Source organism: Nocardia jiangxiensis NBRC 101359 (assembly GCF_000308615.1).
In the GTDB taxonomy this organism is placed as follows: Bacteria; Actinomycetota; Actinomycetes; order Mycobacteriales; family Mycobacteriaceae; genus Nocardia; species Nocardia jiangxiensis.
On sequence record NZ_BAGB01000166.1, the window covers coordinates 1 to 56541 of the forward strand.

Below are 56541 nucleotides of genomic sequence, written 5' to 3' on the forward strand. Positions count from 1 at the left end.
AGACTCACGCTATCGGCTTTCACTCGAGCAGTTTTCTGGCGACGACGACCCGCTGCACCTCGGTCGCCCCCTCCCCGAGCCGTTTGACCCGCAGATCCCGGAACCACCGCTCCAACGGCAGTTCGTCGGCCAGACCGAGCGCGCCGTGAATCTGGATGCACCGGTCGACCACGCGGAACGCGGCCTCGGTGCCGTACAGTTTCGCGATCGAGGCGTCGACCTTGACGTCCTTGCCGAGATCGGCGTTCCAGGCGGCCTGATACATCAGCAGCCTGGCCGCGCGCAGCTCGACTTCGCTGTCGACCAGCATCCACTGGATGCCCTGTTTGTCGGCCAGCTTGCCGCCGAAGACGTCGCGCTCCTTGGCCCAGGTGCAGGCCATGTCCAAGGCGGACTGCGCGATGCCGATCGGCCCGGCCGGGTAGAGGATGCGGCCGTGGATCAGGAAGTCACTGGCCAGCGAGAAACCCTTCCCCTCCGCGCCGATCAGATTCTCGGCCGGGATCACCGCATCCTCGAAATGCAGTTCGTAGGGCGCGAAGGAGGCCATCACGCCGATGCGGCGGAACGACAGCCCCGGCGTGTCCTTCTCCACGATGAAACACGAAATGCCGTGCCGCCCTTCGCCGGTGCGGGCATAGACCACACCCCAGTCGGCGTCCTTCGCGTGGCTGGTCCACATTTTGGTGCCGTTGAGCACATAGTGGTCGCCCTCGCGCACGGCCTTGAGCGTGATCGCGCGTGCCGGGTCCGAACCGCCCGAGGCCTCACTGATCGCCGTGTACGCCTTGGTGGCCGTGCCGTCGATGATGGGCTGAGCGTATTTCGCGAATTGTTCGGGCGTCGCTTTGAACATCACATTCGGCGGATTGCCGCCGAATGCGCCCAGCGCCGGAAAGAACGCGCCCATACGGCATTTGGCGGCCTCCTCGGCCACCACGACCTGACCGAGCACACTCAGCCCGGCGCCACCGAACCGCTCCGGTGTCTGCAACGCCCACAGGCCGAGCCGACGGGCCTTGTCCTGCAAGGCGATCAGCTGCTCGCGCGGCAGCCCGGCGGCATCGTGCGGCAGCCGCTCTTCGAGCGGATGCACCTCGGTCCGCATAAATCCGCGCACGGTATCGCGCAGTAACCGGAACTCCTCGGGCAGCTCCCAGGCGCCGGTGAGGCGGGCGTCATCGATCTGATCGGAGGTGAGTGCGGGCATCGGATACTCAGCTCCGGGCCGCGGAACGGTAGGCGCGAGCACTCTCCAGCTGCGGCACATGGTTGGTCTCGTACTGCTCGATCCACTCGGCCGGCAGTTTGCCCCACGCCTCGCCGATGCGCAGCCGCTCGCCGGGGTTCAGGATTTCCGCGGCGACCACGTCACCGACGAAGATGGTGCTCTCCTCGACATCCAGGGTGGCCATCACCCGGGTCTCGACATAGCTGTGCGCGTCGAGCAGGATCGGCGCGCCGGTGACGCCGGTCTTGGTACGGAGTTTCGAGATCTTGCCACCATCGCGGCCCGAGCTGCCGCCCAGCGTCATCAGAATGTCGAGTGACGCGTCGAGTTGCTCCGGGACCGCGCTCAGCAGATGCATCACGAATATGCCGGAGCTGAGCACCATGTCGTGGGTCTTGTTGTACTTGGTCAGGCTGACCGTGGCACGAGGCAGCTCCGGCACGATGCTCATCGAGCCCGCGGACAGGCTCATCAGGCCGTTGGCGAACCCGCCGTCGATCGTGGTGACCGCGACCGGGAATGGGCGCAGGCCACCGAGTACCTTGTTCGCCGCATCGACGTCGATTGTCATGTCGTTGTTTCCTTTCGGGACGTCCGGCGGGCTACCCGCGCACGGACAGTGAGGAATTCAGGTAGTCGAGCAGATTCGCGGTGAACACGTCATCGTCGTCGCCGGCGACCATATGGCCGACCTCCCGGACATCGATCACCTCGACCTGCGGGATCAGTTCCCGCAGTTCGGCGACGCCCTCGTCGGAGACGACGTCGGACAGCTGCCCGCGCACCAGCAGAACCGGGCAGGTGACCCGCTGGGCGGCCCGCTTGGCCCGCTCGTAGATCTGCGGGCTCACCGGCCGATCGTCGTCACCGTCGGCAGAGCGCATCATCGCGGGATCCCGGTGCCAGTACCAGCGCCCCTGTCGGAGGCGCAGATTCTTCCGGAGGCCCTCGACGCTCGATGGCCTCGGGCGGTGCGGATTGTAGGCCGCGATTCGCGCGGACGCCTCCTCGAGCGAGGCGAAGCCGTCCGGCGCGCTCTGCATGAACTCACGGACCCGGCGACCACCGCTGACCTCGACACGCACGGCGATGTCCACCAGGACCAGCGCCTGTGCGAGGGACGTATCCTCACCGGCCGCGATCAGGGAGATCTTCCCGCCCATGGAGGCGCCGACGAGGGCGACGGGCAGACCCGGATTCGCCTGCCGGATATGGGCGAGCACCGCGCGCAGGTCCTCGACGAGCGCGGCAACACTGTAGTCACCGCCGGAATGCCAGTCGCTGTCGCCGTGCCCGCGCAGATCGATCGCACACGACGCCCAACCGGCCTCGGCCAGCCGGACTCCGGTGCGACGCCAGGAGTGCCTCGTCTGGCCGCCGCCGTGCAGCAACACCACCACGCCCCGGCCGGCGGCGTGATCGCCGACCCAGAGATCGGCTGCCAGGCGCACTCCGGCGCCCGGCAGCCTGGACTCGAGATGACGCACCGAGACTGCTCCCTTCCGTGCCGCCGACGACCGCGCCGCGCGGAGCACCGCACCCGGATGCTTTCACCCGGCGACAGCTCTACCAACCATATCTGACAGAAGTGTCAACCAAGAGAGCGGGTCACGCTACCTTCGGTACCTCGATCAGCACCGCCCCAGCCTGACCGCCGCCGGCGCACATCGCCGCCACGCCACATCCGCCGCCACGCCGCCGCAGTTCATACATCAGGGTGACGATCATGCGCGCACCGGTCGCGGCGACCGTATGACCGAGGCTACATCCGCTGCCCGCAGTGTTGACGAGTTCGTCATCTATGCCGAGCTTCTTGCACGCGGCCACCGGCACGGCCGCGAACGCCTCGTTGATCTCCCACAGCGCGACGTCGGACACGGCGATCCCGCCCCGCTCGAGCACCTTCGGGATCACATCCAGCACGGCCAGCCCGGTGTTGGCCGGATCGATCGCGGTGGAGGCCCATGCCCGCACCGTCGCCAGCACCTCCACGCCCTGCGCGCTCGCCACGTCGGCGCTGGTGACCACGACCGCGGCGGCAGCGTCGTTGATCCCGCTGGCGGTACCCGCGGTGACCGAGAAACCGTCGATCTCCGGGTGCAGCACCTTCAGGCCCGACAATTTCTCCAGGCTGGTGTCGCGACGGGGATGTTCGTCCACGGCGAATTCGATCCGCGAACCGTCCGCCTGCAATGCCTGCACCGGCACGATCTCATCGTCGAACACCCCGGAGTCGATGGCCTTGATCGCGCGCTGATGCGAACGCAGGGCCCAGGCGTCCATCTCCGCACGAGTGATGCCTACGGCTTTGGCGGTATTCCAGCCGACCGTGATGGACATGTCCTGATTCGGCGCCTCGGCGGTGTCCGGATGCGAGGGCGGCATCCACTGCCCGGTGAATTCGTCGGTGGTCCCGGGGGTGCGGAACTGCTGCAGCGGCGCTGTGGACTGTGAATTCGCGCCACCGGCGATGATCACCCGCTCCGCGCCCGCGGCGATCTGCGCCGCGGCGTTGCCTATGGCGGTGAGGCTGCCGGCGCAATGCCGATTCACCGCCTGCCCGGGCACCTGCGACAACCCGGCGGTCACCGCCGCATGGCGGGCGATATCGCCGCCGCCGTAGTTGGACTCCGCCAGGATGATGTAATCGACCTGCTCCGGAGCCAGGGCGGAGCGCCGCAGCGCCTCCTTGACGACGGTCTCGGCCAATTCCATCGCGGTGGTGTCGCGCAGGGTGCCCTTGAACGAGGTCCCGCCTCGGCCACCACCCGATTCACCACACCGAGACCGAGCGCTTCCGCGGCCGGGAGCTTGTCGCCGAAGAACACCAATTCCTTCGCGCGCTGCATGCCGATCAACCGGGGCAGCAGGTAGGCCCCGCCGCCGTCGACCACCAGCCCCCGTTTGACGAAGGACTCGCTGAAGTAGGCCGCCTCGGTCGCGATCACCAGGTCCGAGGCGTACGCCAGATGTGCGCCGATGCCGGCGGCAGCTCCGTGCACCACGGTGACGACCGGCTTTCCGCAATCCAAAACCGCGGCGATCAGGCGCTGCGCGCCGGTCATGATCCGCCGCATCGGATCGGTCACCCGCTTGACGTTCCTCGCATGACCGTCCGCCAGCTTCACCACATCCGCGCCGGAGCAGAAGTGCTTGCCGTTCGCACGCAGGACCACCGCCCGGATATCGGCGTCGGCGTCGGCCGCGCGAACAGCTCGATCAGGGCGTCGCGATCCTCGGGCCGGATGGCATTGGCCGCCTCGGGCCGGTTGAGCGTGATCGTCAGGACGCCGCCGTCGATCTTCCGCAGGAGAGCATCGGTCATCGGGGCGTGTACCTCACATTCAGATGTTTGATGCCGTTCACGAAATTCGACCGCAGCAGTGTCGGCTCACCGACGGCCTCGAGGTCGGGAAAACGCGAATACAGGGCCTCGAACGCGATATTCAGCTCCAGCCGCGCCAAGTGCGCGCCCAGGCAGAAGTGCGGCCCCGGCGCACCGAATGCCAAGTGCGGGTTCGGATTACGGGTGATATCGAAAACATGGGGGTCCTCGAAGACGGCATCGTCGCGATTGGCCGAGGTGTACCAGAGTACGACCTTCTCCCCCTGGGAGAACACCTGATCACCGAGCTGGACACCATCATGAGTCACCGTGCGGCGCATGTGGATCACCGGGCTCGCCCAGCGCAGGATTTCCTCGATCGCGGTCGGCGCCGACGCGCGGTAGTCCGCCAGCCAGGCGTCGCGCTGAGCGGGATGGCGACTCAGGGCGTAGACCCCGTGCGTCAGGGCATTACGCGTGGTCTCATTGCCGGCCCCGACCATCAGGATGAAGAATTTCGCCATCTCCTGCGGGGTCAGATTGTCGCCCTCCTTCGCGGCGACCAACATACTGATGACATCGTCACGCGGATTGGCGATCCGCTCCTCGGACAAATTCTGCAACAGCTCGATCAGCCGTTCGCTGGCCTGGGTCACCGCATCGGCGATACCCGCGCCGGACTGGTCGGGAATGTATTCCGAATCCGATGCGCCCAGAATCGTATTCGTCGCCATGAGGATATCGGCCTCATGCTCCCGCGGAATGCCCAGCATGGCGCTGATGATCCGCAGTGGAAGCAGCACAGCGAAGTTGTCGACGAAATCGCATTCGCCGGCGGCCGGCATCGCGTCGAGGATTTCATTGGTGGTCGATTCGACCAGGCCGCGAATAGATTCCAAGCTCTTGTTGGTGAATCCCCGGGACACGATCTTGCGGACCCGGGAGTGTTCGGGATTGTCCATATCGATGATCGACCCGCGATACTCGCGCAATGCGCGCGGCTGGTCGAAAATCTGCGTACCCTCCCCCGAGGCGAAATCCTCGGGACGCCGGCTCACCTCGAGGACGTCGGCGTGGCGGGTCAGCGCCCAGAAGCCCTTGCGGTCCCGCCCGCCGAGCGAGACGAAAGCCCGGGGATTCTCCCTGCGCAGCGCGTCGAACCGGGCGTCTCGTTCGGCCTGGCCGGTCTGTTGCCACCAGTCGAAATCGATCAGCACGTCCGCGGCCTCATCGGCTCCGATCATCGGCTCTTCCTCGCTCGTTCGTCGTCACATCTTCGGCGGTCTCCGGTCGGCGCCGGATCGCAGCCGAAATCACCATCGCCATCCGATTCTGGCACTAGTGTCACTATTTTGCAACCGGCTCTACCAGCGTCTTTGTTCATAAATCGGGACATCTCTCGAGCATCAGTTAGCCAACTGTGTCACCAACATTCACCGACACCGGCCTGATCGGGACATCGGGGCCACGACGAGCGGCCCCGCCGTACACGACAGCGTGTACGGCGGGGCCCGATGCCTTCCCGAGATCGGCAACATCCGCTGCCGGGTGCGGACTGCCGAATCAGTCCGCGATGATGATCGCTCGTTCCGGACACCCGAGAGCGCCCTGTCGTGCCGACTCGGTGAGCCGATCCGGCACTTCACCTTCCGCGATGACCTGACCGTATCCTGCTCGTCGTCCGCGAAGACCTCCGGCGCGTTGCCGTAGCACATACCGTGACCAGTGCAGACAGTGTGATCGATCGTGACCTTCATCGGTCATCTCTCCCATCGAATGTGAGGTGGAGCGAATCGAGCCCGGTGGTGCCGCGCGGCCAGCGCACCCGCGGGGTCGTCCCCGGGGTGATGTGATATTCCGGAATCCGCGCGTGCCACTCCTGGTACACGATGTGCATCTCCAGCCGGGCCAGATGCGATCCCAGGCAGCGGTGCACGCCCATCCCGAAACTGATGTGCGGGTTCATCCCGCGATGGAAGTCGAGCGTGTACGGGTCGTGGTGCCGGTCCTGGTCACGGTTGGCCGCCGCCAGATAGGCGGTCACCCGGGTACCGGCCGGCAACACCCGTCCGCCGAGTTCGGTCTCCTCGGAGGTCACCCGCGGCAGGAACGGAGCCGGTGGATCCAACCGCAGCAATTCCTCGGTCGCGGCCGGAATCAGCCCCGGACCGTCCACGATCAGCCGTCGCTGGCCCGGATTCTCGGCCAGGCGCTGCATGCCGAAGCCGAGCGCGTCCATCACGGTGTCCAGACCGGCGAGAATGAACAGGAAGCACAGACCGATGGCCTCCTCGTCGCTGAGCGCGTCCTCGCCGGTCAGGGCGAGCAGCCGGCTCAGCACATCCTCGCCGGGCCGGCCGCGCCGCTGCCGGATCAGATCAGTCAGATACATGAACAGTTCGGCCGCCTTCTGCATACCCTCCTGGGACGCGGCGTCGACCGAGGTCTCACCCGCGGCGCTGGTCAAACCGAGCACCGCGTCCTTCCACTCGACGAACTGATCACGCATATCCAGCGGCAGACCGAACAGCGTCAGGAAGACCTGGACCGGGAAGACCGCGCCAATCTCGGCGACGAAATCACAGCCGCCCCGCCGGGCGATCGGCTCGATGAGGTCGATCACCTGCCGCCGGAGCTCCGGATCCCTCGGATTGATCACCCGTGGACTGAAGAACGGCTGCAGAATCCTGCGATAGCGAGACTGCTCGGGCGGATCGAAGGCCAGCGGAACCAGCGGAATCGGACTGCCCAGCACGTCGAAAGCCTGCTTCGAGGAGAAGATCGAAGGCTGCTTGAGCACGGTCTCGACAAGATCGCGGTGGGTCACCGCCAAGCCGCCCTCGACCTCCACCACGGGATGCTGACGCATGATGCGCCAGGAACCGTCGCGGTCCTGGGCCATCGGCAGGTTGTCGGTGTTGATCACACGGGATGCTTCGGATGTCATCGTTGACCCCTGTCTGCGCCACTGTCGACCGGCGACGGCCGGTCAGCGCCGATACTATAGCTAAATGATTTAGCTTTCAATACCGGCCCCGGAGGGCCGCAGCGAATCGCGAATCGATTCCATCGCCGCGAGCCGGCGGGCGATCATCGTGACCGCCGCGGCATCGGCCCCGGACTGCGACTCGACCGCGCGCAGGCGCGCCCGCACTCGCGCGATCTCCTCGGCCAGTCGTTCACCGGCCTCCTGCCTGGTGAGCAGATCCTGGTCGACCCAGTCCGCGGCATCGATATCCTTGTCAGCCACGCTGTTTCGTCTTTCGGTTGACGCGCGTATCAGTTGGCGCGAGGGAAATTGAAGAGTTTGCGGGCGTTCAGCTCGACTATCTTGTGCGCGTCGGCGTCGGATACGTCCTGGAGCAACTTGCCGGTGAACTCACGGCTGTTGGGCCAGTTCGAATCCGAGTGCGGGTAGTCGCACTCCCACAGGATGTTGTCGACGCCGATCGCCTCGCGGCGCACGATACCTTCGCTGTCGTCGATGAAGCAGCCGAAGATGTGCTCGCGGAACAGATCCGACGGGCGCACCTCCTTGTTCACGTTCTGGTACCAGCGATGCTTCTCCCAGACCTGATCGATGCGCTCGAGCAGATACGGCACCCAGCCGACGCCGCCCTCGGACAGCGCGACCTTCAGGTTCGGGAACTTGTAGAACACCGGGGAGAACAGCAGATCGGCGGTCGCGTACATCGAGTTGGTGCCGAACAGGGAGATCATCACCGCCATCGGGGCCTCGGGCGAGGTGATCGGCGGGCGACCGGAAGAGCCGAAATGCATGCACAGCGGCATGCCGGTCTCCTGCGCGGCGGCGAAGACCGGGTCCCAGTGGTCGGTGTAGAACGACGGAAGTCCCAGCGGCACAGCACATTCCGGGAAGGAGATGGCCCGCGCCCCCTTGGCGGCACAGCGGCGGATCTCGGCGGCGGCGGCAACCGGATCCCACAGCGGCAGGATGATCAGAGGAATGAAGCGGTCCGGCGCGGCCGCGGCCCACTCGTCGAGATGGAAGTCGTTCCACGCCCGCACCGACAGCAGCGCGAGTTCCTTGTCCTGACCCTCGAGGAAGACGGTGCCGGAGAAGCGCGGGAACGACGGGAAACACAGTGCCGCCTGAACGCCGTCGTGGACAGCGCCTCGTCACCGGCGTTCTGCGACATGTCCATCTCGACGATGCGGGGACCAGCCTCGATGAACTTCTTCGGCAACCGGTCGACCCACACCGATGGCGGCTCGATCAGATGGTCGTCGACAGAAATCATCTGCATGGAATCTTGAAGCGGAACAACGCCTCCTTTGGCGAAGTAAAGAGCTGATCCACCTCGGAGCACGTCAACGAGGCCGGATCGGAAAATCGCGTTTCTGACACTATGTAATCTAGTGACTGCAGTCACAACCGTCAAACACCAGGGCGAAATTGGGCATTCTGACCACTTCACAGGGCTCCGGAGCACACGATCGCGCCCGGACAATGGCGCACCAGCGCAGTTGCCTGACATCATCGTCACTACTTCGAACAGCTGCGGGAAGGACGTCCACATGGATCTGTCAGTGCGCGACAAGGGCTATCTCGTCCTCGGCGGGACGGCGGGCATCGGCCTGGCCGCCGCCCGATCGCTCGCCGAGGACGGCGCGGCGATCGTCGTCATCGGGCGCGATCACGAACGCGGCGGAAAGGCCGCCGCCGAACTGGCCGAGGCCGGGGCCACCCGGGTGACGAATCTGTCCTTCGATACCGCGCAGGAAGGCCAGGCCGCACGAGCGGTCGAGGAAGCGGTCGAATTCCTGGGCCGACTCGATGGTGTCGCGATCACCACTGGCACCACCGGCCACGATCCGATATCGGCCACCGACGAGCAATGGACCGCCGCATTCCGGGACGTCGTGCTCGGCACCACCCGCACGATCGAGGCGGCACTACCGCATCTGGTCGCGACCAAAGGCACCGTGGTCACCACGGCCGCCTACTCGATCAGATCACCCGAGATCGCGCGCCTGCCGTTCGCCGGACTCAAGAGCGCCGTCGCGGTATTCACCAAGGGAATCGCGAAAGAATATGGGAAACAAGGTATTCGGGCGAACTGTGTCTGCCCGGGAGCGGTCGAGACCGATGCGCTCAGCGCGGTGCGCGACTACCTCGCCGAAGAACGCGGCTACCCGCGCGAGGAGGCACTCGAACGCGTCATGGTCGAAGAATGGGGATTCACCGCGGCGCTGGGGCGGCCGGGCCGGCCACACGAGGTCGGCGAACTGATCGCCTTCCTGCTCTCGCCACGGGCCGGATTCCTCACCGGCGCTCTCATCAACATCGACGGTGGCACCAACTTCTGACCGGGTCGACGGTGGGCGGTGCAACCCCTCTCACCGTGCCGGTTCGCAACCCGGAAGGATCCGTGCCGACCGCTCGATTCCACGGCGCGTGGATGCGTTGATGCCAGACTGGCTTCATGAGATCGCGGGACAACCCGACCACCGCTGCGGTGATCACCCGGGTGCTGAGGGCCGAGATCATCGACCTGGTCGACGGTACGCATATCGGCTCGGAGGAGAACCTGAGCCGACGCTTCGATGTGAGCAGTCCGACGATCCGCCAGGCGATGCGGATCCTCGAGGCAGAAGGGCTGGTGACCGTACGTCGCGGCAATAGAGGCGGTTTCTTCGCCAGTACGCCGTCGGTGCGGGTGGTCTCCAGTTCGGCATCGGCGTTGTTGCGTCGGCAAGGTGCCCATTTGGGGCATTTGATCGCGGCTGCCGAGCTCCTCGGACCCGCCCTTGCCGCACTGGCGGCGCAGAATCCTTCCGCCGATGATCGCGCGGGTATCGCGCAGTTCATCGACGACGCCTGGACTCCCGGAGTCCCCGTGACGATCGATCATGCCGCCGAAACAGCGATCGCCGTGGCGAATCTGATGGGAAGAATCTGCGGCAACCCAGCGCTCGCGCTGTTCGCGGACGTGCTGGCCGATCTCGTCGCCGACTTACAGCCGGCGGTGACCGCGCAGATCGCGCAGCCCGCCCTGGACCACTACGCACAGCTCATCCGTCGAGGCCACCGCGAGTTGGCCGCCGCCATAGCGCGCGGCGACGCGGATGCCGCACGCCGAGCACAATCGGCACTCAATTCCACCGTCCCCGCACCCCAACCCTGAATCGAGGGCCGATCCCGGTCCGGCGCGGCGGGCCGCGTCAGTCGCCATCGGCCGGATCATCGGGCCCACACCGGCCTCTTGGCAAACGTACCGTCGTGTGACACAGTTCATTCCGATACCGGAATGAATCGAGGGCGCTGTGCGGAGCAAGCAATTCGAGGAATTCCATCGGCGTCACCGGTTGCTGACGCGGCCTGTGGCGGTGGTCGTCCTGGCGGTGTCGGTCGGGATGTCCGCGGTGGCCCATGCCGCACCCACCTCCTGTGCACCGGATGCCGGGAGTTGCCCGATAGCGGGGGTACAGCTCACCTACTACCCGTGGACCGACACGGGATATCCCGGTCTCGGGCGCAGCGGCTTGATCGCCGCCCCCGCATTGCTCGACGCGTTCGCCCGCGAGTACGCGAACCGGCCCCATCCGACGAACACCGGCGCGATGACGGACCGCAACCCCAGCGCACAGGACTTCTTCGTCTGGTGGCTACCCAACCGACTGGCGAATATCGCCATGGGGACCGCGCAGCCACCCCCTGAGAGCCACCTCGACATGCGCACTGCCGACGGCCTCGGCCGCGCCCAGTGGCTGGTCCATCTGGCCGGTTACTACTCGAGCGTGTGGCTGCGATCCAACATGCGGGTCTTCGATCGGCCCGTCGCTATTTCGCAGACAACGCCCGACGCGGTGTACTCACAGCTCTACCAGCAAAGTCTCCACCAGTACCGCGACGCCGCGCTGACCGCGGACGCGGATGCCGCACTCACCTTCGCGGAGCACACGCTCAGAAGTAATGTGCCCGCTTCCACGGAGGTGCCCGGACCTCTCGGCGGTCTGCTCGAACTCGGGCCCGCGGAAGTCGGCATGTTCGGGTACGACGCGACGTGGCTGCGCTACCTGGTGCCGCCGAGCGCGAATGCCCCCGTCGCGGCAAAACCGTTGGCCGACAACTTCTTCAGCGCGGACCCGAACGTGCTCCTGGACGCCCACTTCGCGCTCGCGAACCAACCGTTCCTCAGCCGGGCCGAGGAACGCTACCGGCGGGCGACATCGGCACCGGAGACCGCAGCGCGCATCACCGGAATAATCCGAGGGGCGCCCGGGACCGAGCCGCTGATCGCGACCCAGCAACGTTTCACCGCCGCCGGGACGGCGATCTACCGGACCGGCGTGCCGGGCACCGTGAGCATCTATCGCGGGTGGAATCAAGACCAGTACGATCGCCTTCTCACCTGGGCGTCCTATGCGGTGATGTACAACAAGGCGGACAGTCTGAACGCGCTCACCGCGGTCGCGACCAGTGATGCCCGCCTTGCCCGCCAGGAGATCACCGCGGCCCTGCTCTGGTGGGGATATTGCCTGACCTACATCGCGGCGATTTTCGACCCGCACAGCGATACCCAGTCCATGGACAGCTCGCTTCCGCACTTCACGACGGCGGCGGCTCGATGAGCTACCGTTCCGCGGCCTCGGCCGCCGGATACCGCAGCACACCGCGCAGATTGCGGCCCTGACGCATGTCCTCGTAACCGTCGTTGATCTTCTCCAGCGGGTAGGTGCGGCTCACCACCGCATCCAGGTCGACCTGGCCATTGCCCCACAGCTCCAGGATCTTCGGAATATCCGCCCGCGGACCGTAGGCACGCCGTGGGAAGTGATCGTGGAACGCGGAAAGATCCGCGAATTCGCCAAGGCGATGCAATCGGACAACTCCGCCTACGACGGCCCGGACGCGATCGTCCCGCCCACATTCCTGATCACCGCCGGACAGTGGGCGCCACCGGGCGCCCGCGTCGACGTCGGATTCAACCGCGCCCGCCTGCTGCACGGTGAACAGGAATACATCTTCCATGGCCCATTGCCGAAGGCCGGCGACCATCTGACCGCGCGAGAAAAGGTCGTCGATCGATTCGAGAAGCCGGGAAAACGTGGCGGTGTCATGCGATTCGCGGTGGTCGCCACCGAATTCCGCACCGGCGAGGGGGAATTGGTGGCCGAAGCGCACGCCACCTTCATCGAGACCGCACCCAAGGAGAAGTCCGCATGACCACCCCCGCCGCCGCACTCGACCTCGGCGCCACGGCTCCGCCACGCACATTCGGCCCGCTGACCCGGCAGATGTTCGTGCGTTACTCGGGCGCGTCGGGTGATCTGAATCCCATGCACTACGACGACACCATGGCCACCGCGGCCGGATACCCCTCGGTTTTCTCCCAGGGCATGCATCAGGCCGCGTTACTGGCGACGTTCGCCACCGATTGGCTCGGGGCGCACAACCTGCGCCGATTCGGCGTCAGATTCCGGGAACAGGTATGGCCCGGCGACGTGTTCACCTGCACCGGAACGGTGACGGCGATCGAGCCGACCGACGGCGGCCGGAGGGTAACCGTCGAACTTGTATGCCACCGTCAGACCGGTCGCACGGCCCTGGCCGGTTCGGCGGAGTTCCTGCTCCCGGACAGCGACGACACGGTGGTGACGAGCACATGAAGCAGTGGCGGGCAATCGACTAAAATAGCCGTTGATGTCAGAGAACCGAATCCTTCGCCGGGCGAGCTACGGCCCGTCGAGCCCCGAGATCGGTACCCGGGGTACCACCACGCGGCGAAAGATCGTCGATGTCTCGCTCGGGCTGTTCGGTGAACTCGGCTTCTTCAATACCTCGGTCGACGCCATCGCCAAGGCGGCCGGAGTTTCCCGGGCCACTCTCTATCAATATTTTCCGGGCAAGGACGAGATCTTTCTGGAGCTGATGGACGAGTGCGGTAGCGCATTGCTGCGGGTGACCCGTCGCATCGGCCCCCTGGGTCCCACCCCCATGGGTTTCGACAACCTGAACTGGTGGCTCGGCGAGTGGAGCTGGGTCTTCGAACGTTATTCGACGATGTTCGTCCAGTGGGCGAATGTCGCGGCCACCGAGAGCGTGGTACAACCGGAGATCGATCGCTTCGTCGGCAAATACCAGCATCAACTCGCTGACCGCCTGGCGGACGCGCAGCTCAACGGCCTCGACCCCGAATTCGCGGCGATGGCGATGATGGCGGTCGTGCACCGGGTGAACCTGTATCTGCACACCGACCGCGCGTACGGCCGCAGCGTCGAGTCCGTGGTCGACGCGCTGTCGGTCTTCCTCCAGCTGGTATTCTTCCCGGATACGCCCGCGAGCGTATTCGAGACCTTGGCCCTGCGGGTCGACTCCGCCCAGGTCATCACCATTCCGCCGGTACCGGCGGCGCGGGGGGTCACGGTCGAGGAACGCACGCGAGATCTCAGCGCCCGCGCCCGGCGCACCGTCGAGCGGTTGGTCACCGCGGGAGCGGCCCAGTTCGCCGCCCGCGGATACCACCGGGCCAATGTCGACGATATCGTCGCCGCGGCCGGCTATGCCCGCGGCACGTTCTACAAATATTTCAACGAGAAGCAGGACCTGCTGCTCACCGTCAGCGCCGAGGCGGGCGCCGCGGCGAACACCCTGGGCGACGAACTGCGTCACCTGCGGCCACCGGGTGAGGATCCGGCCGCATTTCGCGGCTGGCTGTCCAGATTCGTGGAGTTCGAGGCCGAGTTCGGCGGGGTCATCGATGTCTGGACCGAGCGTGGCACCGAGCAGTCACTGGTCGCCGACCTGGGCGCCTACGGCGAGGGCATGACCGACTCCGCGATCCTGGATTTCCTGAGCACCGTCGATCGGCCGGATGTTCCGTTCGACCCCCTCGCCTCGGTGCTGATCTTCCGCGCGATCATGGAGCGGCTGGCCCGCGCGTCCCAGGAGATCGAGACTCCGCTGAACCCCGATCAGATCGTGAATCTGATGTCCGCGGTCATCGAGCGCGGCTTCTTCTGGCGCCGCCAGAGCTGATCGGTTCCCGGCGACTCTTTCGCCGGGCGGGGCCGAGCAGGGCGCTCGCCGACCGTTAGCCGAGACGGCCGCATCTGGTCGGGCTCATGGTCAGCCGTCCATGAAATCCGCCCAGCCGCAACCGGATCCCTCCCCCACCAGCGCGCGTTCCTGCGCGCTCAACTGTCATTTTGTCGGGTCTGGGTACATTTTATTCGTCTAATCTATTCAACCTATTGATCTTTTTCTGCGACTATGTCATTTTGGTTGCCGACGACGGATGTGACCGCGAGCACAGCGCCGACACACATCCGGCAGACGCGATCAGGAGGACACGGTGCAACCGAAACCCGATGTGCCACTCGGCCACAGGTTGCGGGTGCCGGTGTCTGCGGTGGGCGGGTTCTTCTCCATGTGCGCGGCCACCGCACGCGCGGCGACCAAGCGGCCGTTTCAGTGGTCGGAGTTCTTCGAGCAGAGCTGGTTCCTGGTCCGCGTCGCGCTGCTTCCCACGCTGCTGGTCGCCATTCCGTTCACCGTCCTGGTGATCTTCACCCTGAACATCCTGCTCGTGGAGTTCGGCGCCGCTGATCTGTCCGGCGCCGGCGCCGGACTGGGCGCGGTCACACAGGTCGGGCCGCTGGTCACCGTGCTCATCGTCGCCGGGGCCGGAGCCACCGCCATCTGCGCCGACCTCGGATCCCGGACGATCCGGGAGGAGATCGACGCCATCAAGGTGCTGGGCATCGACCCCATTCAGCGACTGGTCGTGCCGCGCGTGTTCGCCTCCACGGTCGTCGCGCTATTGCTGAACGGGCTGGTGGTCACCATCGGACTGATCGGCGGATACCTGTTCTCGGTATATGTGCAGCACGTGACCCCCGGCGCTTACGTATCGAGCCTGACGCTGGTCACCGGTCTGCCCGAAGTGGTCATTTCGGAGGTCAAAGCCGGGCTGTTCGGGCTGATCGCCGCACTGGTCGCCAGCCATATGGGCCTGACCGTCAAAGGCGGGCCGAAGGGAGTGGGCGATGCGGTCAACGAGACCGTGGTCTACGCATTCATGGCGTTGTTCGCGGTGAACGTCGTGGTCACCGCGGTCGGCGTCAAGGCAACGTTGGGATAGCGAATGGTCGAGGAAATCTCGGTATTGCGAAGTCGGTACCCCCGGGTGGCACGCCGGCTCGCCGCGCCCGGCCGGGCGATGGATCGCGTCGGGCATCAGGGCTGGTTCTTCTACCAGGGGTTCCGGCAGATGGGTCACGCCGCACGGACCTACCGCATGGAGATGCTGCGCATCATCGCCGAAATGGGCATGGGCACCGGCGCGTTGGCGATCATCGGCGGCACCGTCGTCATCGTCGCGTTCATGACCCTGTCGGCGGGCGCGCTGCTGGCGATCCAGGGTTTCGCATCACTCGGCGATATCGGCGTCGAGGCGTTGACCGGCTTCTTCGCCGCATTCATCAATGTGCGCATCGTCGTCCCGGTGACTGCCGGTATCGCCCTCGCGGCGACGATCGGTGCCGGGGCCACCGCGCGCCTGGGAGCGATGCGGATCAGCGAGGAGATCGACGCACTGGAGGTCATGGCGATCCGCTCGATTTCCTACGTCGTCTCGACGCGGGTGATCGGCGGGCTGATCGTCATCATTCCGCTGTATTCGATGGCTGTTCTGATGTCGTTTCTGTCCTCACAGCTCTACACCACACTCCTGGCCGGTCAGTCCTCCGGGGTCTACGACCATTACTTCTACACATTCCTGCGCCCGACGGACCTCATGTGGTCATTCGTCCAGGCAATCACCATGTCCGTGACCGTCATGCTCATTCACTGCTACTACGGATTCCACGCCAGCGGCGGCCCCTCCGGAGTCGGTCATGCCGTGGGACGCGCGGTGCGCGCATCACTGGTCGCGGTCGTGATGGTGACACTGCTGGTCTCCCTCGCGGTGTACGGCACTTCGGGCAATTTCAATCTCGCGGGATGAGGGAGGCATGATGTCCGGTCGCGCACCGCGGTCGCACCACAAGAATCCGCCGTACAAGGTCATCTCGGTCGCTTTCGTCGGCACCCTGGCCGCGCTCATCGTCTTCTGTATGGCGTCCTTTCGCGGCGACCTCGTGGCAACCGTTCCGGCCACCGTGGTCGCGCCGCGCTCCGGACTCATCATGGAGGTCGGTTCCAAGGTCAAACTGCACGGTGTCCAGATCGGCCGCGTCGACCGGATCGACACCACCGGGCAGAACGCCACCATCTCCCTCGCCCTCGACCCTTCCGAACTGCACGAAATACCGTCGAATGTGGAGGCCGAAATCAAGGCCACCACGATATTCGGGGCGAAATACATCGAATTGGTCACCCCGGACGGCCCGGCGAGCACCTCGCTGACCGCCGGAGCGCGCATTTACACCCACGGCATCACCACCGAGATCAACACCGTATTCCAGGACATCGTGGCCGTGATGAACAAGATCGAACCGGACAAACTGAACGCCACGCTCACGGCAGTCTCGGAAGGGTTGCACGGCCGCGGCAGCGATCTCGGCCAGACCATGGATCAACTCGACGACACCCTGACGCATCTGAATCCCCAACTGCCCCAACTGCAGCACGACCTGCGCGGCACCGCCGCCGTCACCGGGACACTCGGCGATGCCGGAACCGACCTGATGTCGATCCTGCGCAACGTCTCCGTGACGTCCGATTCGATCGTGCAGAAGAAGGACGATGTAGCCGCACTGCTCGTGTCCGCGATCGGCCTGGGCTCGAACGGCAACACCTTTCTCGGCGACAATCGACACGGAATCGTCGACTCCCTGCGCCTGCTGACGCCGACGACCGCTCTGCTGGCGAAGTACAGTCCCGAATTTCCCTGCATGTTCCATCTCGGCGCGTCGGATGCGGCGATCGAGCCCTCGGTCGTCGACGAGACCGGATATTCGGCCTCCCTGGACGTCGGCCTGCTGGCCGGCAAAGCCCTGTACAGCCATCCGCAGAATCTTCCGATCGTGGCGGCGAAAGGCGGACCGCACACCGAACCGGGCTGCTATGCGCCGACCACCTGGAACAACTATCCGGCGCCATATCTCAGAATGAATACCGGCGCACCCTTGAACGGGCCGGGCAGCGATCATCCGACATTCGCCGACCCCACCATCATGCAATATCTGTTCAGTAACGCTCTGGATGGCGGGGGGAACCGATGAGAATTTCCTCACCGATGCTCAAATTTATCGTGTTCGCCGTCACGATGAGCTTCTTCCTCTTCGCCATCGTGGTTGTCTTCGGAAAGCAACGGTTCGAGAGCCGTTCGGATTATTCGGCAATATTCGACGATGTCTCGGGCCTGAAATCGGGTCAGTTCGTACGCATCGCCGGGGTGGAGGTCGGGCAGGTCGCCAAGGTGTCGGTGACGGGCAACACCCGGGCACGGGTCGATTTCTCACTCGACAGCGACGTCACGTTGACCACAGCGACGCGGGCGCAGATCCGCTACGAGAACCTCATCGGCGACCGCTACATGGAATTGAGCGAGGGGCCCGGGCCGACCGACCAGGTGCCGCGCGGCGCGACCATACCCGCCGACCGCACCGCATCGGCCCTGGATCTCGACGCCGTCATCGGCGGCTTCCGCCCGCTGTTCAAAGCCATGGACCCCGGTCAGGTGAACAAACTCTCCGCGGAATTGATCGCCACCCTGCAGGGTGAGGGCGGCACCATCGCCGGAATCCTCGACCACACCGCGCAATTGACCGCGACGCTGGCCGACCGCGACCAATTGATCGGCGAGGTCATCACGAACCTGAATGCGGTACTCGGGACGGTCGACAACCGCGACAAGCAATTCGACTCCCTGATCGACAATCTGCAGTTACTCATCAGCGGCATCTCGAAGCAATCGCAACCGGTGGCCGACGCATTGGCGCATATCGGCTCGGCATCCGGCAGCGTCGCCTCGCTGCTGAATGTCACGCATGCCGATATCACCTCCGACGTCACACAACTCGGCCAGGTGAGCGGAAATATCGACAACGACTACGACTACGTCGACAGCCTGTTGTCGCGACTGCCCTCCGATTATGCCCGACTGAGCAGGCTCGGACTCTACGGCGACTTCTTCAGCTTCTATCTCTGTGATGTCACATTGAAGGTCAACGGGCCGAAAGGTGATCCCGCGTATATCAAAATCGCCGGTCAGCGAGCGGGAAGGTGTACTCCGCCCAAATGAGCGCAACAGCGAATGCATTCCGGATCGGGCTGATCGGCCTGATCGTCACCGTGGGAACGGTTCTGACCGCCCAGAATTACGATACGGTCGCCTATCTGGGCGCACACCGCGAATATCGCGCGCAGTTCGCCGAGGCGGCGGGCCTGAAAGCGGGTTCGCCGGTGGAAGTCGCCGGCGTCCAGGTCGGGAAGGTGTCCAGTCTGCAGCTGGACGGCACCACGGTGCTGGTCCGATTCTCCGCGGACGGCGTGCGGCTCGGCACCGACACCGAGGCCGCCATCAAGACCCATACCGTGCTCGGCAGCAAGATGCTCGAACTACGGCCCCGTGGGCGCACGGAACTCGGACCGAACGCCATCATCGGTACCGCCCACACCTCGACGCCGTACCTGCTGACCGATGCGCTCGGCGATCTGACCACCACCATCAGCGGGCTGAAGACCGACGATCTGACCAATGCGCTGAATGTGCTGAGTCAAACCCTGGACAAGGCCCAGCCCGACCTCGGCACCGCCCTGGACGGGGTGACCCGGTTGTCGACATCGATCGACAAGCGTGACGACCTGCTGAAGGATCTGCTGTCGAACGCCTCGGCCGTCACCGGTGTGCTCTCGAAACGCAGCACTCAGCTCGATGCGCTGATCCTGGACGGCAACGTGCTGTTCCAGGCACTCGACGAGCGGCGTCAGGCATTGTCGGTCCTGCTGGCGAACATCTCCGCGGTCTCACAGCAGCTCTCCGCGCTGATCGCGGACAACCGGCAGCAACTCGGGCCGGTGCTGGACCGGTTGAACCGCGTCGCCGATCTGCTGGAGAAACACGAGAAGGATATCGAGAAGACGTTGCTGCCACTGAGTCAGTACGCGCTCTCACTCGGTGAATCGGTTGCCTCCGGGCCGTTCTTCAAGGCATATGTGGGCAACCTGCTGCCGGGACAGTTCCTGCAGCCGTTCATCGATGCCGCCTTCGACAAGGCCGGGGTGAACCCTGGAATTCTCGGCGGGCCAGCGCAACACACCCCACCACCGGCCGCGGCCCGGCCGGCGATTCCGCCGCTGCCCGCGCTTCCGGGGATCGGAGGTCCACGATGAGGATGCCGGTCCCGGCCCGGTTGCCGATGTCCCGCCGCACCCTGATCCGTCTCGGCGCCGTTGTCCTGGTGGCGGTGCTGGCCGTCACCGGATGGTACGTCCATTCGCTCCTGACCCGGATCACCGTCACCGCGTATTTCACCAATACCGACGGCCTCTACCAGGGCGATGACGTTCTGCTGCTGGGATTGAAGATCGGCCGCATCGATCACATCGAGCCCGATGGGCGCCGGATGAAGGTCGAGTTCCACTACGACTCCTCGGTCGCGATCCCCCGCGACGCCAAGGCCGTCATCCTGTCGCCGTCACTGGTGTCCTCGCGGGCCATCCAGCTGACCCCGGCCTACACCGGCGGCCCGCGGCTGACCGACGGCGCCACCATCGATATCAGCCGGACCGCCGTCCCGGTCGAATGGGACGATTTCCGCAAGCAGCTCGAACGGCTGGCGCAGTCGCTCGGCCCGACCGGCAGCCAGCCCGCGGGACCACTCGGGTCGTTCATCAACTCCGCAGCGGATGCGTTGAAGGGCAACGGAAATCGGCTCAACGCCACCATCACGCAGCTGTCCGATGCGATGAACACGATCGCCGGCAGCCGCAACGATCTGTTCAGCACGATTCGTAATCTGCAGGTCTTCGTCAGTGCGCTGGCCGCCAGTGACCAGCAGATCGTCCAGATCAACGGGCATCTGGCCGCGGTCAGCCAGGTACTGGTCGATTCGGACACCCAACTGTCCACGGCCCTGTCGGATCTGGATTCGGTCACCGGCGATATCCAGCAATTCGTGGCCGACAACCGCGACCGGCTCCAGCATTCGGTCGATCGTCTCGCCTCGGTGACCACGATGCTGAACGACAACAAGACGACCGTCGAACAGATCCTGCACGTCGCACCGAACGCACTGGGCAATTTCTACAACATCTACCAGCCGGCGCAGGGTGCGCTGACCGGCATACTCACGGTGCCCAACATGCAGAATCCGGTGCAATTCATCTGCGGCGCGATTCAGGCCGCCAGCCAGCTGGGCGCGGCCGAGGCCGCGAAATTGTGCGTGCAGTACCTGGGCCCGGTGCTGAACAGCATCAAATTCAACTATCCGCCGGTCGGGGTCAATCCGATGATCGGCGTACAGGCACGACGTAACCAGGTCGATTTCAGCCAGCCATTCCTCAACCCCTATCCCGGGGGCGCCGGCGCGACGGTCGCAGCGGGCAGCGGCCTGCCCGGGTTGTTCGGCCGGACAGGACAGCGATGACCACTTATCGGAAAGTTCGGCGTTCCCGTCGCGCACCCGTCGCTGCCTGCTGCGCGGTGGCACTCGTGCTGATCAGCGGTTGCGGTCAGTGGCGCGGCCCCAACTCACTCCCCCTGCCCGGTGCGGAAGGACACGGCCCCGGCTCCTATCAGATCCAGATCCAGATGCCGAATGTCACTGCGATAGAAGAGAATTCGCGGGTCCGGGTGGCCGATGTGAATGTCGGCTCGATTACCCGGATCCAGCGTCAGGGCTGGCACGCACTGGTGACGGTGAGCGTCGACCACGGCGTCGTACTCCCGGCCAACATCACCGCGGCGATCGGGCAGACGAGTCTGCTCGGCAGCCAACATATCGAACTGTCCCCGCCCACCGGGGTGCCGCCGACCGGGCGGCTCCGCGACGGTGATGTCATCCCGCTCGATCGGGCCGGCCAGTATCCGACCACCGAGCAGACCCTCGCCACGGTGTCGATGGTGCTCAGCGGCGGCGGGCTGGGCCAACTCCAGCAGATCGACAAGGAACTGAACTCCGCGCTCAGCGGTCACGAAGCGAGCCTGCGCAATCTGCTCGGCCAGTTGAACACCTTCACCGACCAACTCCAGCGGCAGAGCGGCGACATCATCGCGGCGATGGCGGGGCTGAACCATCTGGCCGATACCGTGAACCGCCAGAACGGTGTCCTGGCACACGCGCTACAGGCGATACCACCGGCACTGCAAGTACTGAACCAGCAGCGCACCAACCTCATCACCGCGACCACCGCGGTCGGCAACTTCGCCGGTACCGCCGGTGAGGTCGTCACCAGCAGCCGCGACGACATCATCGCCAACCTGCGGAACCTGCAACCGGCCCTCACCGGCCTCGCCGACGCGGGACGAGACCTGACCCGATCGCTCGGGTTCTACAGCACGGTCCCGTGGCCGGAGATCAGCATGTCGAAGTGGGTCCGCGGCGACTACGCGAATCTCAGCGCCACCATCGACCTCACCCTCGGCCGCATCGACAACTCCCTGATGCAGGGCACGCCGTGGGAAGGACAGCTCACCGCCCTGGAAACCGCGCTGGGACGGACCCAGAGCCGTCAGCCCGGGCTGGGCACCCCGAATCCGCTGACCGGACCGGTATCGGGAGGGCACTGATGAAGCTGACCAGGTTCGTTCGCACGCAGTTGATCATCTTCACGGTGCTGACCGTCATTTCGCTGACCGTCATGGCCGTCCAGTTCATGCAGATCCCCTCGCTGCTGGGCGTCGGCCGATATCAGCTCAAGGTCGAGCTGACCTACAACGCCGGTCTCTACCCGACCGCGAACGTCACCTACCGCGGCGAAACCGTCGGCCGGGTGGTCGATCTGCAACCCGATCGGAACGGCGTCACCGTGACGCTCAGTATGTACAGCCGGATCAAGATTCCGGCCGACCTGGACGCCGCGGTGCACAGCCGATCCGCCATCGGCGAGCAGTACGTCGACCTCACCCCGCGCACCGACGCGCCGCCCTATCTGCACGACGGCGATATCATCCCCGTCGATCGGACTTCGGTGCCGCAGGACATCGGACCGCTGCTCGACACGGTCAACCGCAGTCTGGACGCATTGCCGCAGGGCAATCTGCAGGCCCTCATCGACGAGAGTTACAACGCCTTCCACGGCACGGGTCCCTCGCTCGCCCGCCTGCTCGACGCCTCGCACGCACTCGTCGGCGACACCCACGAGAACATGCCGGCGATCACATCGCTGCTGACCAACTCCGGGACGGTACTCGACGCCGTGCAGGCCGCCGACCCCGCGATCCGGTCGTGGGCGCACAACGTCGCCTCGCTGACCGGGCAGCTGTCCGCGGATAACGAACAGGTGCGCGATCTGCTGGTGTCCGGCCGGGCCGCCGCCGACCAGGTCACCGCGCTGTTCCAGCAATTGCGCCCGACAACGCCGATTCTGCTGGCGAACATGGTCAGCCTCGGCCAGGTGGCGGTGACCTACAACCCGTCGCTCGAGCAGCTGCTGGTGCTGCTACCGGAGGCCGCGAGCGCAATGGATGTCGCCACCTATCCGAACCGGAATTCCACCCACGCCGCCTATTTGTCGTTCAACCTGAATCTGAACCTGCCCGAACCCTGCACGGTCGGCTACCTGCCCGCCTCACAGCGCCGCGACGGCACTGCGCAGGACGCCCCGACCCGGCCCGCTCGCCCGCTCTACTGCGCTCTGCCGCAGGACGCCCAGAACGCGGTGCGCGGTGCGCGCAACTACCCGTGCATGGATCATCCCGGCAAACGGGCGCCGACCGCGCAGATGTGCGACAGCGATGAGCAGTACCGGCCGCAGGGCACCAATCCCTGGATCGGCGAGAGCCGGCCGTATCTGGACAACCCGCCGGCCCGGCCGAGCGGTTACCGCGAGGACGGGCCCTCGGCGGGCGGGGCGACGTCGCCGGTCGCCGTCGCCCGCTACAACCCGAAGGACGGCTCCTATGCGGGCGCCGACGGGCGCAGTTACACCCTGCAAGATGTCGCAACAGCGGCGGCAACACCGAAGGAGTCCTCATGGCAGGCGATGCTGACACCCGTCCGGTGAGCGCCGAACGGGCCGAGCTGGAGGCCGCCCGCGCCGAAGCCCTCGCGGCGCAGGAGGCCGCTCTCGCCGCGCTGGCGCAGGCTCAGGCGGCGGCCGCGGAACTCGAACACCGGCTCACGCGTACCGCCGCCGACGAGGCGGACGCGCTCACACCCGAACCGGATCCGCCGACAGTTCCGGAGCACCGACGGCGCAGGTGGTACCGCGCCGCCGCGACACGCCGGCGCCGGCGGTACCTCGCCGCCGTAGCGCTGACCGCGGCGATCTTCCTCGCGGCCGCCGGTATGTCGATGTATTTCGCTGTGGCACACCGGAATTCGTCGCACGAGGCCGATCAGCGGCTGGCCTGTGTGCAGGCCGCCCGGCAGGGTGTGGTCAATATTCTCAGTGTCGACTTCGCCACCGCGAACCGCGACGTGCAACGCATCCTCGACGATGCCACCGGGGCATGGCGTGACGAATTCTCGCCGCAGGCACAGCCTTTCATCCAGGTCGTGGAGAAGTCGAAGGTCGTGACCACCGCCGATATCACTGCGGCCGGGCTCGAACACCTCAACGGCGACGGCAGTGCTCAGGTCCTCGTGGCCGCCCACTCGAAAGTGTCCAATTCCGCCGGTGCGAGCAATGAGCAGCGCACCTTCCGGCTGCGGGTGACCGTCGCCCCGGACGGTGGACGATTGAAGATCGCGAAGATGGAGTACGTACCGTCATGACCACTCAGGTGAGCGATACAGCAGCGACCACACCGGCAACCGATCCGGATCCGGACGCCGTCACCGAGGAGAGCGCGAGCACCGCGAGTGGCGCGAATACCGCCGAATCCGCCTGCGGCACAGACACTCCCGCCTCCGATGCCGATGCCCCCGACATCGCCGCCCCCGAGGCCGAGTACGCCGGTTGGCGCCCGCGGGCGCTGGCCTTCGCGGTCGACACGATCTGTCCGACGGCCGTCGTCGCCGTGACGTTGCTGACCGCGACGGTCGCCGACGCCGATCGCTGGGTGCAGGTGCCTGCCCTCGTCGTCGCGGCGGTGGTTGCGGCAGCAGCAATCTGGAATATCGGATACCGGCAGGGCAGCACGGGTCGCACGATCGGCAAGACGCTGGCAGGTCTGCGCACCCGGCGCACGCTCGATGCCGGGACGCCGCCGGGTGTCGCGCGTGCGCTGTTCCGGACGGCCGCCCATGTCGTGGACACCGTCCCGTTGCCGGCCGGCTGGTTCTGGCCGCTGCGCGACACCAGGCGCCAGACCTTCTCGGACAAGCTCGCCGATACGGTGGTGGTGACCGCCGAGTCCGCCGAGGCCGACCGATCCCGGGCGCGCACGGTGGCGCTGGGCGGTTTCGCGCTGCTGGCGCTGGTGACCGTCGCACTGACCGCGACCCAGTACACCCTTCAATACCGGCGCGATCGTGCGACCGAACAGACTCGCGCCGAGGTGGCCCGGATCGCCGGTGACGATACCGTCGCATTGCTGTCCTACAAACCCGATACCGTGCGATCCGATCTCTCCGCCGCGGCCGGCGCACTCACCGGAGACTTCCTGCGCTACTACCGGGACTACACGACCAAGGTGGTCATTCCGGCTGCCGAGGAGAAGAAGGTCGACACCAAGGCGCGGGTGGCCGGATCGGCCGTCCTGTCCGCCGATGACCGGCATGCGACCGTGCTGGTTTTCATCGATCAGACGACGACGACCGCCGACGATCCGCAACCGGCGGCGATGTCCAGCACAGTGCGCGTCGATCTGGTCGAGAGCGGGCACGACTGGCGGATCTCCCAGTTCGAACCCATATGAACCGGCGCGGATCAGATGGTGCCACCGGATCGGAACCGCTGAATCTCGGCCGCACTGATTCATATCGTTGATCCGCGCGGTCGCGATACCCGCCGACTCCAGCTGCGTCACCAGTGTCCGGGCGGTCAGCGTATGCGCCACGGCCGCGATGATCGCCTCGAGTTCGTCGCGATGGGCCACCCGGCTCGAATTGGTGGCGAACCTCGGATCGGCAGTCAGGTCCGGCCGCTCGAGCACCTCGGCGCACAGCCGCTGCCATTCCCGGTCGTTCTGCACCGCCAGCAGTACTGTCCCGCCGTCACCGGCGGTGAACGGACCGCAGGGCGCGATGGTCGCGTGCCTGGCTCCGGTCCGCGCCGGTGCGGAACCGCCGTAGCGGGCGTAATAGAGCGGCGAGCCCATCCATTCGGCCAGCGTTTCGAACAGCGAGACCGACACCACCCGGACCTTTCCCGTCGTGGCGCGGGTGTACAGGGCGGTCATGATGCCGGAGAACTCTGGCGAAATCTCCCGCGCCGGGACGTTCGACCTTGATCACCTGGCCCCGAGGTCGGCCAGTTGCCGGGTCGCATATGGGGCCGCGACCGCCTGTTCGAGGCTGACGACGACCACGCCGTCGAGCGGCAATTCGCCCATCGAATTCTCCCTAGCTCATTCGCGCGAGCGCGTGGTGGCCGAGATCGCCGCAACGACGCTCGAACTGGCATGCATTGTCAGATTGACACTATAGAGCGCCTCTCGGACTGACAAGAAAGATCGCCTGACGACATCCCATGCACGGTGTATAAGGAAGTTTCGACGATCGGTGCCGTCCACGAACGAATATAGACAAGGTGTCAGATCATCGCTTACTGTGGTGTGACACAGACCCCACGAACACATCATCTGGTCGCGCCGGACGCGCGGCGCCGGCACCGGTTCACCCGGCCGGGCCCGCGTGCACGAAGCCGCACCCAACTATGCCGATCGGAACACACGATGACGATCTCCCTCCTGCTCGAGATGGCGGTTGCCGCGAATCCGGAGCGCGTCGCCCTCACCACGGGTGACCGGTCCCTGACCTACCAGGAGTTCAGCGACCTGGTCAGGGGCGTCGGCTCGGCACTGCGCCGATCCGGGGCCGAACACCTCGTCTATCTGGGCGGCTCCGGTATCGAGTTGCCCGCACTGCTGTGGGGCGCGGCCTACGCCGGAATCCCGTTCGTACCGGTGAACTACCGGCTCGAGGCCGGCCGCCTGGTCCGGCTCATCGAGCGAGTCGGCAACGCGCTCGTCATCGCCGCACCGCGATACGCCGAATCGGTGGCACACGCGGGCGCCACCGTCGAAACCACGGACGCGTTCTTCGCGCGCACCGCAGACGAGGCGCTGCCGGCCGCCGACGCCGATCCCGAGGGCCCCGCGGTGATCCTGTTCACCAGCGGAACCACCTCGGAGCCCAAGGCGGTCGTGCTGCGGCACAGCAATCTGCTGAGTTACGTCATGGGTACCGTCGAATTCGGTGCGGCGGATCCTGCGGACGCCACGCTGGTCACCGTGCCGCCGTACCACATCGCCGGAATCGGCACGATCCTGACGAACTTCTACGCGGGCCGCCGGATCGTGTATCTCCCCGATTTCGACGCACACGAGTGGCTGCGCCTGGTCCGCGAGGAGGCCGTCACCTCCGCGATGGTGGTGCCCACCATGCTGGACCGGATCGTGTCCGCCGTGGGTGCGACGGTCGCCGACGCCCCCACGCTGCGGTCCCTGTCCTACGGCGGCGCACGCATGCCGCGCCCGACGCTGGAGGCTGCGCTGCGGGCATTCCCGGGTACCGGATTCGTCAACGCCTACGGCCTCACCGAAACCAGCTCGACCATCGCACTGCTCGGCCCCGAAGACCACCGGACCGCGATGAACAGCGACGATCCCGCCGTGCAGGCTCGGCTCGGCTCGATCGGGCGCGCGGTGCCCGATATCGAAATTCTCATCCGCGACTCCGATGGGAACCCCGTCGCCACCGGCGAACAGGGCGAATTGTGGGTTCGCGGACCGCAGGTCTCCGGCGAATACATGGGCGCGGGCTCGGTGCTCGACGCCGAGGGCTGGTTCCCCACCCGCGATCTGGCCTATCAGGACACCGAGGACTTCCTGTTCATCGTCGGCCGCAACGACGACACGATCATCCGCGGCGGCGAGAACATCGCACCGGCCGAAATCGAGGACGTCCTCATCGACCATCCGGGGGTGCGGTCGGTCGCGGTGGTCGGAGTTCCCGACGAACACTGGGGACAGGCGATTCTCGCCGCCGTCGTCCCCGAAGGCGATGAGCCGCCCGAACCCGAGCGGCTGTTCGAATTCGTGCGCGCCCGGCTGCGTTCCTCGCGCACGCCGGATCACCTCGTCTTCCGCACCGAGCTTCCGGCCACCCCCACCGGAAAGATCCTGCGCAAGGACATCGCCGCCGATTATCTCGCCGATGCGGCCGCCGATTCGGTCCGCTGATTCGCCCCCCGAAAAGGAGTGACACATGGTGAAATCCGGAACCCGGTTGCGGAGTCAGGTCTGCAGTACGGAAGTGATCGTGGTGCGGGCCGGTGACGGCGCCGCGGAATTGCGTTGCGGCGGAGTACCGATGGTCGACCTGGACCAGCCTCGCGAATCGGCGGCCGGTCCGGCCGCGGAGTTCTCGGGCGGCACACTCATCGGCAAGCGCTATGCGGACGCCGACGGCACCATCGAGGTGCTGGTGACCAAGCCGGGCGCAGGCTCACTGGGCCTCGGCGAAATCGCCCTGTCGGTGAAGACCGCGAAACCCCTGCCCGCCAGTGACTGATGCGGTGAACGCATCCGGTGCGGGCCCCTTGGCCGGTGTGCGAGTGATCGAACTCGCCGCCATGGGTCCCGCGCCGCATGCCGCGATGACATTGGCCGACCTGGGCGCGGACGTCGTCCTGATCGATCGCCGAAATCCCGAAGCGCCCGGCCACCGGCCCGCCCAGCAGCGCGGACGCACCCTGGTCGAAGCCGATCTGAAGGATCCCGCGGACCGCGAGCAGATCCTGTCCCTCGTCGAACGAGCCGATGTGCTGGTCGAGGGCCTGCGGCCCGGAGTCACCGAACGCCTCGGCATCGGACCGGAGGTGGCGCTCGAGCGCAATCCGCGGCTGATCTACGGCCGCGTCACCGGCTGGGGGCAAACCGGGCCGCGGGCCCAGCAGGCCGGGCACGACCTCAACTACATCTCGATCACCGGGCTGTTACACGCCGTCGGCCGTGCCGGTCAGCGGCCGGTTCCCCCGCTGAACCTGTTCGGCGATTTCGGGGGCGGCTCGATGTGGCTGGTCGTCGGCGTTCTCGCCGCACTGGTCGAACGTCAACGCTCCGGCCGGGGACAGGTCATCGACGCCGCCATGGTGAACGGGGCCCCGGCCCTGGCACATCTGCTGTGGTCGATGCGCGCCGCGGGCCGCTGGTCCGACGAGCGCGGCGCCAATATCTTCGACGGTTCCGCGCCGTTCTACGACACCTACGAATGCAGCGACGGCCGCTATGTCGCGGTGGCCGCGCTGGAGCCGAAATTCTATGCCGAGCTGCTGCGAATTCTCGACATCGACCCGGAAATGCTTGGCCCGCAACGAGATACGAGCGGCTGGGCGAAGATGCGGAAAGTCTTCGCCGAGACATTCGCGACCCGCTCGCGCGAGGATTGGACGAGGGTGTTCGGCACCGCCGACGCGTGCGTGACACCCGTGCTGACGATGACCGAGGCCCAGCAGGACGAGCAGATGCGCGCCCGCGGCGTCTTCGTCGATATCGACGGTGCCGTGCAACCGGCGCCCGCACCGGTCTTTTCCCGCACTCCCCCGGCCGTCCCCGCACCGCCGCCGCGGCGGCCGGTGGATATCGCAACTGTATGGAAATGAACGAATCCGCCGTATGGCGGACCCGAAAGGTAGGGACCCAGGTGACCAGTAGCCACACCGAGGTCGAGGCACCGACCGTTCTCCTCGAACGTCACGGCCACGTCCTGCTCATCACGCTCAACCGCCCGCAGGCCCGCAACGCGGTCAACGCCGAGATGTGTGTTCAGGTCGGCGATGCGCTGGAAGCGGCCGAGGACGATCCGCAGATCCGCGCGGTGGTGCTCACCGGCGCCGGGGACAAGGCGTTCTGCGCGGGGGCCGACCTGAAGGCGATCTCCCGCGGTGAGGCGGTGATTCCGAAGGATCGCGAACACTGGGGGCTGGCCGGTTACGTATCGCATCCGATCAGCAAGCCGACCATCGCCGCGGTCAACGGACCGGCGCTGGGCGGCGGCACCGAATTGGTGCTCGCCAGTGATCTGGCGATCGCCGCGGACACCGCGACCTTCGGCCTGCCCGAGGTTACCCGCGGACTGATCGCCGGTGCCGGTGGCGCGTTCCGGCTGCCCACCCGGCTGCCGCAGGTGGTGGCGATGGAACTGCTGCTCACCGGGGATGCGATCAGTGCCGAGCGGGCCCTGGAATTGAATCTGGTCAACCGTGTGGTCCCCGCCGCGCAGGTACTGGAGCAGGCGTTGAATCTGGCCCAGCGGATCGCGGACAACGCACCGCTCGCGGTTCAGGCCACCAAGCGCATCGCTCTCGGCCAGAGCGGCGGCGGCGAACGTCCCGATGAGGAGCGTGGCTGGGCGGCGACCACCTCGGAGTTGTCCGGGGTCGCGTACTCCGAGGATGCGCAGGAGGGTCCGCGTGCCTTCGCGGAAAAGCGCAAACCGCTGTGGAAGGGGCGCTGACCGCGCGGCCCTCGCCCGCGTTCCGACACGGAAAATGCTGGGTGCCCGGACATTTCGTCCGGGCACCCAGCATTGTTCTTTCTGTTGTAGTCAACTGGCCGATGGCCGGATTCATCGCCGCGACATCGCGAGCCCCATTCCGGTGATCCATTTCTCCACCGGCTCGTAGGAAACGGTGTCGAACGGCTTCCCGCCGCCGGCCGCGCCCGCGGCCAGCCAGGTCCGGACCTCATTGGCGCCGACACCGGCCCGCTCGGTGGCGACCTCAGCGAGCCCGGCCAACCGGGTGACGTCCCAGACGGTCAGGGCGTCGAGGAAGGCGCGGGTTCTAGCGGCGGGTCGCCATTCCCGCATCGACGTTGAGGGTGCTCCCGGTGAACGAGCGCCCCGAGTCCGTGATCAGGAAAAGGATCGCCGCACTGACATCACGCGGCTCGATCATCGGCAGATCGGGCAGCAGGGTCTGCATGGCATTGGCCAGGTTCGGATATGCGCCGAGCACATTGAACAGCTCCGGGTTCTCCGTCACCATCGGCGTCGCGCAGTTGGTCGGCGCGACACCGTTCACTCGAATGTGGTACTGAGCAAGATAATTCGCATATTGCCGCACCATTCCGGTCAGCGCGAGTTTCGCCATGCCGTAGGCGTCGTCACCGCCGGTTCCATTGCCGAGTCCCAGCATGGCCGCCATCGAGCTGGTCACCACGATATTGCCATCCCGGTGGCCCTGCTCGCCGCGCTCGATCAGATGCGGCAAGGCGACGCGAATCGTATTCCAGGGCCCGATCAGCAGCAGATCGATACCGGCGCGAAAGGCTTCGGCGGCATCCCGCTCACCGGTATTGCTCAGCAGCACACCGGCATTGGCCAGAACGGTATCGATATGACCGAACCGTTCGACGCCGGCGTCGAACGCGGCCTGCAGCGAGGCCAGGTCCCGGATGTCGGCCTTGCGAGCCAGCATCGACCGGCCGGTCTTCTCGACCAGGCGCACGGTCTCGTCGAGATCTTCGGCGGTGCCGAGTTTGTACGGCACGAGGTCGATATCGTGGCAAATATCGATTCCGACGATGTCGGCGCCTTCCTCCGCGCACCGAATCGCATGCGATCGGCCCTGACCGCGTGCGGCCCCGGTGATGAAGACGACTCTGTCCTCGAGCTGGCCCACTGTCTTGTCCTGTTCTGTTGTCGGAGTGGCGATTCGGTGCCCAGAGGGCACGGTCAGATGACGGCCCCGGACTCTTTCAGGGCGATGATGCGGTCCCAGCCCAAGCCCAATTCCTGCAGTACGTCGTCGGTGTGCTCACCGTGACCGGGCGCCGGGCGCAATGCCGCGGGGGTCTCGTCGAACTGGACCGGATTGGCTGCCAGCGCAAAGGTATTGCCGTTGGCGTCGGTCACCTTCGGCAGATAGCCATTCGCGTTCACCTGTGGATCATCGTGCAGTTCGAGTGCCGATTCGAAGGCATCCCACACCCCGTCGAAATCCTCCAGCTGCTTGCGCCAATGTTCGAGCGGCTGCGATTCGAATGTGCGGCGGAGTTCCGCGGTGCATTCGCGGCGGTTGGCGAAACGGACGCGAGCGTCGGCGAAACGCTCGTCGGAGACCAGATCCGGACGGCCGATGCGAACGCACAGATCAGGCCAGAAGCGATCGGACTGCAACAGCACCAATGCCAGGAACCGGTTGTCCTGGGTGCGATAGATGCTGGTCGCCGGGTTGGGCATTTCCTCGAGGTCGTATTTCGGGATATTCGAGCCGATCACCTTCGAGCCCACCACATCCGGGCCCAGCTGCCACAGCGCCGTCGCCAGCAGTGATACGTCCACGACCGCGGCCTCACCCGTGCGCTCCCGCTTGTACAGGGCCGCGGCGACACCGCCGGCGATGGCGAATCCGCCGAATACGTCGCCGAAGGCCGGCCGCTGAATCGGCGGATAACTACCGTCGGCCCCGGTCAGCGCGTCACCGATGCCGCCGCGTGCCCAGTAGGCCGCCAGATCGAAGCCGCCGCGGTCGGCCTGCGGCCCCTTCGTCCCGTAGCCGTGCCCGCGTGCGTAGATGATCTTCGGATTGCGCGCCCGGATCGCGTCGAGACCGACGCCCAGGCGCTGCTGCGAGCCCGGCAGCAGATTCGTCGCGAAGACGTCGGCCTGTTCGACGAGTTTGTACAGGATTTCCAGCCCTTCGGGATTGGCGACGTCCAGGCCGACGCTGCGTTTTCCCCGATTGGGCTGCTCGATGAAATGGTTGACGCCGGTCGCGCCGGCCACCACTCCGGAATTGATCAATCCGCGCTGCGGATCCCCGGTCTCCGGGTGTTCGATCTTGATAACGTCGGCACCCCAGTCCGCCAGCACCGCACCCGCGGACGGAACAAAAGTCCATGCGGCGAGTTCGACGACTTTCACGCCTTCGAGAATCGGCTCCATTCGACCGGAGTCCTTTCTTTCCTTCGTTCTCGGTTTCGGAGACACCTCTACGGAGTCAGCGGAATCCGACAACCTTTGTTTGCAGATATTGTTCGAAGCCTTCGCGGCCGTTCTGGCGGCCCAGGCCGCTGTGTTTGTAGCCGCCGTACGGCGAGTCGGCGCCGTAGAACATTCCGCCGTTGACCATCAGCGTGCCGGTGCGGATGCAGCGCGCGACCGTGTCGGCACGTTCGGGATCAGCACCCCAGACCGCCCCGGACAACCCGTACGGACTGTCGTTGGCGATGCGGATCGCGTCCTGGTCGTCCTCGAACGCAATGACCGCGAGGACCGGACCGAAAATCTCCTCCCGGGCGATGGTCATCGCATTGTCGACATCGGCGAACACCGTCGGCTGGACGTAGTAGCCCGTCGGCAGATCCTCGGGACGGCCCCCGCCGATGGTGATCCGCGCGCCTTCCTGCTCACCCTTGCGGATGTAATTCAGCACCCGGTCGCGCTGGCGCGCGTTGACCAGCGGGCCGCAGAAAGTGGCCGGATCGGCGGGATCGCCGCACGAAATTCCACCGAATGTCGCGGTCGCGATCTCGACCGCCTCCGCATAACGGCTGCGCGGCACCAGCAGCCGCGACGGCAGCGCACATCCTTGACCGGCATGCATGCAGGCGATCATCGATTGCGGGATGACCGCGCCGAAATCGGCGTCGTCGAGCACCACCATCGCATTCTTGCCGCCGAGCTCGAGAAATGTCCGCTTCAATGTCGCGGCTGACAACTCCACGATGCGTTTACCGACACCGGTCGAGCCGGTGAACGACACCATATCCACCCTGGGATCCACCAGCAGCCGCTCGGCGACGCCGTTGTCCGACGTTGTCACCACATTGAATACGCCCGGCGGAATATCGGTCCGCTCGGCGACGAGCCGGCCGATCCGTGTCGCGCCCCATGGTGTATCCGGAGCGGGCTTGAGAATGACGGTATTGCCCGTGGCCAGAGCCGGACCGATTTTGTTGAGAGCGACTTCCACCGGAAAGTTCCACGGCACGATGGCCGCCACCACACCGATCGGCTCTTTCGTCACGCGGCGGTGACTGATCGCGCCGAACAGTTCGGTTTCGGGCAGCATTCGCTCCCACTCGAATTCGTCGATGTAGTCGGCGGGATATGCGATCGCGTCGGCCAGCGGCCAATCGAGCTGGGCCAGATGGGTGATCGACACCGGCGATCCCGCCTCGGCGACCAGCTCGGCTCGAAGCGCTTCCCTCTCCTCCTGCAACGCCTCGTGCAACTGCCGCAGGCAGTGTTTGCGGAATTCCCGATCCACGGCCCAGGTCCCGGTGTCGAATGCGGCACGCGCCGCCGCGATCGCACGATCCACATCCGGTCCGCCGGCGTCGGCGGTATCGCCGATGACCTCTTCGGTCGCCGGATTGACGTTGTCGTACCGAGCGCCCGAGGCCGCATCGGTCAGGACACCATCGATCAGCATGCGCGCTTCACCGCGGGCGATTTCGGATGTCGTGCTGGCTGTCATGATCGCCGAGACTCCTTCGTGTCGGACGAGGGGAACGCGCTGCTGACGTGCTGTGCGTCACAATCGACTATATATAGTCAGATAATTAGAATCAATGTTCTATCCAGAACCGGGTCACGCGGGCGGAAGTTGCCCGCGCAGGAGCAGCCAGGCGATCGACCGCACCAGGCCCAGCACCGGATCGACCAGATCGATTGTCATGCACCGCCTCTCAATCACGCCGACTGAGCAGCATGGCCCCGGCGACCGGTCCCCCACCGACCGCGACCGCCACCAATTCCGGGCTCTTGGGCACCTGCCGGTCACCCCCTTCACCCCACAGCTGGACGCAGGCTTCGTGCAGGAATCCCATCCCGTGCAGGCGGCCACCGGAAAGCTGACCACCACTGGTGTTCAGCGGCAGCTCACCATCGAGCGCGATACGATGCCCGCCTTCGACGAATTCACCGACGCGGCCGTGCTCGCAGAATCCCAGCGCCTCGAGCCACTGCACGGTCAGGAAGCTGAAACCGTCGTAGAGCTGGGCCATGTCCACATCGGCCGGACGCAGTGCGGTGCGCTCCCACAGCGTGGTCGCCGCATCGTGCGCGGCCATCGTCGTGATGTCGGCGCGCTGATCCCAGGTCGCCCGCTCGAACATACCGGTGCCGACGGATTCGACCGTCAACGGCGGCTTCGGCAGCCCGGCCGCGGCTTCACGCCGGGAGATGATCACCGCACTCGCGCCGTCACAGGGCACATCGCAGTCGTAGAGGCAGAACGGATCCGAGATCATCCGCGCCTCGAGGTAGTCCTCCAGCGACATGGGGGTGCGGTACACCGCATCGGGGTTGAGTCCGGCGTTCTTCCGGGCGTTCACCGCGATCGCCCCGAGCTGTTCGCGGGTGAGCCCGAAATCGTGCATATAGCGCTGTGCCGCCATGGCCAGCCAGTTCGCCGCCGAGACCGCCCCGAAGGGGCCGAAATACTCCAGGTGGTCGGGCAGCCGGCCGCTTCCGAACAGCACCGACGCGCGCCCGGCGGTCTGCGCCGTGGACTCCCACACCGATCGGTACACCAGGACGTGATCGGCCAGGCCGGTGGTCACCGCCATGCAGGCGTCGATGGCCGGGCCGATCTGACCGGCGGTCTCCATGCTGCTGGTGAACCAGCGGCTGCGCAGTCCGAGTGCGTTGCGCAGCTCGTGCACCGAGGCGCCGGAGAATCCAGGATCAGGAACGCCCGGTCCGGGATAGCTGGCGACGCCGTCGATATCGTCGGGCTCCAGACCGGCGTCGGCAATCGCCCGCAGCGCCGCCTCGACCGTCAAATCCAGGCCGCCGCGCCCGAGACGCCGGCCGACCTGCGACTTACCCGCACCGGTCACTACGGCTCTACGCCCGAACAGACCGCTCGGCTCACTCATCGCTCACTCCTGCCGCGGGACGGAACAGCGGGAGCCAGATATCGTCCCGCGGCTCGAAGAACACCTCGACCTCGAGGCCGATGGACACCGCCTCCGGCGCCACCCCGACCACATTGCTCACCACGCGGACGTCGGGCTCCTCGGCCAGCTCGATCATCGCCACGACGTACGGCGGCGGAAATCCGGGAATCCACGGCTGCCGATTGATGGTGAACGCGGCAACCCGGCCGCGGCCGGAGACCGGTTCCGGGGCCACATCGGTGCTGCGGCAGCGGAAACAGGCCGCCGATCCCGGATGAAACCATCGCTTACAACTGCGACACCGGTAGATCAGCAACCGCCCGTCGCGGCCCCCGGTCCAGAATGCCTCCGACACCGCCGTGGGCGCGGGCAGCAGCCGCACCTCCGGCCGCACGTATTCGACGGCGGTCGCACTGCCGTGCGCCGTGCCATCGGCCTGTTCCATCAAATCGAGTCACATCCCGTGTCCGTGCGGCGCGTCCTCACCATCGGGCGCAGCCACTTGATCCTCTTCACTCTAAAATCAATCTGACAGTAGCGTCAATCTTGTATATAGCAATCTATCCTGGTAATACCCAGACGCTTCACCTATCCGTCCGAGACCCCGTCTGACACAACGTCACCAATCCGCCGCGCCGGTGACGTGACCGTTCAGGCACCCCGCGCCAGCACCCGATTCGCCCGTACGCGACCGGCGCCCACACCGACCATGGCCGGAACGTAGATCAGCAGAACAATCCATCCCGCGCCGGCGGTGAGCTCGAACAGCAACGAATTCCGCCCCAGGCTCAGATAGGGCAGCAGATCGCAGAGCCAGGTCGCCGCGCCCGCCACGAGGCCGCCGATCACCGCGGCCTGTAACCACAGAATCGGGAAGTCCGTCTCCGACCGGTCGCCATGACGCAGCCGATCCCGGCGTCCGTCGGCGAAACCCCAGCTCATCGAACAAACGACCACCAGGACCAACGCGACGATCCGAGCGGATGATGTCCGATCCGTCCAGAACAGCACGGCGAAACCCAGCAGCGTCTGCGCGAGCACATGCACCAGGGCAAGCCCCAGCGCTCGCGTGAGTCGAGCAGTCATGGGCGACATGATAGGAGCCGGGCCGCCAGCCCAGACCCAAAATGGGAAAATCGTAATATTACTCTAATTATTTAGATATATACCCGAGGTTAGGCCGCTCGGTTCGCCTGCGCGACACGCAAATCGGATCAGGAGCCGGGGGCGATATTCGCGCCGTCGCGGGCAGCGCGCAGCGCGATCGCCTCGCCGAACCGCAGCCGGATCGGCGATGTCGGTCAACCGATTCCCACCGGCGCGGCCGATCGGTCGAGCTCGGTCGAATCATCCTCGGCAGCACGGTCTTTCGCAGCCGCGAGCCGCCGTTCCAGCTGTTCGCCCTCGATATCCGGATCCGGGACGTACTTGGCGAACCACTGCGGGTGGTACCAGACCTTGCGGTCCACGATCGCCATCACCGCCGGCACCAGCGTGAGCCGCACCACGAAGGCGTCCAGGAAGACACCCACCGCGAAACCGAATCCGATCCCCTTGATGATCGGGTCCTTGTTGATCATGAAGGCGACGAAGATCGAGAACATGATCAGTGCGGCCGCGGTGACCACCCGTGCCGAATAGCCGGTGACGCGCTCCACCGCAGGCCGGGCGGAACCGTTCTTGGTGAACTCCTCCTTATCCGCGAGACCACGAATACCTCGTAGTCGCTGGACAATCCGAAGATGATCGCGAGCATGACGACCGGCAGGAAGCTGATGATCTGACTTTGCGGGATACCGAAAAGACGCTCACCCCAACCCCATTGGAACAGCACGACCTCCGCGCCGAAGGACGCCGCGGCCGACAGCAGAAATCCGATGATCGACTTCAGCGGCACCAGGATGGTCCGGAACGCGAAGGTGAGCAGGACGAACGCGAGACCGACCACCACGATCAGGAACACCGGCAAAGCACCGGACAACTTCGCCGAGACGTCGATATTCGACGCGGTGGCGCCGCCGACGAGAATGTGCGCACCCGAGGATCCTTCGAGCGCGGACCGGTCATCGCGGATCCGGTGCACCAGATCGGTGGTCGCCCGGTCGTCCGGGCTACTCTTGGGCACGACCTGGATGATCTGCACCCCTCCACCCGCCGGACCGGGCGCAACCACCGCCACATCGGGCAGTTCGGCCAGCGAACTCGACAGCTGTGCGACCTCGCCCGGGCCACCACCCTGGACGAAGACCAGCAGCGGGCCGTTGAATCCGGCGCCGAAGTTGTCGGTGACCAGGTCGTATGCCTTGCGCTGGGTGTCATCGGCCGGTTTGGCCGCGCCGCTGGGCAAGCCCAGGCTCATATGCAGCGCGGGCAGCGCGATCACCGCGAGGAGCGCCACGCCGGCCACGAGAACCGGTATCCGCCAACGGATCACGAATCGGGCCCACATCGCTCCGGCGGTTCGTTCGGGCCGGTGCACCGCCGTCTGCGCGACGGCCTCGTGGTGTCCGCGACGCAGCGGGGTGTCGATGAACTTCGCGACCTTCCGGCCCGCGAAACCGAGCAGTGCGGGCAGCAGCGTGAGCGAGATCAGCAAGGCGATGAGCACCGCCGCCGCCGCGGTCAGGCCCATCACGGTCAGGAACGGAATGCCGACCACGGACATCCCGCACAGTGCGATGATCACCGTTAGTCCGGCGAAAACCACCGAGCTGCCCGCTGTTCCGATCGCCAGCGGCACCGACTCCTCGACTTCCATGCCGGCGAGCATGTTGTTGCGGTGCCGGGACAGGATGAACAAGGCGTAATCGATGCCGCAGGACAGACCGAGCATCAGCGCCACGGTGGTCGAGGCGGAGGCGATATCGAGGACCGACGCGACCGCGGTGACGCCCATCAGGGTGACCGCCACGCCGATGATCGCGGTCAGGATCGGCAACCCGGCGGCCACGAAGGCTCGCGCCGTGCGGTATCCGTGCCCATCCACATCATCCCATCTCGCTTCAGATGTAGTATAAATAGTTAGTTAAATATGCTACTTCAAGGCCCTAGCGCCGACGACCGAACAGGGGTTGTGGCAATGAGTTCGATAACTTCACTAGGCACCTATCTGCCGCCCTGGGGGACCACGCAGCGGCGTACCGCCGGGGACGACGAGGATGCGGTGACGATGGCGATCGAGGCGGGGTCCGCTGCACGGCAAGGCAGCGGACCCGTCGTCCGGGTCGTTCTGGTCACCAGGGACTTCCCGCTCTTGGAGGGGGGCAGCGGAGCGGTCCTGCTCGCCGGGCTCGGACTCGATCCCGATATCGAGGTCACCGAGCGTATCGGCGGCGCACCCGCGGCACTGGACGCGATCACCACCGCGCGCCCGCACACCCTGGTCATCGCCGTCGATCTGGAACCGGCCGGCGCCGCGGCGGCGGTGATCGGCGAGACCGGTCTCAGCGTCCGGCCGGTGGCCCGGCTGGCCCGCAGCCTTCCGGTCCGCACCCGCGACGCCGCCGGTGCGACCCGGGACTACGGCGATCCGCGCCTGCTGCGCGAACGCGGCGTGCTGCAATCGGTGCGGACCGCGTGGGCGGGCACGGTGAGCGCGGTCGCCGGGGTGGACCACAAGACGGCCACCGGGCTGGCCGGCGCCACCGCGCCGCGGCTGCCCACGACCGGCGCGTCCGCAGCCGTGTTCGCCCTGGCATGGATGGCCGAAACCGGTAGCACGGGCACACTTCTCGGTATCGAACAGGCGACGCTGACCGGCCTCGGCGTGGACGGCGGCGCGGCGTCGGTACTGCGCAACGAATTCCAGGCGCGCCCGGTTCCGCGCACCGTGCTGTCGCCGGGCCCCGACATCCCCATCTCGCTGGCCGCCTACGAACGCGCCTTCGATGCCAAGCTGCGCTGGCAGGCCTCGCGCGACTCCGCCACCGGCGCACTGAATTTCCCGCCGCGGCTGCTGATCGACGCCGAGGGGCGCCTCGTCGAGCCCGGCGAACTGGTGGATCTGCCGCGCACCGGCACCGTCTACACCGAGGTCACGGTGCATGTGCCCGTACCCGGCCTGCCCAGCCCCTATTCGCTGGTCATCGTCGAACTGGACGAGGTCGGAGTCCGCGCACTGGCGAAAACCACTGCGGCCGAGCCGGGTTCGATCAGCATCGGCGACCGCGGCCGCATGGTTCTGCGCCGCGTGGCGGTGCGCTCGGGCGTTCCGGACTACGGGTACGCCTTCGTCCCCGATGCCGCGCGACACACACAGAAGGAGATCGCATGAGAAGGGTCGCGATCGTCGGAGCGGGGATGACACCGTTCGGCGAACATTTCGGGCTGGGCATCAAGGATCTGCTGCCGATGGCCTTCGCGGAATGCACCGCGAACGTGGACAAGGGCATCGCCCCCGCCGAGATCCAGGCGGCCTGGTTCGGCGAGCTGTCCACCACCGACGGCTTCCCGTCCGGGATCCTGGCCGACAGCTGCGGGCTGCTCGACATCCCGATCACGCGGGTCGAAAATGCCTGCGCCACAGGCAATGACGCGGTGCGCAACGCGATGTTCGGGATCGCGTCGGGCGCCTTCGACGTCGCGCTGGTGATGGGCGCGGACAAGGTGCGCGAGTCGGCGAGCAAGGACACCTTCTGGGAGTGGGCCGGGATGACCCGCGATACGGCGTGGGACTATCCGCTCGGCCTGATCGCCCCGGCGAACTTCGCGCTGCATGTGCGGCGCTATCTGCACGAGTCTCCGGCCACCCGCGAACATATGGCGATGGTGGCGGTGAAGAATCATCGCCATGCCGTGCCCAACCCGAAAGCTCAACTGCGGCAGGAGATCACCATCGAGCAGGTGCTCAACGCGCCGATGGTGGTCGAACCGTTCGGGCTCTACGACTGCACGCCGCAGAGCGACGGCGCCGCGGCGCTGGTGCTGGCCGCGGACGACGTGGTGGACCGCTACACCGATCGGCCGGTGTGGATCCGGGGCGTCGGCCTGGGCGTGGATCGGGTGATGCATCAGCACAAGCCCGATATGACCACCTTCCCCGCTACCGCGCGCGCGGCGAAGGCCGCCTACGCCATGGCCGGCCTGACGCCCCGCGATATCGACGTGGCCGAGGTGCACGACTGCTTCACCGGCGTGGAACTGATCAGCTACGAGGACCTGGGCTTCGCCGACCGGTTCGGGGCATACAAACTCGTGGAGGCCGGTGCGACGACGATCGGCGGAGCACTGCCGGTCAATCCCAGCGGCGGGCTGAAGGCCAAGGGCCACCCGCCGGGGGCCACGGGCGTGGCGCAGTGCTTCGAGATCTTCGAACAGCTGCGCGGCACGGCCGCCAACCAGGTCGACGGCGCGCAAATCGGCTTGGCGCACAATATCGGCGGCCCCACCGCGGTCTCCGCGATCACCATCCTCGGACAGGACCGGGACTGACACGATCGGGACCGGATCGCGCCGGCCCTCGGCCGCGCCACCACCGGGCGCGCGGCCGGGGGCCACCTAGGGAAGCACGTCCAGGACCGACTCCTCCGGGTCCTCGATCAGGAAATTCTTGACCTGGGCCAGATGTTTGCGCCAGAAGGTCTCGGCTTTCAGGACGTCCTTGTCCCGGATCAATTGCACGAGTTTGACATGCGCCCGGTGCGCAGCCGTCGCCTTGGCTTCGGCGCTGGTGTCGCCGCGGTGCTCACGCAGGAAATTCTCGACATGGCTTTCGATGATCGTCGAGACGATGTCCAGCAGCACGATCATGGTCTGGTTGCCCGCCAGCTGCATCAGCATGCGGTGGAATTCCAGGTCGTAACCCTTGCCGAAGGCCGGCGGATCACTCAGCAGCGCTTCGCCTTTCGCGAGCATGTCGTCGAGGGCCCGCAGGTCGGCGGCGGTTCGCTTGCGTGCCAGCACGGCCACCGCGGCCACCTCGAGATTGGCCCGCGCCTCGTGCACATCGGCGAGGGTGGCCTTGCGGTACTGCAGCAGGGTGCCGGCGTAGCGAGCGGCCGCGGATACGTCGGGCATCATCACCCGGCCGCCGCCGCGCGCACCGCGACGCACCTGAATCACCTGCTCGGACTCCAGGATTCGGAATGCCTCGCGCAGGGTCGGCCGCGAAACACCGAATCGCTCCATGAGTTCGGTCTCCGACGGCAGCGCATCACCCTCGCGCAGTTCACCGGTGACGATCTGACGGCGCAATTGGGCGGCCACCATTTCACCGGCCTTCGGCACGCGCACGACCGACGTCGACACTGGCATCGCAGACATAAATTCCTCCGGTATCGGTCAGCTGATACCACTATTATCACCTATCCACCTGTATCCGCCCCACCGAGCACGATCCGCCCGCGGGGTCCGAAGCGCCGATCAGTGGATGCCGCCGCATATCGGCGCCGGGCGAACCCCGTCCCCGACCGGCCGAGCCGCTCGTGGGAGTGCCCCGGGCCGACGCACTTGACGATTCTGTCCGGACGAGCCACGCGCCCGGGCGCGCACACTCTGATCCCGCACCGAAATCTCCTAGACTGGCCCAATCATGAACGATTCATCGGCGCCCGCACTCGACAACGACGACAGCAGCCGGACCGACGACGGCAGCGGTGACCTCGGACTGGGCGCACGCGCGGTGCGCACCCGCAACGCCATCCTGGAGGCCTCCAAGCGGCTGTTCCTCGAACGTGGCTATTCGGGCACCCGGATCAACAACATCACCGACGCCTGCGGGATCTCGCGCGCCGGTTTCTACACCTACTTCCGCGACAAGCGCGAGATCTTCAACACCCTCGGCGAGGAAACCTATCACGAATTGCTCGACGTGGTCGCGCGCTGGGACACCATCCCCCAGCCGTGCACCCACGACGACGCCGAGACCTGGGTGCGCGACTATTTCGCCTTCATGGACAAGCACGGGGCCTTCATCCTGTCGGCCCAGCCGGGGCCTTCCGACGAAGATGTCAGGATCGCCAGCACGCGGATGCAGATGCGAGTGGTGTGGCTGCTCGGAATGAATCTGCGCAACCGCCAGCGCCACCCGGCCACCGCACCGGAGGCGCTGGGACTGTGTGTTCAGGCCATGCTGGACCGATCCTGGTATCTGAGCCACACCCAGCAGCAGCTGCCGGTGGATCCCGCCGATGTCGTCCGCACCGCGGCCGACTTCCTGATGGCGATCCTGACTGCCTGAGCCCCGGGCGCTACGCGCGCACCGCCGGCGCGGCCCAGGCGGCGGTCAGGTCGTCGACGGTGACGATATCGGCCAGCATCGCGATCGTATGGCGCAACGCCTGCCGCGCGTACTCGGCCGGGCTGCCCGTCACCGCGTCACGCGCGACCACCACCCGGAATCCGTCCTCGCTCGCATCGGCGGCGGTCAGCGGCAGAGCCACGTTCACCGAGACTCCCGCCAGCACGATGGTGTGAATTCCCATGCTGCGCAGTACCGGAAGCAGTTCGGTGCCACGAGTGGGCGAGAGCCCCTGACGCCGTCCGAGCACGATGTCGGCCGGATCGAACAGCTCCGTGACGACCTGGGTGGCCGGGTCCCCGGGCTGCCATCGGTCGGCTCCGGCTCCGTTCAGTGCACGCCACAGCGGCGCCTTCCCGGGCCGGCCGCCGACGACGAACCCCTCGAACGTCGCGTGCACCACCGGGATGCCCGCACCGCGGGCGGCGGTCACCAGCCGGGCGATATCCGATACGACCGCATGCGTCTCGGCGGCCAGGGCCGGCAGCACCGACTCCGGGCCGATCACACCGTTCTGGCATTCGACGCATACGACGGCCAATCCGGCGCGGTCGGCCATCGCCTCGGCGGCGCGGGCGCTCGATGTGCTTCCATTATCCTTACTTGACGTCATCGTCAAATACTATCGAAGGGCGGTCCGGTTCTGATAGACAACAGGAGATTTCCATCCTCATCCGACACGGCCCGGGCTCGGAACGAGCTAGTTTGTCATTATCGTCAAATGGATTCCGGAGTTCGTTGTCGACACCTGCCGGGAAAGGCGCCCGAATGAGTTACCGCTACATCCGCTATGAAACCCTCGAACACGGCCGCATCGCACGCATCACCCTGAACCGGCCGCAGGCACGCAACGCCCAGAATCGCGGCATGCTCGTGGAATTGGGCGAGGCGTTCGCGCGTGCCGAATCCGACGACACGGTGCGGGTGGTGATTCTGCGCGGCGACGGGCCGGCGTTCTCGGCCGGGCACGATCTGGGTACCGCCGAGAGCATCGCCGAACGCGAACCGGGCCCCGGCCGGCATCCGAGCTTCCAATGCAACGGGGGCACCCTCGACGGCGCCGAGTCGCGGGTGCGCCAGGAGTGGCACTACTACTTCGAGAACACCAAGCGCTGGCGGCAGCTGCGCAAGATCACCATCGCCCAGGTGCACGGCAAGGTGCTGTCGGCGGGACTCATGCTGGCCTGGTGCTGCGATCTCATCGTGGCCGCCGAGGACACCGCGTTCGCCGACGTCGTCGGCACCCGGCTGGGCATGTGCGGTGTCGAATACTTCGCCCACCCATGGGAATTCGGCCCGCGCAAGGCCAAAGAGCTACTGCTGACCGGTGATTCGATCGACGCCGAGCAGGCGTACGCGCTCGGGATGGTGAGCAAGGTCTTCCCCGCCGAGACCCTGTCGGAGCGGACGGTCGAATTCGCGGCCCGCATCGGCAAGGTGCCGTCGATGGCGGCCCTGCTGATCAAGGATTCGGTCAACCAGGCACAGGACGCCCAGGGCTTCAGCACGGCCCTGGACGCCTGCTTCACGATCCATCAGCTCAACCACGCCCACTGGAGTGAGATCTCGCGCGGCGAAACCCCGGTCGGCACGGTCGATTACGGACTTCAGGACTGGCGGGCGGCACCCGCGCTGCGGCCCGCGGCCAAGAACACCCCCTGACGACCACGGCGGACCACGGCCCCGCACGAACCGATCGCCGCCGGAAATTCCGGCGGCGCTTCAGGTTTCATTTCTGCGGCGATTCAGATCTTGGCGAGGGGCTTGCCGGGAGGCGGCTCCCGGAACAGGGATTCCTGAGCCAGGGTGGCGACCGTGGCGCCGTCGGCCCGGCGGACCGTGCCGGTGTACAGGCCCCGCCCTCCGGCCACGGTCCGCGGGATCAGGTCCACCATCACCCACTCGTCCAGGCGCGCCGGGCGATGGAACCACACGCTGTGGTCCAGCGTCGAGCCCGCCCACTGCGCACCGCCCGGCACATCCACCAGACCGCTGGACGTATCGGACAGGTAGGTCAGCACGCAGGCGTGCACGAGCGGCGAGTCCGGCAGCTCGACCGCGCTGCGCGCCCAGAACAGGCTGGGCCACGGCGTCGACGGGGTCCGCTGCGGGGGCACCCTCGCCCGCATCGACCACATACGCTCGAATTCCCATTCGGGCAGCAGTTCCGGCGGCGCGATATCGGGCATCGGCTCGACCTCGTGGTCCGCGTCGTGGCGCGGCACCGCGAACGACGCGGACATCGTGAAGATGACCTCGCCGTCCTGCAACGCGGTCACCCGGCGCGCCGAATACGACCGGCCGTCACGGTCCCGGTCGACCCGGTACACCACCGGCCGCGCCGCGCTGCCCCCGCGCAGGTAGTAGCAGTGCAGCGAATGCGGCAACCGGCCCTGCGGCACCGTCCGCCCGGCGGCGTGCAGGGCCTGCGCGGCGACCTGCCCGCCGTACAGCGAGAACGGCTCGTCGAAGAGCACGACCGAACGATGCAGATCGCGATCGATCTGCTCCACCTCCAGCAGATCCAGCAGGGTCGCAGACGTTATCGGTACCGACTCCAGCGACATCTCACACCTTTCTCGGCGCACACCTTCGCGCCGGGCCGACGGGGCCGGCCGCACACCGGCGTGTGCCACGCCGCCGGTCCTACCGCGGCGTGGCACAGGGTATTTCGACTTATGCGGGGACCGGCACGCTGTCACCGGCGGGGTTGCGCACGGGCAGACCGAGCAGACGGCGCGCGTTGTCGCCCATGAAATCGCGGGTGCGCCGCTCGTCCATGCCCTCGGCGTATTTGTAGAACCCACGCGGTTCGGCCAGGCCCTCCGGATGCGGGAAGTCCGAGCCGAACAGCACCTTGTCCCAGCCGACGGTGTGCACCACATCGGCGACCTTGCCCTCCCAGAACGGGCTGACCCAGATGTTGCGGCGGAACACCTCGTGCGGGTGCTCCGGGAATGCCTGCGGCATCTTGGCATAGGTGGCCTCGAAATCGTCGAACAGCGGCTTGATCCAGGCGCTGCCGTTCTCCACGCTGGCCACGCGCAGCTTCGGGAACCGGGTCAGCGTGCCGTGGCAGATGAGGCTGGTCATCATATCGGCGATCTCGCGGTGCCCCAACGCGATCCAGCGGAACGCGCTCATTTCCAGATGGCTGTTGGTCTCCGGCGGCTCCCACTGATTGATGTAGCCGTCCAGCGGCGGCTGGCTGGCGTGGAAGACCACCGGGATACCCGCCTGCTCGACATCGCTCCAGAACGGGTCGAACTCCGGCAGCGCCGGCGAGCGCCAGCCACGCAGGCCCTTGACCGGCGCCGGCTTCATCAACACCACCTTGGCCCCGTTCTCCACGACGTAGGCCAGTTCGCGGCGGGCGTCCTCGACCAGGGCCGCGCTGATCACCGGCGTCATGAACAGGCGGTTCTGGTGGGTGTAGCCCCAGGTGTCGAGCATCCACCGGTTCAGTGCGTGGATCACCGCGACCACCAGTTCGGGGTCCTCGGCCGCGGAGTGCTCGACCAAATTCGCCAGCGTCGGATAGACCAGCGCCTCATCGACGCCCTGCCGGTCGAGTTCGGCGATGCGGGGTCCGGGCTCCCGGAACGACGGTTCGGCATCGATGCCGATCGACAGCTCGCGCAGCGATTTACCCTCGGCGTTGCGGCCGGCGAAGAACTTCTCCCACGAACCCGGCGCGGCCACCCGGTCGAATGTCGGATTCGGGATGTATTCGGTGATCCGGCCAAGGATCGCGATCCGCGCCGCATTCCCGACCTTCACGAATTGCACTGCGCGGTGGTACTTCTCGGGCAGATGGCGAGTCAGCGCCTCCGGCGTCTCGTACATGTGCTGATCGGCGTCGAATATCGGCGCGTCGGTGAACTGCGTCATGGGATGTCCCCTATCCGAAAACGGCTGCTGCAGTGTGGCTACTGCGTCGACCTCCACAGTAGGTGTTTCTTGACGAAAGTGTCAAGTTTTCGATAGCTGTTCAGATTCTGCGCACTACATCGCATACCTCAGGCGATGATCCAACCGTCAACTCTGGCGTCCGTAAGCGACATATAGCAGAATGAGTTAACTGTATCAGGATCGGTTTCGCCGACGAAGGGAAGACGATGTCCACACACGCGCAGCCCCGGCCGCCCTCGGGCGATTGGCTCGGCACCCCGTATCTACGGTTCGAACGCGAGGGCGTCTTCGCGGTCTGCACGGTGGACCGGCCCGAGGCCCGCAATGCGCTGACACCGGCGATGTACTTCGGCCTGCGATACGCGATAAATCGCGTCGACCGCGATCCCGCCGTGGCCGGACTCCTGCTGACCGGGACCGGCGACACCTTCGTCCCGGGCGGTGATCTCGGCAAGGGCGGCGTCGACGACTGGCTGGATTTCGAAGCGACCCTCGGCATGGATGTCACGCCGTTCGACACGCTGCGCCGTTCGGCCAAGCCCGTGGTATGCGCGGTCAACGGCCTGTGCCAGGGCGGCGGCCTGATGATCGCGATGTGCAGCGACCTGGCGGTCGTCAGCGACCGGGCGAGTTTCCGGGTCCCGGAACTGTTGCGCGGCATCGCCGATACCTACTACGCCCAGGTGCTCGCTCGCGTCGTCGGCGCGGTGCGCGCCCGCGACCTGCTGCTCACCGGTCGAACGCTGTCCGCGCAGGAGGCATGGGACTGGGGCCTGGTGTCGCGGGTGGTACCCCATCACGAACTTCGCAGTGCCGCAACCGAAGCCCTGGCCCAAATCTGCCGCACCGCACCGGCGGCGCGCCGGGAGATCAAGGCCAGCCTGGACGGTTACCTCGGACATTTCGCCCGTATCGCGATGGAGTCCAGCCTCGCCGGACCCGAGGCGCTGGAGGGCTTCCACGCCTTCAAGCAGCGTCGCTCACCGGAGTGGGTGCCCGCCGAACTGCGCCGCGACGGGCGGCTGTGACGCTCAGCCGAACGTGACGCTCAGTCGAGCAGATCCAGCACGCTGGCGCCCGCGTCGTCACCCAGGACGTAGCCTTCGGCTTCACCGAGGTGACGACGCCACAGCTCCTCCGCCGCACGCGCATCCCGCTCGCGGACGAGCTCGACGAGCTTGCGATGGGTCCTGCCGGTGTTGCGCCGGGCCCGCTCGGCGGAGGGACCGCTGTTGGGTTGCAGCGTCACATTGGCGGTCTCGATGATGTGATGCACCATCTCCGAGAGCAGCGTCAGGGTTTCGTTACCGGCCAGCCGCACCACCAGCTGATGGAATTCGCCGTGCAGCCGGATCGACCCCAGCGGGTCGTCTTCGCTGTCGTAGCGATCCAGCGCCTCGGTGAGCGCGGCCAGATCGGCCGCGGACCGGCGCAGCGCCAGCCGCCCGACGCTCGGCACCTCGAGCGCGGCGCGGGCTTCGTAGACGTCTTTGACCGAGGCGCCCTGATATTCGAGGATGAAACCCGCATAGCGGGCGGCGACTTCGCGGCGCGGCGGCTGCACGCGCGCCCCGCCATTGGCGCCGCGGCGGATGACGATCAGCCGTTCGGACTCGAGCACCCGGTACGCCTCGCGCAGCGTCGGCCGCGACACGCCGAACCGGCTCATCAGCTCCGTCTCCGACGACAGCGCCTCACCTTCGGGCAACTCGCCCCGGATGATCTGGCGTCGCAGTTCGGCCGCGACGAGTTCGGCCATCTTGGGCACTCGGACACGTTGAGTGGTGCCATAGGCCGGGGATCGTTGCGCGTCACGCGCCGCCCCGGCCGTGGAATCGACTGCCACACTTACCTCCCGCCGCCCGAAGAATAAACTATATGAACTATATAATAGTACTATTTATGCCGGGTCGCCCCGGGGAGGCCGCGCCGATACCGGGCCGGAAGACATCGGGGCGCCCGGCCGATCCGGCCGGGCGCCCCGGTGAACTCAGCGGCTCAGCGCATCCCTCGCGTACCACATGGCCGACAGCCGCCGGGTCAGCAGTTCGATGGCCGCGCCATCACCACCGGCCGCGGTCAGCGTCGCCAATTCCGCGGTGACGACCGTGATCTCGTTGTCGAGCCGTTCTGCGGCCTCCCGCTTGGTCAGCAGATCGGTATCGGTCCAATCGTCCGCGGCGATCCGCTCGTCACTCATCGCGACCTCAGCTACTCGCCGCGCCCGCCGGCACCGGAGCGGCCGCGGGCAGATTGTAGAACCGGCGAGCGTTCAACTCGACGATCTTGTGCACCTCGTCGTCGGGCACGTCGGCGAAGGTCTCCTCGGCGCGCTTGCGGCTGGCCGGCCAGAACGAGTCCGAATGCGGGTAGTCGCATTCCCAGGTGATCCGGTCGACGCCGATGATGTGGCGATTGGCGATGCCGAAGTCGTCCTCGATGAAGCAGCCGTGGAAATGCCGCTCGAACAACTCCGACGGCGGCACGTCCTGATTGATGTTCTGGTAGTACCGGTGCTTGCGCCACACGTAGTCGGCGCGCTCGACGATATAGGGCACCCATCCGATACCGCCCTCGGACAGGCCGATCTTGAGTTTCGGATGCTTGTGCAGCGTCGGTGCGAACAACCAGTCCGCGGTCGCGTGCATGCTGTTGGTGCCCATCAAGTTGATCATCACCGCGAACGGCGCCTCGGGCGCGATCTGCGGAACCGAGGTGGCTCCGCCGCTGCCGAAGTGCTGGCACAGCGGAATGCCGGTTTCCTCGGCGGCCGACAGCACCGGATCCCAGAAATCGGTGTGCACCGACGGGAGCGCGAGGGCGTGCGGCATATCCGGGAACGAAATCGCCTTCGCCCCCTTGGCCGCGACCCGGTGAATCTCGCGCACCGACTCCTGCGCATCCCACAACGGCAGAATGACCACCGGAATCAGGCGCCCCGGCGCGGCCGCGCACCATTCGTCGAGCACGAAATCGTTGTAGGCCCGCACGCACAGCAGCGCCAGATCCTTGTCCTCGGCCTCGAGAAAGACGGTGCCGCAGAATCGCGGGAACGACGGGAAGCACATCATGGCCTCCACCCCGTCGATATCCATATCGGCCAGCCGGGCCTTCGGGTCGTAACAGCCGGGGATCATATCGTCGTAGCGGACCGGCTCGAGCCCGTACTCCTCGGGTTTCTTACCCGCCACGGCATTGAGTCCGATGTAGGGATACGGCCGGCCCTCGTACTCCCAGGACTGGATCGGCGGCAGACCCCCCTCACGCGGGATCTCGATGATGCGCGGACCGAGCTCCCGGAGGTTGGCCGGTAACCGGTCCTGCCAGACCGTCGGATGTTCGATCAGGTGATCGTCGACGGAGATGAGCTTCATCCAAGGCTGAAGTGGCATTGACTACTCCTCAAAATGATTCAATCTATTTAACTATATGATCTGAATCACGGGCAAGGGTCCGGGACCATCGAGTAGCGAATCTCCACGCAACCAGCCGCCGCACGAGGGCACGATCCGATCATCCGGGCCCGGCCGGGGCCGGGCTCCCGCTACCGGGTCACCGCGGGGTGAACCGCTGCGCCCCGTCGAGCCGGATGGTCTCGCCGTTGAGGTAGGCGTTCTCCAGAATGTGGCGCGCGAGCGCACCGTATTCCTCCGGCTTTCCCAGCCGCCGCGGATTCGGGATGTTGGCGGCGAATTTGGCCAGCGCCTGCTCGCCCACGGACTCCATGATCGGCGTGCGCATGGTGCCCGGCGCGATGGTGACCACCCGGACGCCCAGCGACCCGAGGTCGCGGGCGGCCACGATGGTCATGCCGACCACACCCGCCTTGGCCGCCGAGTAGGCGATCTGACCGATCTGGCCCTCGAAGGCGGCGATACTGGCCGTGGCGACGATCGCGCCGCGCTGCCCGTCCTCGTCGGGCTCGTTCCCGGCGATGGCCGCCGCCGCGATGCGCAGTACGTTGTAGGTACCGGTCAGATACAGGTCGATGGTCTTGGTGAAGCCCTGCAGGCTCGCCGGGCTACCGTCCTTGCCGACCACCTTCTCCGCGACGCCGAAACCGCCGTGCGCCACCACCGCGTACCGGAAGGTGCCGAGCTTTCCGGCCTCGGCCACCGCATTGCGCACACTGTCCTCGTCGGTCACGTCGGTGCGCACGTACTTGGCCTTGACACCGAGGTCGGCAGCGAGTTTCTCGGCCTTCTCGTCGGCGAGATCGGCGATCACCACCGCGGCGCCGGCCGCGGCGACCTCCCGGACGACGGCCTCGCCGAGTCCGCCCGCACCACCGGTCACCAAGACCACACTGTCGGCCAGAGTCATATCTTCTCCTTGTCTCGCTCCGATCGCCCGTCGCGACCGCGAGCACCCCGCGGCCACCCGGTCGCGACGATGGGCGATATCACCCCCATAGTAGAATCAGTTATCTAAATATTCTAATTTTGCGGATCGAGCTGATTCGGCGGCCGGTGCGCGCGAGCGCCGCGACCGCGGCGTGCGCGCATTCCGGGCGAGCGCTCAGGCCGGCGCCGGACCCGCGTTCCAATAGTCGCGGTTGGCGCTGATGCGGCCCTCGCGCAGTGCTCCGACGGACGCGCCACGCAAGCCCATCGGCTGCATGATCCATTCCACGACGAACGCATCACCGCTGATCTGACTGCTGACCACGTCGTAGGAGGCCCCGGGCGCCTTCTCCAGCGCCCCTGCGACGAAAGCCCGTGCCTCGCCGGGGCCGCGGGCGACGTGACCGCTGGGCACATCCTCCAGCACGACGTCCGCATCGAGCACGGCCATGATGGCGTCGGCGTCACCGGCGTTCCATGCGGCGAAATAGCGTTCGACCGCAGTGGTTTCGGTCATCTCTTTCTCCTGTCTCGTGGGTTGTTTCCTTGATTTCCGGCGCCCGGCCGGACCGCCGCGGCGCTTTCCAGCAGCCGCCGCAGCGCCCGGTCGAGCGCCGTGCCGTCCGCCAGATCCGGTGCCGTGACACCGGCGGCGAGCAGGGCCGGATGGGTTCCGCCGGTCTCCCGCAGGCCACGGGTGGCCAGCCATCCGGCGAACATCAGATAGGTGGCCGTGAAGAGGTCGACCGCCTCCGTCTCACCGAAGCCGCCGGTGCGCAGGATCGACAGCGCCGCACCCGTCAAGCGCCGGGCGGCCGCGGAATCGCTTGAGGCCGTGAGCACTCGCGTACCCGTGCCCGGGTAACGCAGAAAGGTGCGGTCCATGCTCGATACCAGACCGGCGTACCGATCCACCCAGTTCGCCTCGGGGTCGACGGCGATCTCGACCCGGCAGGCCACCGCCTCGATCACGCGATCGGCCAGATCGTCCCCGCCGCGCAGGTGATAGTGCACCGCGGGCGGCGTGACTCCGAGCTCCTCGGCGACCGCGCGCACCGTCAGCAGATCCAGGCCGCACCGCTCGACTATCCGCAGTGCGGCTTCGACGATGTCCTGCGCCGACAACGGGACCGGTTGCGTCCCACCACGCTGACGTGCCATCGACACCTCCGTGCGCTCGAACCCCTCGCGTTCCGCGACTCATTATGTCACAGTAAATGGATCGCCCATTATGTGCCAGTAAATGAGCCTCAGGAGGACGAAATGCGTTGTGATGCAGTCATAATCGGCGGCGGCGTGGCCGGATGCGCGCTCGCAGCCCGGCTGGCGACCGCCGGACTCGCGGTGACCGTACTCGAGCGGGAGCCCGTGTATCGGGACCAGGTACGCGGCGAGGCCCTGGTGCCGTGGGGATTCCTCGAGGCGGTCGAGCTCGGCATCGCCGACGCCATCACCGGCACGTGCGGCGCCTCGGTGATCACCCGCATGGTGCCCTACGACGAGAGCCTCGACATCGCCCGGGCCCGGCGCGCCGCCATCGATCTCAGTGCGGCGGTACCGGATGCGCCCGGCGTCATCGGGGTCGGCCATCCCGAGCTGCGCGAGGCACTGGCCACCGCGGCGACGAAGGCGGGCGCCACGGTCGTGCGCGGCATCGGCCGCTGTGTCATCGAGACCGGCGACGCGCCGTCGGTCGGCTATCAGAGCGCGGGAACCGAGCATCGTCTGGACTGCCGCCTCGTCGTCGGCGCCGACGGCAAGACCTCGGCCACTCGCACCGCGGCCGCGATCCCGTTCACCATCACCACCCCGCGAGTGATGTTGTCGGGCATGCTGGTCGACGACCACGGCGCTTGGGATCGCAGCGAGACCACGATCGCGGTGAGCGGGCGCAATCAGTACATCGTCATTCCGCGTGCGGACGGCCGGATCCGGCTCTACGTCGGCCGCCGCACCACCGATCCCGAACGCATCACCGGTCCGGACCGGACCAGCCGGTTTCTCGATGCCTACCGAACCCCCGCGCTACCGTGCGGCGACGCCCTGGCCGACGCGGATCCGATCGGCCCCTGCGCCACCTTCCCGCTGACCGACGCCTGGACCGATACCCCCGTCACCCCGGGCGTGGCCCTGATCGGTGACGCGGCCGGCTGGAGCAACCCCGTCGGCGCCCAGGGGCTGAGCATCGCGCTGCGCGACGCCCGGGTACTCGCCGAAGCGCTGCTCGACAATCGGACCTGGACACCGGAGACATTGCGCGGCTACACCGAGGAACGCACCGTGCGCATGGCCCGGCTGCGCTTCGCCACCGCACTCACCGACCTGCTCTCGGCCTTCGGGGTACCCGACCGCGCCGCCACACGGGCTCGCATGTTCCAACTCGTGGCCGAGCGACCGGAGACGACGGCGGCGCTCGCTGGCATCCACTCCGGTCCGTGGACGCCATCGGCCGCCGCTTTCACCCCCGACATCCTGACCACACTCGCCCTGACCTGATCTCATACCTTCAATTAGATGAATAAGTAATCTCATTTGCCTCTTCGCTGTTAGCATCCTCGACACGGGGCACAACGGAAGGCGATCAATGATGAGAAGTCTGCGGGGAACGCGAGTCTGGTCGGCGGTCATCGCCGCCGTGGCTATCACGGGCCTAGCGGCACCGGCCACCGCCGCACCGGCGGCCGAGACCAGTTGCCGGGATGTCTCGATTCCGGTCACCCTCGCCCCGGGCGGCCCGAATGCCGCCCACATCGCCGGAACATATTGCCGGCCCGCCGATCCGTCGCCCGTACTGCAGATCCTCGTGCCCGGCGCCACCTACGACCGAACCTACTGGGACTTCCCCGGATTCGGCGGTCGCTACTCCTACGTCCGACATGCCGCCCGCAATGGATTGGCCACCCTCGCCATCGACCCGATCGGCGTCGGCAAGAGCTCCAAGCCGATCGGACTGCAGGTCTCGGCGTTGTCGGCCGCGCAGGCCGTGCACGAGGTCATCGGGGCCGCCCGCGCCGGCGCCCTCGGCCGCACCTGGGACGAGGTCGTGCTCGTGGGCCACTCGTTCGGTTCACTGACCTCGATGCTCGAGGTCGGCACCTACCACGACGTGGACGGGCTGCTGATCAGCGGCGCGTCACACGCACCCGGCCCCGGCGGCATAGCCACCATCGTCGGCGCGGCACGGCCGGCCCTGGACGACCCTGCCACCGCAGGGCAGGTCCCCGCCGGCGACCTCGGCTACCTGAGCGTTCCCGGCGCCCGCCGGGCCGCCTTCTACGCACCGGCCGACTCCGATCCCTGGGTCGTGGCCGCCGACGAAGCCACGCGCACCGCCGGGACGGTCGGCATCCTGGCCACCATTCCGGTGTTCATTCCCGCCACCTTCGATATCGCGGTACCGGTGCTCATCGCGAACGGTAGCGCGGACAACGTCTTCTGTGCGCAGGGCGGCGGCGGCTCACTCACCGACTGCTCCAGCGCCGCGGCCCTGTACGGGTCCGAACGCCCGTTCTTCCCCCGCGCGAAGCTCGATACCTATGTGCTGCCGGGATCGGGCCATTCGATGAATCTGGCGCTCAACGGCGCCGAGTTCTTCGACCGGGCCGGCCACTGGGTGCACAGCATCAGCACATCGTGAAGCAGCGCGACGTGATCGACGATCGCGTCGCGCACCAGCGCATCGAACATCAATGGGAGAGTTCGTGTATCCAGCCCACTTCGCCGCGTCCACGCCGGATAAACCGGCGGTCATCGATACCGCCACCGGGGCCGTCCAGACCTACGCGGACCTGGTCGCCGGGGCGAACCGGCTCGTCCGGCTGCTGCGGGAGGCCGGATTGCGGCCCGGGGACCACTATGTGATTCTCGCCGAGAACCACCTGCGATATTTCGAACTGGTCTGGGCGGGACTGAATTCCGGTTTGTACGTCACGCCGGTCAACTCACACCTGACCGCCGCCGAGGTCGCCTATCTGGTCAACGACAGCACGGCGAAGGTGGTCATCACGACCACAGCGCTGGCCGAGGTGGCCGAGGAGATCGTTGCGCTCACTCCCGGCGTCGTCCGGCGTTTCATGCTCGATGGCACCAGCCCGTCCTACGAATCGCTGGACGCCGCGGCCGCACGCCATTCCGGTGAGCCGGAGGGCGAACAGGTCCGCGGCACTTTCATGCTCTACAGTTCCGGAACCACCGGCCGGCCCAAGGGCATCCGCTACCCGCTGCCCGATCATCCGGCCGCCGACGGCGATGCGGAGTTGCTGCCCAGCGGACGCGCCCTGTTCGGTCTCGATGCCGAAACCGTATTCCTGTCGCCGGCCCCGTTGTATCATGCTGCCCCACTGCGTGTTTCGTGCTTGGTGCACTGTACCGGCGGCACGGTGGCCATCATGCCGAGATTCGACGCCGAGGCCGCCCTGCGCGCGATCGAGCAGTACTCGGTCACGTCGAGTCAATGGGTGCCGACGATGTTCGTTCGGATGCTGAAGCTGGCACCGCGAATCCGGTCCCGCTACGACCTGTCCAGTATGCGAATCGCCGTGCACGCCGCGGCGCCGTGCCCGATCGAGGTCAAATCACGAATGATCGACTGGTGGGGATCGATCATCACCGAGTATTACTCCGGCACAGAGAATTTCGGCACCACCGCCCTGTCCGGTGAGCAATGGCTGGAACATCCGGGCTCAGTCGGCCGGCCGGTGGGATGCACCGTCCACATCTGCGACGAGAACGGCGAGGAACTGCCGGTCGACGAGGTCGGCACCGTGTATTTCGACACCGCCGCAGCGAATTTCAGCTATCACCGCGACCCCGAGCGCACCGCGGCGGTCTCTCATCGGCAACATCCGAGCTGGCATACCCTCGGCGATATCGGGCGGCTGGACGCCGACGGCTACCTGTACCTCACCGACCGGCGCGATTTCACGATCATCGCCGGCGGGGTCAACATCTATCCCCGTGAGATCGAGGACGTGCTGATCCTGCACCCGGAGGTAGCGGATGTGGCCGCCTTCGGAGTGCCGGACACCGAACTCGGCGAACAGGTGAAAGCCGTTGTCCAGCCTGCTCATTGGGCCGACGCGGGCCCGGAGTTGACGCAGCGGCTGCTCGACCACTGCAAGAATCGGCTGGCCCCGTACAAATGGCCGCGATCCATCGATTTCGCTCGCGAACTCCCCCGGCAGGACAACGGAAAGCTGTACAAGAAGGTGCTCCGCGATCCGTACTGGGCCCAGGTGGGGCGGTAACCGATGCACCCGCGAACCCCGCAATTCGGCGTCTTCGTCCCGCAGCTCAACACCACCCCCGACGCCGTGATCGCCACCGCCCGCGCAGCCGAACGCACGGGTTTCGATTCCTTCTGGGTCATGGACCATCTCTACGGGCCCGGTGCTCCGCCG

General features: G+C 66.5%; 53 protein-coding genes and 6 pseudogenes (1 of these 59 only partly in view). 29 read left to right on the forward strand and 30 right to left on the reverse strand.

Annotation, left to right across the window (positions count from 1 at the left end):
- Positions 1-19 precede the first annotated feature (19 nt).
- The 10 genes and pseudogenes from ON40_RS40290 to ON40_RS40335 all read right to left on the reverse strand — a co-directional run bounded on the left by ON40_RS40290 (position 20) and on the right by ON40_RS40335 (position 8824).
- Complete coding sequence (locus ON40_RS40290) at positions 20-1210, reverse strand: acyl-CoA dehydrogenase family protein (RefSeq protein WP_051194380.1); 1191 nt, start codon at positions 1208-1210, stop codon at positions 20-22.
- Positions 1211-1217: 7 nt separating this feature from the next.
- Positions 1218-1802 (reverse strand): flavin reductase family protein, encoded by a 585-nt coding sequence (locus tag ON40_RS40295; protein WP_040830838.1) that lies wholly within the window; start codon positions 1800-1802, stop codon positions 1218-1220.
- A gap of 31 nt (positions 1803-1833) precedes the next feature.
- Positions 1834-2718, reverse strand: coding sequence for an alpha/beta hydrolase (locus ON40_RS40300; protein WP_040830839.1), 885 nt, complete (start codon positions 2716-2718; stop codon positions 1834-1836).
- Positions 2719-2839: 121 nt separating this feature from the next.
- Positions 2840-3946, reverse strand: coding sequence for a thiolase family protein (locus tag ON40_RS54125; protein ID WP_083896309.1), 1107 nt, complete (start codon positions 3944-3946; stop codon positions 2840-2842).
- 47 nt (positions 3947-3993) lie between these two features.
- Positions 3994-4556: pseudogene (locus ON40_RS40310) on the reverse strand (enoyl-CoA hydratase/isomerase family protein); the annotation flags it as partial.
- Positions 4553-5800, reverse strand: coding sequence for a cytochrome P450 (locus ON40_RS40315; RefSeq protein ID WP_040830840.1), 1248 nt, complete (start codon positions 5798-5800; stop codon positions 4553-4555). The gene ON40_RS40315 and the pseudogene ON40_RS40310, both read right to left, overlap by 4 nt.
- 189 nt (positions 5801-5989) lie before the next feature.
- Complete coding sequence (locus tag ON40_RS56395) at positions 5990-6313, reverse strand: ferredoxin (protein ID WP_373282062.1); 324 nt, start codon at positions 6311-6313, stop codon at positions 5990-5992.
- Positions 6310-7503 carry a cytochrome P450 gene (locus ON40_RS40325; protein WP_040830843.1) on the reverse strand — a complete coding sequence of 398 codons (1194 nt, stop codon included), beginning with the start codon at positions 7501-7503 and terminating at the stop codon, positions 6310-6312. Before ON40_RS40325 ends, ON40_RS56395 begins: the two co-directional genes overlap by 4 nt.
- Positions 7504-7572: 69 nt before the next feature.
- The gene (locus ON40_RS40330) at positions 7573-7806 is read right to left on the reverse strand and encodes a hypothetical protein (RefSeq protein WP_040830844.1); all 234 of its coding nucleotides are present in this window, start codon (positions 7804-7806) and stop codon (positions 7573-7575) included.
- A 29-nt stretch (positions 7807-7835) separates the two neighbouring features.
- Positions 7836-8824, reverse strand: a pseudogene (locus ON40_RS40335) (amidohydrolase family protein).
- A 271-nt stretch (positions 8825-9095) separates the two neighbouring features.
- Here ON40_RS40335 and ON40_RS40340 point away from each other — a divergent pair.
- The 3 genes from ON40_RS40340 (at position 9096) to ON40_RS40350 (ending at position 12152) form a co-directional block, all read left to right on the forward strand.
- Complete coding sequence (locus ON40_RS40340) at positions 9096-9887, forward strand: SDR family NAD(P)-dependent oxidoreductase (RefSeq protein WP_051194347.1); 792 nt, start codon at positions 9096-9098, stop codon at positions 9885-9887.
- A 116-nt stretch (positions 9888-10003) separates the two neighbouring features.
- Complete coding sequence (locus tag ON40_RS48895; RefSeq protein ID WP_051194348.1) at positions 10004-10705, forward strand: FadR/GntR family transcriptional regulator; 702 nt, start codon at positions 10004-10006, stop codon at positions 10703-10705.
- Between the two features lie 139 nt (positions 10706-10844).
- Entirely contained in the window at positions 10845-12152 is a 1308-nt protein-coding gene (locus ON40_RS40350) for a hypothetical protein (protein ID WP_040830845.1), read from the forward strand.
- A 1-nt stretch (position 12153) separates the two neighbouring features.
- Here the strand turns inward: ON40_RS40350 and ON40_RS50815 are convergent.
- A pseudogene (locus tag ON40_RS50815) lies at positions 12154-12333 on the reverse strand (alcohol dehydrogenase); the annotation flags it as partial.
- A 63-nt stretch (positions 12334-12396) separates the two neighbouring features.
- Between ON40_RS50815 and ON40_RS40355 the strand changes: the two are divergent.
- From ON40_RS40355 to ON40_RS50820, 13 genes are all read left to right on the forward strand, one after another.
- Complete coding sequence (locus ON40_RS40355) at positions 12397-12747, forward strand: FAS1-like dehydratase domain-containing protein (protein WP_245568206.1); 351 nt, start codon at positions 12397-12399, stop codon at positions 12745-12747.
- The gene (locus tag ON40_RS40360) at positions 12744-13190 is read left to right on the forward strand and encodes a MaoC/PaaZ C-terminal domain-containing protein (RefSeq protein WP_040830847.1); all 447 of its coding nucleotides are present in this window, start codon (positions 12744-12746) and stop codon (positions 13188-13190) included. The genes ON40_RS40355 and ON40_RS40360 overlap by 4 nt, the downstream gene beginning before the upstream one ends.
- 34 nt (positions 13191-13224) lie before the next feature.
- Positions 13225-14559, forward strand: a complete 1335-nt coding sequence (locus ON40_RS40365; protein WP_040830848.1) for a TetR/AcrR family transcriptional regulator — start codon at positions 13225-13227, stop codon at positions 14557-14559.
- Positions 14560-14950: 391 nt separating this feature from the next.
- On the forward strand, positions 14951-15664 hold the full coding sequence (locus ON40_RS40370) for an ABC transporter permease (protein WP_051194381.1): 714 nt from the start codon (positions 14951-14953) through the stop codon (positions 15662-15664).
- A gap of 3 nt (positions 15665-15667) precedes the next feature.
- The gene (locus ON40_RS40375) at positions 15668-16528 is read left to right on the forward strand and encodes an ABC transporter permease (RefSeq protein ID WP_040830850.1); all 861 of its coding nucleotides are present in this window, start codon (positions 15668-15670) and stop codon (positions 16526-16528) included.
- Between the two features lie 10 nt (positions 16529-16538).
- Positions 16539-17747, forward strand: coding sequence for an MCE family protein (locus tag ON40_RS40380; RefSeq protein ID WP_157186753.1), 1209 nt, complete (start codon positions 16539-16541; stop codon positions 17745-17747).
- A 14-nt stretch (positions 17748-17761) separates the two neighbouring features.
- Positions 17762-18769 (forward strand): MCE family protein, encoded by a 1008-nt coding sequence (locus ON40_RS40385; RefSeq protein ID WP_306305413.1) that lies wholly within the window; start codon positions 17762-17764, stop codon positions 18767-18769.
- Positions 18766-19860: an MCE family protein gene (locus tag ON40_RS40390; RefSeq protein ID WP_040830956.1), complete on the forward strand. Its 1095-nt coding sequence runs from the start codon at positions 18766-18768 to the stop codon at positions 19858-19860. Before ON40_RS40385 ends, ON40_RS40390 begins: the two co-directional genes overlap by 4 nt.
- On the forward strand, positions 19857-21116 hold the full coding sequence (locus ON40_RS40395; RefSeq protein WP_245568207.1) for an MCE family protein: 1260 nt from the start codon (positions 19857-19859) through the stop codon (positions 21114-21116). Before ON40_RS40390 ends, ON40_RS40395 begins: the two co-directional genes overlap by 4 nt.
- The gene (locus ON40_RS40400) at positions 21113-22258 is read left to right on the forward strand and encodes an MCE family protein (RefSeq protein WP_040830854.1); all 1146 of its coding nucleotides are present in this window, start codon (positions 21113-21115) and stop codon (positions 22256-22258) included. Before ON40_RS40395 ends, ON40_RS40400 begins: the two co-directional genes overlap by 4 nt.
- The gene (locus ON40_RS40405; RefSeq protein WP_040830855.1) at positions 22258-23694 is read left to right on the forward strand and encodes an MCE family protein; all 1437 of its coding nucleotides are present in this window, start codon (positions 22258-22260) and stop codon (positions 23692-23694) included. Before ON40_RS40400 ends, ON40_RS40405 begins: the two co-directional genes overlap by 1 nt.
- Entirely contained in the window at positions 23664-24407 is a 744-nt protein-coding gene (locus tag ON40_RS40410) for an Rv1363c family protein (RefSeq protein ID WP_040830957.1), read from the forward strand. Before ON40_RS40405 ends, ON40_RS40410 begins: the two co-directional genes overlap by 31 nt.
- On the forward strand, positions 24404-25492 hold the full coding sequence (locus ON40_RS50820) for an RDD family protein (protein ID WP_051194350.1): 1089 nt from the start codon (positions 24404-24406) through the stop codon (positions 25490-25492). Before ON40_RS40410 ends, ON40_RS50820 begins: the two co-directional genes overlap by 4 nt.
- Positions 25493-25543: 51 nt before the next feature.
- Here the strand turns inward: ON40_RS50820 and ON40_RS50825 are convergent.
- Positions 25544-26128, reverse strand: a pseudogene (locus ON40_RS50825) (CoA transferase); the annotation flags it as partial.
- Between the two features lie 342 nt (positions 26129-26470).
- Between ON40_RS50825 and ON40_RS40430 the strand changes: the two are divergent.
- The 4 genes from ON40_RS40430 to ON40_RS40445 are packed head-to-tail and all read left to right on the forward strand — an operon-like array spanning position 26471 to position 30254.
- Positions 26471-27979, forward strand: coding sequence for a class I adenylate-forming enzyme family protein (locus ON40_RS40430; protein WP_040830859.1), 1509 nt, complete (start codon positions 26471-26473; stop codon positions 27977-27979).
- 25 nt (positions 27980-28004) lie between these two features.
- Entirely contained in the window at positions 28005-28310 is a 306-nt protein-coding gene (locus ON40_RS40435) for a hypothetical protein (RefSeq protein ID WP_040830860.1), read from the forward strand.
- A gap of 4 nt (positions 28311-28314) precedes the next feature.
- The gene (locus ON40_RS40440; RefSeq protein ID WP_040830959.1) at positions 28315-29400 is read left to right on the forward strand and encodes a CaiB/BaiF CoA transferase family protein; all 1086 of its coding nucleotides are present in this window, start codon (positions 28315-28317) and stop codon (positions 29398-29400) included.
- On the forward strand, positions 29397-30254 hold the full coding sequence (locus ON40_RS40445; RefSeq protein WP_085997878.1) for a crotonase/enoyl-CoA hydratase family protein: 858 nt from the start codon (positions 29397-29399) through the stop codon (positions 30252-30254). The genes ON40_RS40440 and ON40_RS40445 overlap by 4 nt, the downstream gene beginning before the upstream one ends.
- Before the next feature lie 111 nt (positions 30255-30365).
- Here ON40_RS40445 and ON40_RS56405 read toward each other — a convergent pair whose 3' ends face one another.
- The 8 genes and pseudogenes from ON40_RS56405 to ON40_RS40485 all read right to left on the reverse strand — a co-directional run bounded on the left by ON40_RS56405 (position 30366) and on the right by ON40_RS40485 (position 38636).
- Positions 30366-30608 (reverse strand): class III extradiol ring-cleavage dioxygenase family protein, encoded by a 243-nt coding sequence (locus tag ON40_RS56405; RefSeq protein ID WP_040830861.1) that lies wholly within the window; start codon positions 30606-30608, stop codon positions 30366-30368.
- Positions 30583-31422 carry a mycofactocin-coupled SDR family oxidoreductase gene (locus tag ON40_RS40455; RefSeq protein WP_040830863.1) on the reverse strand — a complete coding sequence of 280 codons (840 nt, stop codon included), beginning with the start codon at positions 31420-31422 and terminating at the stop codon, positions 30583-30585. The genes ON40_RS56405 and ON40_RS40455 overlap by 26 nt, the downstream gene beginning before the upstream one ends.
- A gap of 53 nt (positions 31423-31475) precedes the next feature.
- Positions 31476-32687, reverse strand: coding sequence for a CaiB/BaiF CoA transferase family protein (locus ON40_RS40460; RefSeq protein WP_040830864.1), 1212 nt, complete (start codon positions 32685-32687; stop codon positions 31476-31478).
- A gap of 55 nt (positions 32688-32742) precedes the next feature.
- Positions 32743-34224 (reverse strand): aldehyde dehydrogenase family protein, encoded by a 1482-nt coding sequence (locus ON40_RS40465; RefSeq protein WP_040830865.1) that lies wholly within the window; start codon positions 34222-34224, stop codon positions 32743-32745.
- Between the two features lie 211 nt (positions 34225-34435).
- Entirely contained in the window at positions 34436-35629 is a 1194-nt protein-coding gene (locus ON40_RS40470; RefSeq protein ID WP_040830868.1) for a thiolase family protein, read from the reverse strand.
- Complete coding sequence (locus tag ON40_RS40475; RefSeq protein WP_051194351.1) at positions 35622-36095, reverse strand: Zn-ribbon domain-containing OB-fold protein; 474 nt, start codon at positions 36093-36095, stop codon at positions 35622-35624. Before ON40_RS40475 ends, ON40_RS40470 begins: the two co-directional genes overlap by 8 nt.
- Positions 36096-36301: 206 nt before the next feature.
- The gene (locus tag ON40_RS40480; RefSeq protein ID WP_040830869.1) at positions 36302-36736 is read right to left on the reverse strand and encodes a B-4DMT family transporter; all 435 of its coding nucleotides are present in this window, start codon (positions 36734-36736) and stop codon (positions 36302-36304) included.
- 215 nt (positions 36737-36951) lie between these two features.
- Positions 36952-38636 (reverse strand): annotated as a pseudogene (locus tag ON40_RS40485) (MMPL family transporter).
- 93 nt (positions 38637-38729) lie between these two features.
- Between ON40_RS40485 and ON40_RS40490 the strand changes: the two are divergent.
- Positions 38730-39923 (forward strand): OB-fold domain-containing protein, encoded by a 1194-nt coding sequence (locus tag ON40_RS40490; RefSeq protein WP_040830870.1) that lies wholly within the window; start codon positions 38730-38732, stop codon positions 39921-39923.
- Complete coding sequence (locus tag ON40_RS40495) at positions 39920-41080, forward strand: thiolase C-terminal domain-containing protein (RefSeq protein WP_040830871.1); 1161 nt, start codon at positions 39920-39922, stop codon at positions 41078-41080. Before ON40_RS40490 ends, ON40_RS40495 begins: the two co-directional genes overlap by 4 nt.
- Before the next feature lie 66 nt (positions 41081-41146).
- Here ON40_RS40495 and ON40_RS40500 read toward each other — a convergent pair whose 3' ends face one another.
- Positions 41147-41902 carry a FadR/GntR family transcriptional regulator gene (locus tag ON40_RS40500; RefSeq protein WP_218008958.1) on the reverse strand — a complete coding sequence of 252 codons (756 nt, stop codon included), beginning with the start codon at positions 41900-41902 and terminating at the stop codon, positions 41147-41149.
- Between the two features lie 277 nt (positions 41903-42179).
- Between ON40_RS40500 and ON40_RS40505 the strand changes: the two genes are divergently transcribed.
- The gene (locus ON40_RS40505; RefSeq protein ID WP_040830873.1) at positions 42180-42827 is read left to right on the forward strand and encodes a TetR/AcrR family transcriptional regulator; all 648 of its coding nucleotides are present in this window, start codon (positions 42180-42182) and stop codon (positions 42825-42827) included.
- 10 nt (positions 42828-42837) lie between these two features.
- On the opposite strand, the gene ON40_RS40510 is transcribed toward ON40_RS40505, so the two are convergent.
- On the reverse strand, positions 42838-43500 hold the full coding sequence (locus ON40_RS40510) for a cysteine hydrolase family protein (RefSeq protein WP_306305414.1): 663 nt from the start codon (positions 43498-43500) through the stop codon (positions 42838-42840).
- A 112-nt stretch (positions 43501-43612) separates the two neighbouring features.
- Here ON40_RS40510 and ON40_RS40515 point away from each other — a divergent pair.
- A pseudogene (locus ON40_RS40515) lies at positions 43613-44549 on the forward strand (enoyl-CoA hydratase).
- A gap of 83 nt (positions 44550-44632) precedes the next feature.
- Here ON40_RS40515 and ON40_RS40520 read toward each other — a convergent pair.
- Together ON40_RS40520 and ON40_RS40525 are read right to left on the reverse strand one after the other, a co-directional pair.
- Positions 44633-45454: an acyl-CoA thioesterase gene (locus ON40_RS40520; protein ID WP_040830876.1), complete on the reverse strand. Its 822-nt coding sequence runs from the start codon at positions 45452-45454 to the stop codon at positions 44633-44635.
- 109 nt (positions 45455-45563) lie between these two features.
- Positions 45564-46778, reverse strand: a complete 1215-nt coding sequence (locus tag ON40_RS40525) for an amidohydrolase family protein (protein ID WP_040830877.1) — start codon at positions 46776-46778, stop codon at positions 45564-45566.
- A 227-nt stretch (positions 46779-47005) separates the two neighbouring features.
- On the opposite strand from ON40_RS40525, the gene ON40_RS40530 reads away from it, so the two are divergent.
- On the forward strand, positions 47006-47827 hold the full coding sequence (locus ON40_RS40530; protein WP_040830878.1) for an enoyl-CoA hydratase/isomerase family protein: 822 nt from the start codon (positions 47006-47008) through the stop codon (positions 47825-47827).
- Between the two features lie 20 nt (positions 47828-47847).
- Here the strand turns inward: ON40_RS40530 and ON40_RS40535 are convergent, their stop codons facing one another.
- The 6 genes from ON40_RS40535 to ON40_RS40560 form a co-directional block, all read right to left on the reverse strand.
- Positions 47848-48558, reverse strand: a complete 711-nt coding sequence (locus tag ON40_RS40535; RefSeq protein ID WP_040830963.1) for a FadR/GntR family transcriptional regulator — start codon at positions 48556-48558, stop codon at positions 47848-47850.
- Positions 48559-48789: 231 nt separating this feature from the next.
- Positions 48790-48999: a hypothetical protein gene (locus ON40_RS40540; RefSeq protein WP_040830880.1), complete on the reverse strand. Its 210-nt coding sequence runs from the start codon at positions 48997-48999 to the stop codon at positions 48790-48792.
- A 7-nt stretch (positions 49000-49006) separates the two neighbouring features.
- Positions 49007-50191 carry an amidohydrolase family protein gene (locus ON40_RS40545; protein WP_085997879.1) on the reverse strand — a complete coding sequence of 395 codons (1185 nt, stop codon included), beginning with the start codon at positions 50189-50191 and terminating at the stop codon, positions 49007-49009.
- Between the two features lie 160 nt (positions 50192-50351).
- Positions 50352-51122: an SDR family NAD(P)-dependent oxidoreductase gene (locus ON40_RS40550; RefSeq protein ID WP_040830882.1), complete on the reverse strand. Its 771-nt coding sequence runs from the start codon at positions 51120-51122 to the stop codon at positions 50352-50354.
- Positions 51123-51317: 195 nt separating this feature from the next.
- Positions 51318-51659, reverse strand: a complete 342-nt coding sequence (locus ON40_RS40555) for a nuclear transport factor 2 family protein (RefSeq protein ID WP_040830884.1) — start codon at positions 51657-51659, stop codon at positions 51318-51320.
- Positions 51656-52303, reverse strand: coding sequence for a TetR/AcrR family transcriptional regulator (locus ON40_RS40560; protein WP_083896313.1), 648 nt, complete (start codon positions 52301-52303; stop codon positions 51656-51658). The genes ON40_RS40555 and ON40_RS40560 overlap by 4 nt, the downstream gene beginning before the upstream one ends.
- 102 nt (positions 52304-52405) lie before the next feature.
- Here ON40_RS40560 and ON40_RS40565 point away from each other — a divergent pair, with 102 nt between their 5' ends.
- The 4 genes from ON40_RS40565 to ON40_RS40580 all read left to right on the forward strand — a co-directional run.
- Positions 52406-53638 (forward strand): FAD-dependent oxidoreductase, encoded by a 1233-nt coding sequence (locus ON40_RS40565; RefSeq protein WP_040830886.1) that lies wholly within the window; start codon positions 52406-52408, stop codon positions 53636-53638.
- Positions 53639-53729: 91 nt separating this feature from the next.
- The gene (locus ON40_RS40570; RefSeq protein WP_063713203.1) at positions 53730-54779 is read left to right on the forward strand and encodes a serine aminopeptidase domain-containing protein; all 1050 of its coding nucleotides are present in this window, start codon (positions 53730-53732) and stop codon (positions 54777-54779) included.
- Between the two features lie 52 nt (positions 54780-54831).
- Complete coding sequence (locus ON40_RS40575; protein WP_245568208.1) at positions 54832-56388, forward strand: acyl-CoA synthetase; 1557 nt, start codon at positions 54832-54834, stop codon at positions 56386-56388.
- Positions 56389-56391: 3 nt separating this feature from the next.
- Positions 56392-56541 carry the 5' portion of an LLM class flavin-dependent oxidoreductase gene (locus ON40_RS40580; RefSeq protein WP_040830888.1) on the forward strand. The gene runs 768 nt beyond the window's last position, so 150 of the gene's 918 nt are visible here — the first part of the coding sequence; its start codon is at positions 56392-56394; its stop codon lies off the right edge, out of view.

Excerpts from the sequence above, each read along its gene's own strand:
- ON40_RS40290 (WP_051194380.1), bottom strand. The coding sequence starts at position 1,210 with ATGCCCGCACTCACCTCCGATCAGATCGATGACGCCCGCCTCACCGGC.
- ON40_RS40295 (WP_040830838.1), bottom strand. The coding sequence starts at position 1,802 with ATGACAATCGACGTCGATGCGGCGAACAAGGTACTCGGTGGCCTGCGC.
- ON40_RS54125 (WP_083896309.1), bottom strand. The coding sequence starts at position 3,946 with ATGGAATTGGCCGAGACCGTCGTCAAGGAGGCGCTGCGGCGCTCCGCC.
- ON40_RS40315 (WP_040830840.1), bottom strand. The coding sequence starts at position 5,800 with ATGATCGGAGCCGATGAGGCCGCGGACGTGCTGATCGATTTCGACTGG.
- ON40_RS56395 (WP_373282062.1), bottom strand. The coding sequence starts at position 6,313 with ATGAAGGTCACGATCGATCACACTGTCTGCACTGGTCACGGTATGTGC.
- ON40_RS40325 (WP_040830843.1), bottom strand. The coding sequence starts at position 7,503 with ATGACATCCGAAGCATCCCGTGTGATCAACACCGACAACCTGCCGATG.
- ON40_RS40340 (WP_051194347.1), top strand. The coding sequence starts at position 9,096 with ATGGATCTGTCAGTGCGCGACAAGGGCTATCTCGTCCTCGGCGGGACG.
- ON40_RS48895 (WP_051194348.1), top strand. The coding sequence starts at position 10,004 with ATGAGATCGCGGGACAACCCGACCACCGCTGCGGTGATCACCCGGGTG.
- ON40_RS40355 (WP_245568206.1), top strand. The coding sequence starts at position 12,397 with ATGCAATCGGACAACTCCGCCTACGACGGCCCGGACGCGATCGTCCCG.
- ON40_RS40360 (WP_040830847.1), top strand. The coding sequence starts at position 12,744 with ATGACCACCCCCGCCGCCGCACTCGACCTCGGCGCCACGGCTCCGCCA.
- ON40_RS40365 (WP_040830848.1), top strand. The coding sequence starts at position 13,225 with ATGTCAGAGAACCGAATCCTTCGCCGGGCGAGCTACGGCCCGTCGAGC.
- ON40_RS40370 (WP_051194381.1), top strand. The coding sequence starts at position 14,951 with ATGTGCGCGGCCACCGCACGCGCGGCGACCAAGCGGCCGTTTCAGTGG.
- ON40_RS40375 (WP_040830850.1), top strand. The coding sequence starts at position 15,668 with ATGGTCGAGGAAATCTCGGTATTGCGAAGTCGGTACCCCCGGGTGGCA.
- ON40_RS40380 (WP_157186753.1), top strand. The coding sequence starts at position 16,539 with ATGTCCGGTCGCGCACCGCGGTCGCACCACAAGAATCCGCCGTACAAG.
- ON40_RS40385 (WP_306305413.1), top strand. The coding sequence starts at position 17,762 with ATGCTCAAATTTATCGTGTTCGCCGTCACGATGAGCTTCTTCCTCTTC.
- ON40_RS40390 (WP_040830956.1), top strand. The coding sequence starts at position 18,766 with ATGAGCGCAACAGCGAATGCATTCCGGATCGGGCTGATCGGCCTGATC.
- ON40_RS40395 (WP_245568207.1), top strand. The coding sequence starts at position 19,857 with ATGAGGATGCCGGTCCCGGCCCGGTTGCCGATGTCCCGCCGCACCCTG.
- ON40_RS40400 (WP_040830854.1), top strand. The coding sequence starts at position 21,113 with ATGACCACTTATCGGAAAGTTCGGCGTTCCCGTCGCGCACCCGTCGCT.
- ON40_RS40405 (WP_040830855.1), top strand. The coding sequence starts at position 22,258 with ATGAAGCTGACCAGGTTCGTTCGCACGCAGTTGATCATCTTCACGGTG.
- ON40_RS40410 (WP_040830957.1), top strand. The coding sequence starts at position 23,664 with ATGGCAGGCGATGCTGACACCCGTCCGGTGAGCGCCGAACGGGCCGAG.
- ON40_RS50820 (WP_051194350.1), top strand. The coding sequence starts at position 24,404 with ATGACCACTCAGGTGAGCGATACAGCAGCGACCACACCGGCAACCGAT.
- ON40_RS40430 (WP_040830859.1), top strand. The coding sequence starts at position 26,471 with ATGACGATCTCCCTCCTGCTCGAGATGGCGGTTGCCGCGAATCCGGAG.
- ON40_RS40435 (WP_040830860.1), top strand. The coding sequence starts at position 28,005 with ATGGTGAAATCCGGAACCCGGTTGCGGAGTCAGGTCTGCAGTACGGAA.
- ON40_RS40445 (WP_085997878.1), top strand. The coding sequence starts at position 29,397 with ATGAACGAATCCGCCGTATGGCGGACCCGAAAGGTAGGGACCCAGGTG.
- ON40_RS56405 (WP_040830861.1), bottom strand. The coding sequence starts at position 30,608 with ATGCGGGAATGGCGACCCGCCGCTAGAACCCGCGCCTTCCTCGACGCC.
- ON40_RS40460 (WP_040830864.1), bottom strand. The coding sequence starts at position 32,687 with ATGGAGCCGATTCTCGAAGGCGTGAAAGTCGTCGAACTCGCCGCATGG.
- ON40_RS40465 (WP_040830865.1), bottom strand. The coding sequence starts at position 34,224 with ATGACAGCCAGCACGACATCCGAAATCGCCCGCGGTGAAGCGCGCATG.
- ON40_RS40470 (WP_040830868.1), bottom strand. The coding sequence starts at position 35,629 with ATGAGTGAGCCGAGCGGTCTGTTCGGGCGTAGAGCCGTAGTGACCGGT.
- ON40_RS40475 (WP_051194351.1), bottom strand. The coding sequence starts at position 36,095 with ATGGAACAGGCCGATGGCACGGCGCACGGCAGTGCGACCGCCGTCGAA.
- ON40_RS40480 (WP_040830869.1), bottom strand. The coding sequence starts at position 36,736 with ATGACTGCTCGACTCACGCGAGCGCTGGGGCTTGCCCTGGTGCATGTG.
- ON40_RS40490 (WP_040830870.1), top strand. The coding sequence starts at position 38,730 with ATGAGTTCGATAACTTCACTAGGCACCTATCTGCCGCCCTGGGGGACC.
- ON40_RS40495 (WP_040830871.1), top strand. The coding sequence starts at position 39,920 with ATGAGAAGGGTCGCGATCGTCGGAGCGGGGATGACACCGTTCGGCGAA.
- ON40_RS40500 (WP_218008958.1), bottom strand. The coding sequence starts at position 41,902 with ATGCCAGTGTCGACGTCGGTCGTGCGCGTGCCGAAGGCCGGTGAAATG.
- ON40_RS40505 (WP_040830873.1), top strand. The coding sequence starts at position 42,180 with ATGAACGATTCATCGGCGCCCGCACTCGACAACGACGACAGCAGCCGG.
- ON40_RS40510 (WP_306305414.1), bottom strand. The coding sequence starts at position 43,500 with ATGACGTCAAGTAAGGATAATGGAAGCACATCGAGCGCCCGCGCCGCC.
- ON40_RS40520 (WP_040830876.1), bottom strand. The coding sequence starts at position 45,454 with ATGTCGCTGGAGTCGGTACCGATAACGTCTGCGACCCTGCTGGATCTG.
- ON40_RS40525 (WP_040830877.1), bottom strand. The coding sequence starts at position 46,778 with ATGACGCAGTTCACCGACGCGCCGATATTCGACGCCGATCAGCACATG.
- ON40_RS40530 (WP_040830878.1), top strand. The coding sequence starts at position 47,006 with ATGTCCACACACGCGCAGCCCCGGCCGCCCTCGGGCGATTGGCTCGGC.
- ON40_RS40535 (WP_040830963.1), bottom strand. The coding sequence starts at position 48,558 with ATGGCCGAACTCGTCGCGGCCGAACTGCGACGCCAGATCATCCGGGGC.
- ON40_RS40540 (WP_040830880.1), bottom strand. The coding sequence starts at position 48,999 with ATGAGTGACGAGCGGATCGCCGCGGACGATTGGACCGATACCGATCTG.
- ON40_RS40545 (WP_085997879.1), bottom strand. The coding sequence starts at position 50,191 with ATGCCACTTCAGCCTTGGATGAAGCTCATCTCCGTCGACGATCACCTG.
- ON40_RS40550 (WP_040830882.1), bottom strand. The coding sequence starts at position 51,122 with ATGACTCTGGCCGACAGTGTGGTCTTGGTGACCGGTGGTGCGGGCGGA.
- ON40_RS40555 (WP_040830884.1), bottom strand. The coding sequence starts at position 51,659 with ATGACCGAAACCACTGCGGTCGAACGCTATTTCGCCGCATGGAACGCC.
- ON40_RS40560 (WP_083896313.1), bottom strand. The coding sequence starts at position 52,303 with ATGGCACGTCAGCGTGGTGGGACGCAACCGGTCCCGTTGTCGGCGCAG.
- ON40_RS40565 (WP_040830886.1), top strand. The coding sequence starts at position 52,406 with ATGCGTTGTGATGCAGTCATAATCGGCGGCGGCGTGGCCGGATGCGCG.
- ON40_RS40570 (WP_063713203.1), top strand. The coding sequence starts at position 53,730 with ATGAGAAGTCTGCGGGGAACGCGAGTCTGGTCGGCGGTCATCGCCGCC.
- ON40_RS40575 (WP_245568208.1), top strand. The coding sequence starts at position 54,832 with ATGGGAGAGTTCGTGTATCCAGCCCACTTCGCCGCGTCCACGCCGGAT.